The organism is Streptodolium elevatio (assembly GCF_053592165.1).
Window position 1 is genome coordinate 725,491 of the sequence record NZ_JBSFVE010000002.1, and the last position, 43,264, is coordinate 768,754.

The following is a 43,264-nucleotide window of genomic DNA, read 5'->3' on the forward strand; positions in this document are numbered from 1 at the left end:
CGCAGCCGGTGACATCGCCGACTACGACGGCAAGGTCAAGCTGATCGCGACCGGGTTCGGCGAGGCGGCGACCGCGGTGAACAACGCGATGACGGTGATCGACCCGGCGGCGAAGGTGTTCCCGGGGCACTCGTCCGACTCGGGCTGAGCCGCGCCGCGGCGGGCGTGCGGTGCTCCCGTACGCCCGCCCGACGGGCCGTCGCGGCCCGCGTCGCGCCGCCGTCCGTGCGTGCGGGCGGTCAGCGCCGCAGTATGCCCGTGACCCGGTCGACGAGGCCGCCGAGCCCGCCGCGCGGCGCGCGCAGCGGTACGGACGCCTCGGTCGCTATGGCGCCGCCCACGTCCACCGCGCCCACGCCCTTGCCCGCCCCGCGCGCCTTCAGCCGCTTGGCGAGCACCGCGATGATCACCGGCAGCAGCGTCTCGGCGAGGGTGATCGCGACGTGCGCGGGAAGGCCGGTCTTCTTGGCGATGCGCCGCGCCGCGGGACCCGCCGCGCGCCGGATGACCAGGGCCAGGATGCCGCCCTTGATGCCCGCGAGCGGCAGCACCGCCTTGCCGCCGCGTGGACCGGCCGGCGCCGCGACCGGCATGGCCTCGTTGATGGCGCCCGCGACGCGCGTGGCCTCTGTCTTGTTGCGCTCGGCGTCCTCCACGAGGGCGCTGGCGATCGGGGTCACGGACTCCTGCACGATCTTGCGGGCCGCGGCGTCGTCCACGCCGAGCACCCCGGCGATCTTGTTGAGCCGGTCGTCCCCGAGCCGTTTGAGCACCTCGTCGGCGAGTGAACGCCCGCGCATCACGGTCTCCCTGCTCCGGTCCGCCGCCGCACGCGGAGGCGGACGCCGCTGTCGCCACGCGGCGGAACCGCCGGGCCCGCCTGAGGCGCGGCCCATCCGCCGTACGACCCGTCAAATCTCTACAAAACGCTACGTCGGTACGGGACCGCTCGCACGGGGAGCGGCGGCCGGGCCACGCGCCGCGCATCCTGCCGCGGAGTCGGGTCCGAACCTGCTCCCGTACCGCGTCTACCCGCTCAGGCGCGGCCCAGCAGGTATTCGCCGACCTCCGAGTCGGCGCGCCCGGTCAGATACGCGGTCAGCGCCGCCGCGAACTCGTCGAGGCTCACGTGCCCGTCGCGGTCCCGGTCCAGGCGCTCGAAGCCGGTTCGCAACTCCACCTCGGCGATGTCGGCGCGCAGCAGGCGCGCGTAGTCGTCCCGGTCGATGAACCCGTCGCCGTCCCGGTCGGCCGCCCGCGCGACCGCCAGCATCGTCGAATGCAGGACGTGGTCGCGGCCGGCCTCGACGAACGCGGCGTACTCGGCCGCGCTGACCTGGTCGTCGCCCGCCGGGCCCGGTCGGCGGTCGGCGGCGTGCGCGGCGGCGTGTGCGTTGAGCTCCTGCCACCACTGCGCGAAGGCGTCGTACAGCTCGGCCTCGACGGCCTCGTCGGCGTCGAGCTGCGTGACGATGGTGCGCGCCATTCCGGCCATGTCGGACCAGCTGACGTGCCCGTCGCCGGTGCGGTCGAGGATGCGGGCGAACAGGTCCGCCAGGTCCGGGTGTACACGACGGGGAACCGCGCGTGAGCCGCGGTACGCGTCGATGTGCGTCGCGGCGAGCGGCATGTACGCCCGGCGCACCGGCAAGTGCCGTGCCGCCAGGGCCGCGGCGCGCGTCACGAGCGAGACCGCCGCCGCGGCGCCGCGCGGCACCGTCACGGGCATCTGCTCCCGGAACGGGGACGGCAGCATGGCCACGGTGCCGACGATGTACGCCTTGGCCGCGACGCCGCGCACGGCCCCCCACACCGGGGCGGGCAGGAAGGCGAGCCACTGCGGCGGCGGCAACTCCGTTTGCACGGACTCGATGAGCTGGTGCACGCCGCGTGTGTCGCGGAGAACTTCGCGGACCATGCGGTCGAAGTACAGCCGGAAGTCCGCCGCGGTCTTCGGCAGTACGTCCTCCGGAATGCCGAACTCGACCGCCACCGCCCGCCATTCCCGGTACAGGCGGGCCTCGTCGTCGGCGCTCAGCGGCTCGCCGCCGGTCGCGCACATGGTGACCATCGCGTCGTAGAGCGTCAGATGCACCCAGGCCATCGCCTCGGCGTCGACCGCGGAGTACGTGCGGCCGAACTCGTCGGTGCCGTGGATGCGCCTGTGCAGGCGGCGGAGACGGGCGTACTCCTTGGCCCGGTCGAGCCGGGGCACGTAAACCTGCCGCTGGAGGCTGACCACCGTCTGCTCGGCGCGCCGCCACGGGTGCTTGCGGTATGTCGAGTGGTCGGCGACGGCCGCACCGACCATCGGGTGGCCGGTCTCCAGGACCAGCGCGCGGCCGATCACCAGCATCAGCCGCCATTGCCCGAGGTAGCGCCAGGTCAGCGAGTCCGGCCCGGGGAAGTCGGGGCTCAGCCCGGTGCCGGTGGGGGCCGGATCCGGATGGGGGTTCGCCTTCGGATCGCCGGTCATGCGGTGCCTCCCTGGCCGTGTGCGCGCCTCGGATTCGGGAGCGGGTCCACCGACACCATGATGTGACCAGTGGTTACGGTACGCATCCGGGGCGCGTTCGGCGCACACCGTCGGCGCGGCCCCGGTGGGGTATAGGCGCGGTCCTCGCGCGCCCGGGACGTCGGCCTCCGGCGTCCGCCGGGACCCCGTAGGCTCGGCGCGGTATGCGATGGCGGGCATCGCCCGGAACCGGCAGCGGAGTTGGGGGCAGTACGTGGACGACCACCAGCGGTGGGGACAGCAGCCCGGGTGGCAGGATCCGCAGGGGTCCCCGCCTCCTCAGGGGTTCCCGCCCCCGCAGGGGCCCGGAGCGCCGCCGCCGGCCCAGGGGCAGTCCGCCCACGGGCAGCCGCCGCAGGGGCAGCCACCGCAGGGTCCGCCGCCCATGCCGGGGTACGCGCCGGATCCCGTGCACGCCGCCGCTCCCCCCGGTTCCGACCACCCCGGTCCGGCGCGGCCGCAGTACCCGCCGGGGCCCGGGGGCCCCGGCGCCCCCGGTAGCGGTCCGGGCGGCCCCGGCGGCCCGGGTCACGGCAGCGGACCCGGCGGGCGCGGCCGCCGCAACCTCGTGCTCGGCATCGGCGCGGCGGTCATTGTGGCGGCCCTCATCGGCGGAGGAACCTGGTTCCTCACCGACGACGACGGGGACGACGCACCCAAGTCGGGGAGCGCGCAGCAGCCGATCGGCAACCCCGCACCCGCCTCGCCTCCTCCGGGCTCGGACGACACACCCGGGGCCGCGTCGCCGAAGACGCCGTCTTCGGCGACGGGCAAGACGGGCACCGGCAAGGCGACGACCGGCGCGACCGGAACAGGGACCGCAGGCCCCGAGGCCTCGTCGACCGCGGGCGGGGCGGCACCCGGTGCGGCGAAGTGCGACCCGGCGCCCGGGGCCCCGGGGAAGACGACGTACCCGAGCGCGCCGCCGATGACGATCGACACGTCCGCCGCATACACGATGAACCTGGTGACCAGCTGCGGCACCGTCACCGTGAAGCTGAACGCCGCCAAGGCGCCGACGACGGTGAACTCGTTCGCGTTCCTGGCCGGCAAGAACTATTTCGACCACACGCCGTGCCACCGGCTCACCACCGAGGGCATCTTCGTGCTCCAGTGCGGTGACCCGACCGGATCCGGCTCGGGCGGTCCCGGCTACGAGTTCGCCGACGAGAACCTCGCGGGGGCGACGTACCCGGCCGGCACGGTCGCGATGGCCAACTCCGGTCCGGGCACGAACGGCAGCCAGTTCTTCCTGGTCTACAAGGATTCCCAACTGCCGCCGCAGTACACGCCGTTCGGCACCGTCACGGGCGGCATGGAGGTGCTGGAGCAGGTGGCCGCCGACGGCGTGTGGGACGGCTCGGGCGACGGCCCGCCCAAGGCCCTCATCGTGCTCGACGAGGTCACCGTCACCAAGAAGTAGCCGCGTTCGGCTGCGCCTGCCGTCAGCAGCAGGCGCAGCCGTCCGCGCCCGCGCACCCGCCGCCGTCCTCGGTGCCGCCGACGGCCGTTCCGGTGGCCGGGACCGCGACGCAACAGCCTTCACCACGCCAGGCGTTGACGCCCTCCTTGACCGCGATGGCCGCGATGAGCAGCGCGGCGACCGGGTCGGCCCAGGACCAGCCGAGTGCGGCGTTCAGGACGAGCCCGGCCAGGAGTACGGCGGACAGGTACGTGCACAACAGTGTCTGCCTGGAATCGGCGACCGCACTGGCGGAACCGAGTTCGCGACCCGCACCGCGCTGCGCGGCGGACAGGAACGGCATCACCGCGAGCGACACGGCGGCCAGCACAATTCCGGTGACCGACCGGTCCGCGTCGCCGCCTGCGACGAGTGCGCGAACGGCGTCGACGGCCACGTACGCCGCGAGCACGAAGAACGACAACGCGATGACGCGGAGCGCACGTTGCTCCCGGGCTTGCCGCGCGTGGTGGTCGCGCGCGGCGAACTGCCAGGCGACGGCGGCGGCCGAGGACACCTCGATCACGGAGTCGAGGCCGAACCCGATCAGCGCGGTGGACGACGCCGCGGTGCCCGCGACAAGCGCGACGACGGCCTCGACGACGTTGTAGGCGATGGTCGCGGCCACCAGAAGGCGTATGCGCCGGGCCAAGGCGTCGCGTCGGCGCGGGTCGGGGCCGAGCGACACGGCCAGGGGTGCGGTCATCGGCAGCAGCCTTGTTCCGCGGCGTCCGGGCAGCTCGGCGGGTCCTGGGCGGACAGTTGCACGCCGCGCAACGTCTCCAGGACCGCGGCGAGTTCCGGGCGGGCCAGCTCGTACCGTGTGCGCCGCCCGACGGGGACGGCCACGACGAGGCCGCAATCGCGCAGGCACGCAAGGTGGTTCGACAGGCGCGTGCGCGAGATGCCGAGGGTGTCGGCGATGTCCGCCGGGTGCGCGGAGGTGTCCTTCAGCATCAGCAGGACGCGGCAGCGGATCGGGTCGGCCAGCGCGCGCCCGAAGCGGACCAGCGCGTCGATGTCTTCATCGGCGGCAAGCACGGCAGCAGTGGCCTCGGGGGCAGCGGGAGCAGCAGTGGCAGCGGCTGAATGCGGCATGGCAGGAGCGTACAGGGCATCATGAATTCAAGGAATCCTGAACCATAGACGCCCGGCGCACGCATCCACCCGAACGGCCCGGTGCGCCCGCCCGACGGCTCGCCGCACCCGCCCCATGATCGTCAGGACGGGCCGCAACGAGTCGGAGGAGACCCTTACGTGAGAACGCTGTCCCCGCTGCGCCGCGCGGTCGCGGCCGGTGCCCTGGTCCTGGCCGCGGTCGTGCCGACCGCGGTTCCCGCGCAGGCGGGTTCCGGGGCCTCGGGCCTTCCCGGCCGCCTGGACGCGGCGATCCGGCAGACGATGGACGAGGCCGGCATCCCGGGCGTGGTCGTGGGCTTGTGGCGGCCGGGCCATCCCGATTACGTGCGCTCGTTCGGCGTCGCCGACACCACGACCGGCGCGCCGATCGCCGATTACATGAACTTCCGGATCGGCAGCGAGACCAAGACGTTCACGGTGACCGCGCTGCTCCAGCTCGTCGACGACTGCCTGGTCGGGCTGGACGACCCGATCGCCAAGTACGTCGACGGCGTCCGCGACGGCGAGAACATCACCCTGCGGCAACTGGCCGGCATGCGCAGCGGGTTGTTCTCGTACAGCGAGGATGCCGACTTCGCCGCGGCCCTGCTGTCGGACCCCGAGCGGCAGTGGACTCCCGAGGAGCTGCTGCCGTACGGGATGAAGCACGAGAACAAGTTCCCGCCTGGGGCGGCCTTCGACTACTCCAACAGCAACCTGGTGCTGCTCGGCCTGGTGGTGGAGAAGGTGACGGGCCGCAAGCTCGCCGACGTCATCCACGACCGCGTCCTGCGGCCGGGACGCCTGCACCGCACGCTGTTCCCGACGGGCGCGGAGTTCCCGTCGCCGCACCCGCGCGGCTACACGAACCAGACGCTGACCGGCGAGACCGCCGACGCCACGGACTGGAACCCGAGTTGGGGCTGGGCGGCCGGCGCCATGATCTCCAACCTGCGCGACCTGCGCGTGTGGGCGAAGGACCTGGCCACCGGGACCCTGCTCAGCCCCGCCACCCAGGCCGAGCGCCTGAAGATGCAGCCCATCGGCGTCCCCGGCACCTCGTACGGGCTCGGGATCTTCGACAGCAACGGTTGGATCGGCCACAACGGCTCGCTGCCCGGCTACGAGAGCGTCACCGTGTACCTGCCGGAGGAGGACGCCACGCTGGTGGTCCTGCTGAACACCGACTCGTTCCACAACGGGCAGGAGCCCAGCACCCTGCTGGCGAAGGCGATCACGACGATCGCCACCCCGAGCCACATCTACGACTGAGCCGACCGCCGTTGGGGCGGGCGCGACTTCGGTCGGCGGACGGAACGGGCGCGGGCGCCGCAACGGCACCCGCGCCCGTTGCGCGCTACATGTTGATCATGTGGCCGGCGAGGCCGTGGACGGCCTCCTTGACCGCTTCACCGAGGGTCGGGTGGGCGTGCACGTTGCGGGCGATCTCGTGGACGGTGAGGTCCCACTGCTGGGCCAGGGTGAGTTCGGGGAGGAGCTCGGTGGCCTCGGGGCCGATGAGGTGGGCGCCGAGAAGTTCGCCGTACTTGGCGTCGCTGAGGATCTTGACGAACCCGACCGCCTCGCCGAGGCCGTGCGCCTTGCCGTTGGCGGTGAAGGGGAACTTCGCGACCTGGACGTCGTAGCCCTGCTCGCGTGCCTGCGCCTCGGTGAGGCCGAAGCTGGCGATCTGCGGCTGGCAGTACGTCGCGCGCGGCACCATGACGTACTCGACGGGCATGGTCTCCGCGCCGCCGATGGTCTCGGCCGCGACGACGCCCATGGCCTCCGCGGTGTGCGCGAGCATCAGCTTGGCGGTGACGTCGCCGATGGCGTAGATGTGCGGCACGTTGGTGCGGCAGTACGCGTCGATGTCGATCGCGCCGCGGTCGGTGAGGCGTACGCCGGTGTTCTCCAGGCCGTAGCCGGTCACCCGCGGCTGGAAGCCGATGGCCTGGAGGACCTGGTCGGCGCGCAGTTCCCGCCGTTGGCCGTCCTTGCCGGTGACGGTGACCGTGACGCCCGACGCGTCCTCGGCGATGGCCTCGACGCGGGTCGAGGTGAGGACGTCGATGCCGAGCTTGCGGTAGCGGCGGGCGAGTTCGGCGGAGACCTCCTGGTCCTCCAGCGGGACCACGCGGTCCAGGAACTCGACGACGGTGACGCTGACGCCGAAGCTGTTCATGACGTACGCGAACTCGACGCCGATGGCACCCGCGCCGACGATGACGATGCTGGAGGGGAGCTTGTCGGCGAGGATCTGCTCCTCGTAGGTGCGGACCCGCTCACTGAGTTCCGTGCCGGGCAACAGCCGCGTGGTGGCGCCCGCGGCGATGACGGCGTTGTCGAACGTGACGCGCGAGGCGGTGCCGTCGGCGTGGGTGACCTGGAGGCTGTTGGCGTCGAGGAAGGAGCCGACGCCCGCGTATTGCGTGATGTCGTTCTTCTTCATCAGGTAGTGGACGCCCTTGACGCGGCCGTCCGCGACGCGGCGGCTGCGGGCGTGCGCCGCACCGTAGTTGAGGGTGACCGGGCCCTCGATGTCGATGCCGAAGCCCTTGGCGTCGTGGGTGACGATGTGGGCCAGTTCGGCGCTGCGCAGCAGGGCCTTGGAGGGGATGCAGCCGACGTTGAGGCAGACGCCGCCCCAGTACTTCTCCTCCACGATCGCGGTGCGCAGCCCCAGCTGCGACGCGCGGATCGCGGCGACGTAGCCGCCCGGTCCCGCCCCCAGGACCACCACGTCGAAATGTCCGTCGGCCATGCCGATTGCCCCTCTCGGTCGTGTCTCGATCGGTTCCACGTGCTATCCCAGCATCACGGTTCGGTCACCGCACACTCGGGGTATTGACGCCCGGACGCCGGGCTGCCCTCTAGCGGGGCAGACGCCGCCACAACGGGCGGGGCATCAGGCGCATTCCCGCAAAGACCGGGCGCAGCGTTCCGGGGACCCAGACCTCGCCTTTCCCGCGCACCAGGGCCTTGACGGTCGCGTCGGCGACCTGGTCCGGGGTGCTGGACAGCGGCGCGGGCTTCATGCCCTCGGTCATGCGGCCGATCACGAAACCGGGGCGGACCAGCAGGAGATGGACACCGCTGCCGGCGAGGGCGTCGGCGAGGCCGCCGGCGAATCCGTCGAGTCCGGCCTTGGCGGAGCCGTAGACGTAGTTGGCCCGGCGTACGCGCACCCCCGCGACGGACGAGAACACCACCAGGCTGCCGCGGCCCTGGGCGCGCAGCAGGGTCGCGAGGTGCGTGAGGATGCTGACGTGCGCGACGTAATCGGTGTGCACGACGGCGAGGGCGTGCTCGGCGTCGGTCTCGGCGCGCTGCTGGTCCCCGAGGATGCCGAATGCCGTGACGACGACGTCCAGCGGGCCGTACGTCTGCGCGATGCGGTCCAGGAAGTCCCGGTGCCCCGCGGTGTCGTCGGCGTCGAACTCCTCGCGTACGACGTCGGAGGCGCCCGCCGAACGCAGTTCGGCCTCCTGGGGGTCGAGGTCCGCGCTGCGGCGTGCCGCGAGGATGACGCGGTGCGCGCCGCGCCGGGCGAGGCGTACGGCGACGGCCAGGCCGATCTCGCTGCGGCCGCCGAGGACGAGGACTGTTCCGTTCGGTTTCCCGTTCGCTTCCGTCACGGGGACAGTCTGCCGGACCGTGGAGGCTGGGCGGGAATCAGCCGCGGGCGGGTCACGCCGGTACGTCGCTTCCGCGCGCCATGTCAGCGGCCGCGCGCCAGATAGAGCTGAAAGGCGCGGTGCAGCGGGCCGTTGAGGGCGTACTCCCACTCCCCCATGTTCTCCACGACGTGCCCGCCGGTGCCGAGCTTCCAGCGCAGCACGCCGAATCTGCGGTCGTCCGCGTCGATGACGGGGCTGACCATGCGCATGTCGTAGACGGGGATGCCGCGCGCGTGGGCGTCGCGGATCATCCGCCATTGCAGGGCGTGGCTCGGCCGCACCTCGCGGCCTTGGTCGGCGGACGCGCCGGTCTGGTACCAGACGCGGTTCCCGACGCTGAGCATGGTGTGGGCGGCGAGCAGGCGGCCTTGATGACGGGCGAGGTACAGGCGCATGCGCCCGGGTTCTTCGGTGTTGAGGACGCGGTACTGGCGGCTGTAGTACTCGAGCGTGCGGCCGAGGCGGAAGCCGTTGCGGGCCTCGGTGACGCGCAGGAGGTCGAAGAACTGGGGGAGGTCGGCGGGGCCGCCGACGGTCGTCTCGACGCCCGACTTCTCGGCCTTGGCCAGGCCGCGCCGCCACTCCTGGTTCATGCCCGCGCGTATGTCGTCGAGTCCGCGGCCCCGCATCGGCAGGTGGAACACGTAGCGCGGCTGGGCGTCGTCTCCGCCTCCCGAGCCGGCGGCGCGCCAGCCGCGTGTGTGCAGGCGGTTTGCCAGGGTGGCGCCGACCGGGTCGATCTCGTCGGGGGTGACCTGGTCGAGGTGGGTCAGGCCGCGCTTGACCGCGTCCTTGACGGTCTCGCCGTACCAGCGCCGGTGGGCGGGTGCGGGGCCCATGCGTACCGTGAACACGCCTTGTGCGCGCAGGTGGGCGAGCAGCGGGTCGAGCCAGCGATCGATGTCGTGGTCGTCCCAGTCGATGACGGGGCCTTCGGGCAGGTAGGCGAACCACAGCGGCAGCTTCGGCACCTTGCGGTAGAGCACGAGTGCGGCGCCGACCTGCGTGCCGTTGGTGTCGAACCATCCGACGCTTTCGCCGCGCCAGCCGGTCTTCACCTCTGCCCAGGCGGGGTACTGCAGGAATGCGGGATCAGGTCGTGAGCGCAGGTACGCGAAGTGCTCGCGGCGGTCGATCGGGGCAAGGACGAGGCTCCGCCCGGGTATCGGCGGAGCGCTCGGGGTGCGCAGCAGTGTGGCCATGATCCGTATCCCCTCCGACGAGCGTTCTCGGTGTCCCGTCGTTCCTTGCGACTCCGGGTCGGCGGGTTTGTGTTGCACATTTTCGAGCGGAAATTCCGAGATATTTCGGTGGCCGAAATCGTGCAACGCGAGTACGTGCCGAGGGCGTCAGTGATGGGGAAAGGCGGGTCGTCGCGGGGCCGGACGCGTGCTCGCGGGTCCGGCTGACGCACGGTCAAACGGGTGCTGCCGATCGCCCGTTCGGGGCGTGCGACGGCCCGTCAGGTGGCGCAATCGCCAGTCTGGTCGCACCGTGGACGAATGATCGTCGCGCAGGGTCTGACCAAGAGGTACGGGGACAAGACGGCCGTCGACGGCGTCGACTTCACGGTCCCCTCCGGAACGGTGACGGGCTTCCTCGGTCCGAACGGCGCCGGCAAGTCGACCACGATGCGCATGATTCTCGGCCTGGACCGGCCGACCGCGGGCGATGTGACCGTCAACGGGAAGCGGTACGCGCAGCTGGCCGCTCCGCTGCACGAGGTCGGCGCGCTGCTGGACGCGAAGGCGATGCACGGTGGGCGTACCGCGTACAACCATCTGCGTTGGCTGGCCGCGTCGAACCGGTTGCCGCGGCGCCGCGTGGACGAGGTGGTCGCGATGGTCGGCCTCGGGGAGGTCGCACGGAAGCCGGCGAAGGGGTTCTCGCTCGGCATGGGCCAGCGGCTGGGCATCGCGGCGGCGATGCTGGGCGATCCGGGTGTCCTGATGTTCGACGAGCCGGTCAACGGCCTCGACCCCGAGGGCATTCTGTGGATCCGCAATCTGATGAAGCAGCTCGCGTCGGAGGGCCGCACGGTCTTCGTGTCGAGCCATCTGATGAGTGAGATGGCGCTGACCGCCGAGCACCTGGTGGTGATCGGCCGCGGCCGCATTCTGGCCGAGACGGACATGGTCACGTTCATCAACCAGAACTCCACGAACTATGTGCGGGTGCGCTCTCCTCAGCAGGAGGCCCTGCGCGACCTGCTGCACGCGGAGGGCATGCGGACGTCGGCGAACGGCGACGGATCGTTGCGCGTGGAGGGCGCGAACACCGTGCGGATCGGCGACGCGGCCGGGCAGGCCGGCATCTGGCTCCATGAACTGACGTTGGTCCAGTCCTCGCTGGAGGAGGCGTTCATGCGGCTGACGGCGGACAGCGTGGAGTACCACGCGGGGGTGCCGGGTGGGGTGGCCGGTGCCGTGCCCGCTGCGGTCGCGGGCGCGGTTCCGGGCGCTCCTCCGGGCGCGGGGCCGGGAACGGATCCCGGTGCGACCCCGGGTTCGGCGCCGCAACCGGGCGGCGTGCCCGGCTGGGGTCCGCCGCAGGCTCCCGGCAGCCGACAGGAGGGCAAGTGATGACGGCGGCCACGCAGGTCGTGAACGTCCCCGAAGGCGATTCGGTCCCGGAGGGCAGGATCGGGTTCGGCGCCTTCCTGAACGCCGAGTGGATCAAGATCCGCACGGTGCGCTCGACGTTCTGGACGCTGGTTTCACTCGCCGTGGTCAGCATCGGCCTCACGGTGCTCATCTGCGCGCTGTCCGCCGACTCGCTGGCCAAGGACCTCGCGGAGACGCCGCCCGACGCGGACGCGCACCCGGACGAACTGATCAGCGTCGGCGTGGTCTTCGGACAGGTCGCGGCGCTGGTGCTGGGCGTCATGGTGATGTCGTCGGAGTACGCGACGGGCATGATCCGGGCGACGCTGACGGCGATGCCGCGGCGTACGTCGGTGCTGGTCGCGAAGGCGGTGGTGCTGGTCGCGCTGCTGTTCGTCATCGGCACCGTCGTGGCGTTCATCGGCTACTTCGCGGGCAACGCCTTCTTCGAGAACAAGGACATCGGCGTCTCGCTCGACTCCCCCGGGGTGACGCGCGCGCTGATCGGCAACGGCCTGTACGTCGCCGTCCTCGGCCTGTTCGGCTTCGCGCTGGCGCTGCTGATGCGGCACACCGCGGGTGCGATCACGGTCGGCCTGGCGATGATCTTCGTGGTGGGTTCGCTGGTCTCGCTGCTGCCCGGCTCGTGGGGGGACTGGGTGAGCAAGCTGATGCCGGGCAACGCGGGCGGTGCGGTCACCGCGGCGCGGCAGTACGACGATTCGCTGCTGAGCCCGTGGGTCGGCTTCGGCGTGTTCTGCGCGGAGGTGGGCGTACTGCTCGTGCTCGGGTGGTGGCGGTTCACGCGCAAGGACGCGTGACCCCGCCCCGTTCGGCGGAGCGCGCGCTCGGCCGGACGGGTCGACGCTGTCAGTCTTACGGGTGCAGGCCCTGCGCCGCGCCGCCCCCGGCGTCGTCACCGGGGCAGGGTTGCCGGTGTGACCGACGCGCCAACCGCCCAGACGCCACCGGGTCCGTCCCCTTCCTCGGACGAACCGCTGGTCGTCCTCAAGGGTGTCAACAAGCATTTCGGGTCGCTGCACGTGCTGCGCGACATCGACCTGACCGTGGACCGCAACGAAGTCGTCGTGCTCATCGGGCCGTCCGGTTCGGGCAAGTCGACGCTGTGCCGCACGATCAACCGCCTGGAGAGCATCGAGTCCGGCACCATCACGCTGGACGGCCGGCCGCTGCCCGAGGAGGGCCGCCCGCTGGCCAGGCTGCGCGCCGAGGTCGGCATGGTGTTCCAGTCGTTCAACCTGTTCGCGCACAAGACGGTGCTGGACAACCTGACGCTCGGACCGATCAAGGTGCGCAAGCTCGGCAAGGCGGAGGCCGAGAAGCGCGCGCGTGAACTCCTGGACCGCGTCGGACTCGCCGATCAGGCCGACAAGTTCCCGGCCCAGCTGTCCGGGGGCCAGCAGCAGCGCGTCGCCATCGCACGGTCGCTGGCCATGGACCCGAAGGTCATGCTCTTCGACGAGCCGACCTCGGCGCTCGACCCGGAGATGATCAACGAGGTGCTCGAGGTGATGCGGTCGCTCGCGGCCGAGGGCATGACGATGATCGTGGTCACCCACGAGATGGGGTTCGCCCGTTCGGCGGCCAACCGCGTCGTGTTCATGGCCGACGGGCAGATCGTCGAGGTGCGGCCGCCGCTGGAGTTCTTCGAGTCACCGCGCAGCGAGCGGGCCCGCGACTTCCTGTCCAAGATCCTCCACCACTGAGGGGCGGGAGGGACATGCGCAACAGTTCACGTACGCCCGCCCGCGCCCCGGGCCCCGCCCTGGGCCGCGTGCCGGGTCGCGAGCCGGCTCGTGCGCTCGCTCGGCGGCCCGGTCGGCGTCTGGCCGCCCTGGCGGCCGCCGCGGCGCTGCTGGCGGCGGTCGGCTGCGGCAAGGAGGGCACCCCGCCGCCGAAGGGGCCGGACCAGGGCGACCTGCCGACGTACGAGGTCAACGTCGACGCCGACGTGCCGGATTCGCCCACGTGGCGCAACGCCAAGGAGCGCGGGCGGCTGATCGTCGGCACCAAGGCCGACCAGCCGTACGTCGCGCAGCAGGACCCGGCGACCGGGTTCTACTCCGGGTTCGACATCGAGATCGCCAAGATGATCGCGGCCGACCTCGGCTTCGGCGTCGACCGCATCGAGTTCAAGTCGATCGCGTCGGCGAATCGCGAGACCGCGATCCAGAACGGCCAGGTCGACTACTACGCGGGCACGTACACGATCAACGACAACCGCAAGAAGACGGTCGGGTTCGCCGGGCCGTACTACATGGCCGGGCAGTCGCTCCTGGTGCGCAAGGACGAGGACGGCATCAACGGGCCGCAGGACCTCAACGGGAAGAAGGTCTGCTCGGCGGCCGGTTCGACGCCGTACCAGCGGCTCCAGAAGGACTACCCGAAGGTCAAGCTGATCGGCTACGACAGCTACTCGGTGTGCGTCGACAACCTCATCAGCCTCCAGGTGGACGCGGTGAGCACCGACGACACGATCCTCATGGGCTATGCGGCCAAGGTGCCCGACCAGCTGAAGATGGCCGGGCAGCCGTTCTCACAGGAGCCCTACGGCATCGGGGTGCCGCGCAACGACCGGGCGTTCCGGCTCGCGGTCGACGACGCGATCGAGAAGCACGAGGCGAACGGCGACTGGAAGCGGGCGTACGACGCGACCCTCGGCCTGTCCGGGGTCCCCGCGCCCACGCCGCCGCCGATCGACCGGTACTAGCGCAGGGGCTGCCGACGATGAACGTCCTCTTCGACAACTGGGACACGTACTGGGAAGGGTTTCTCGGCACGCTCAAGCTGACCGTCGTCGCGTCGGCGCTCGCGCTGGCGCTCGGCGTCCTGGTCGCGGCGTGCCGGGTCTCCCCCGTCGCACCCATGCGGGTGTTCGGCGCGGTGTGGGTGAACGTGCTGCGCAACACACCGCTGACGCTCCTGTTCTTCGCGGTCGTGCTGGGCCTGCCGCGCTTCGGCGTCGTCATGCCGTTCTTCGTCTTCGCGGTGCTCGCGCTCGGCTGCTACACGTCGGCGTTCATCTGCGAGGCGGTGCGGTCGGGCATCAACACCGTGCCCGCGGGGCAGGGCGAGGCCGCGCGGAGTCTGGGCATGACGTTCGGCCAGACACTGGGCCTGATCGTGCTGCCCCAGGCGTTCCGGGCGGTCATCCCGCCGATCGGCAGCACGCTGATCGCGCTTGCGAAGAACTCCGCGATCGCCGGGTCGTTCAGCGTGGTCGAACTGCTCGGCACGTACCGCACGCTCAATGAACTCGGCTTCAGCATCGTGTGGACCTTCGTGTGGATCGCGGTCGGCTACCTGATCATCACGCTGTCGATCAGCGCGGCCTTCGGCCTCATGGAGAAGCACTGGAAGGTGGCCCGGTGACCGGCAGCCAGATGGGCCAGGCGGACCAGGTGGACCAGGCGAAGGACGGGACGGCGAAGGTCGGGCGGCGCATGCGCCGCCAGGGCGCCCTGGGGAGCACGGCGCTGTACGACGAGCCCGGGCCCAAGGCGCTCGCGCGCCACCGGACGTACGGCATCGTGGCGTCGCTGGTGCTGGCCGGCATCGTCGCGTGGGTGGTCTACAAGCTGTTCGACACCGAGCAGTTCACCGCGGACAAGTGGAACGCCTTCACCTACAAGGGGATCCAGGAACTGCTGCTGCGCGGTCTCGGCAACACGCTGCGGGCGTTCGCATGGGCGGCGGTCCTGTCCCTGGTGTTCGGTGCGGTGTTCGCGGCCGGCCGGCTGTCGGACCACCGGGTCGTGCGGTGGTTCTCGACGCTGGTCGTGGAGTTCTTCCGGGCGATGCCCGTCCTGGTGATGATCTTCTTCATCTTCATCGCGCTCAAGACGGAGCCGAGGATCGCGCTGATCGCGGGCCTGACGCTCTACAACGGCTCGGTGCTGGCGGAGGTCTTCCGGGCGGGCGTGCACGCGGTGCCGCGCGGGCAGAGCGAGGCGGCGTACGCGCTGGGCATGCGGAAGACGCAGGTGATGTCGTACGTGCTCATCCCGCAGGGCGTGCGCACGATGCTGCCGGCGATCATCAGCCAGCTGGTGGTGGCGCTGAAGGACACTTCGCTGGGCTTCCTGATCTCGTACGAGGAGTTCCTCTACGCGGGCAAGCAGATCGCCACCAACCTGGACTACAGCCTGCCGTTCATCCCGGTCGTGATGGTCATCGCACCCGTCTACATCGGCATGTGTATGGCGCTGTCGGGCCTCGCGAAGTGGATCGAGCGGCGGGGGCGGCGGAGCAAGCGCACTGCCTGAGGGAGCGCCACCGGGTCTTCGGCGGACGCGCGCGCGTGCCCCCGGGATCGTGCGGGAGACGGTGGCACCGCCGACAACTGAGTGGCTGTCAGATGTGCTGCGAACCACACCCCGGCCGGGACTGTCCCGGCCGGGGTTTTGTGTTGTGAGGAGCGATGAGTTCGACCCGGAAAACCGGTCGAAAGAAGGGACGGCACCAGGAAGCATTGAGGAACGAACCCTTCCTATTTGAATCCTAGAGTCGTGAGTGCAGGAAGGCAGAGGGGCGACGGACCGCCCGGGGGCGAAGGAGACACTTGTGAAGAACAACGCGAGCACCGCAACTGCCGCCGCGACCCGCGGCGACGGCCCGGTGGCCTCCTTCATCCGGTTCGTGGTCTTCGGGGGCGGGACCGGCTTGGCGGCGAGCGCCGTACTGCTGGTCCTGGCGCAGCACATGTCCCTGGCGGCGGCCAACGCGCTGGTGACCGTGGCCTCCACCGTCGTCGCGAACGAGCTGCACAGCCGCCTGACCTTCCGCAGCGGCCAGACCGGCTGGCGGATGCACGTCAAGTCGACCGGAACCGTCGTGGCGAGCTACCTGTTCACGACGACCGCGATGGTGGTCCTGCACGCCGTGGCCGCGAGCCCGAACGTCGTCACCGAGCAGGCCGTGTACCTGACGGCGTCCGGCCTCGCCGGCATAGGCCGCTTCGCGGTCCTGCGGGTGTACGTCTTCGCCGCCGACCGCCGCAAGGCCGCGGCGTCCCGTCCCACCGAGAAGCTGGCCATCGCTCCGGTGTCGGCCCTGGACCGCGGCGCGGTCGTGGTCGCGGCCTGACGCCGACCGCGGCGTCCCGCAGCCCGGCGCCTCCCGGTGCGCGAACCGGGCCCCACGCACCTTCTGACGCACCACACCTGAGCCGATCGGCCACCCCCGGGCCGGTCGGCTCAGGCCTTTCCGTGTGGACCCGCTCTTTCAGGTCGCCGGCAGGGCCGCGGCGCGGAAGCCGACCGGCACGGGCGGGTCGGTCACGATGCGGGTGTCGATGAACTCCCACCAGTCGTCCTGCGTCACGCGCTCGGACTCCCAGGCGGCCTCGGACTTGAGCCCGGCGAGGGCCTTGCGGTACGCGCCCCAGGCGGCCTCGTCCTCGAACGCGGCCCAGTTCTCCAGCACGTACACGTCGCCGACCACGCTGTAGTACCAGCGCACTTCGCGGACCATCGGCAGATCGCGGTAGAACCACCGCTCGCGCTGCTCCAGCCAGGCCCAGAATGCCTTCTGGTCGCGGCGCGAGCGCTCCGTCAGCTTCATTCGGTACACGAGGTGGATCACCGGTACCTCCCCCGCCGCCCCGACGAGCGCCCCGGCACATGCTATTGACGCGGAACGGCGTTCCACAATGGTCGGCTCAGCCGCGGCGCGGGGCCGCCGCGCGGGGCCGCCGCGGGGCGAGGGCGCGCCTGCGTCGGCGACTGTTCGGGGGCGGCGCGAGGCCGGAACCGGGCCGGTTCCGGGCTGAGTCGGCGCCTTTCGGGACCCTTTGGCTCGAACAAACTTCCGCACAGCGGATTCGTTCACTCGTTCGATCGAATCGCGCCGTGATTCCTCGCTCGGGGCCGCCGCGCGGCGTAGCGTCGAAGACGTAGCGGACCCGGATCCCGTATCAGGAGGCGGCCATGACCGACCCCATCGTCCTCGCCGTGGGCACCCGAAAGGGGCTGTGGCTCGGCCGTTCCGAAGACGGCGGCCAGGCCTGGGACTTCACCGGTCCGCACCATCCGATGACAGGCGTCTACTCGGTGCTGATCGACAAGCGTGGCCCGGCCCCACGGCTGCTCGCGGGCGTGACCAGCGAGCACTTCGGGCCGGCGGTCGCCGCGACCGACGACTTCGGGGCCACCTGGGGCGCACCGAGCGAAGGGGCGATCGCGTTTCCCAAGGATGCGGATGCGTCGGTCGAGCGGGTCTGGCAGCTGCAGCCCGGCGCGCCCGACTCCCCGGACGCGCTGTATGCGGGAGTCGAGCCGTCCGCGCTGTTCCGATCCGAGGACGGCGGCCGTTCCTGGTCGCTTGTGCGGGGGCTGTGGGACCATCCCCACCGTCCGCAGTGGACACCTGGGTTCGGCGGCATGGCGATCCACACCGTGCTCCCCCATCCGACCGAGGCCGGCGACATGACGGTGGCGATGTCGACCGGTGGCGTCTACCGCACGCGAGACGACGGCAAGTCCTGGGAGGCGTCCAACACGGGCATCCGCGCGTACTTCCTGCCCGACCAGTACCCGGAGTTCGGGCAGTGCGTGCACAAGGTGGCCCGGCATCCGGAGCATCCGGACCGCCTCTTTTTGCAGAACCACCACGGGGTCTACCGCAGCGACGACGGAGGGGCGACCTGGAACTCGATCGCCGAGGGCCTGCCCAGCGACTTCGGCTTCCCGATCGCGGTGCATCCCGACCGTCCGGAAACGGTCTACGCGTTTCCGCTGGTGGCCGACGCGATGCGCTTCCCGCCCGAGGGCCGCTGCCGCATCTACCGCAGCGACGACGCCGGGGAGACCTGGACAGGCCTCGAGGACGGCCTGCCCGACGAGGGCTTCTGGACCGGCGTGATGCGCGACGCGCTGTGCATGGACGACACCGCCGAGCCGAACGTCTACTTCGGCACGCGGTCGGGCGAGGTCTACATAGGGCGCGAGGGCGGCGCGCAGTGGCACCGCGTGGCCGAGCACCTGCCCGACGTCCTGTGCGTACGCGCGGCGGTGGTGCCGGCAGCCTGACCGGTCGAGTCCGGGCCGAGTCCGGGCCGGTGACGACTGATCACGACCGCCCCCGACTGATCGTGACCACACCGGCTGGTCGCGGCCGTTCGCTTTCGACACCGCGCCGTCTGCGAGGCCCCTACCTCGGCATTGCTTAGCCCGGCTTAACGCTCGTTACGAGGATCGGCGTTGTTCGGGGCCCTTGGGTACCCGATTGTGGAGTGGCGGAAGACCAATGCCATTCCTGGGAGCGGACCTGATGGGCAGCAGCACGATGCCGGAGACCGACCACCACCACAAGGTCGGAGTCGAGACCTTCCGGTTGGCCGTGATCATCGGCGGCGTGCGCGAAGGCCGGTTCGGCAACGTCGTCGCCGACTGGTTCATCCGCCAGGTCGAGCGGCGCGACGAGCTGGACATCGACGTGATCGACCTGGCCGAGGTCGACCTGCCATTCGAGGTGGAAGGCCGGGCGGAATCGGAACCCCACGATCCCGGTCACGCCGTCTCATCCGCGTTCACCGTGCGCCGCCGTCTCGACGCGGCCGACGCGTACGTGGTCGTGACGCCCGAGTACCACGACACGACGGCTCTGCGGCGCCTCGTCGACTGGCACGGGAGGCCGTGGCAGGCAAAGCCGGTGGGCTTTGTGGCGTACGGCGGCACCACCAGGGGCGGGTACGCCGTCGAGCAGTTGCGCCCGCTGTTCGCCGACCTGCACGCGGTGCCGGTGCGGGGGCAGGTGACGCTGCCGTACGCCTGGGAGTTGTTCGACGAGGACGCCTCCTCGTGGCAGGCCGCCGCGACCGAGGAGGCCGCGCAGGCGATGCTCGACCAGCTCGCGTGGTGGGCGGTCACGCTGCGGCGCGGGCGCGAGCGGCACCCATACGCCGCCTGAGCCGACCCGAACGACCGAGCACCCGCCGAGGTCACCACCCCTTCGAGACCCAGGCACCGCGCACCGGCCGCAGGATGTACGTCCCCTGTGGCATCTTCCCGGCCGAGGTGCGGTGCCTGTCGGGTGCATGTCCGGTGCTCCCCGCCGGACATGCACCGGCACGTCCCGCCGCGGCCGTCGACATCCGTCCCGTCGACGGCCGCGGCACATCCGCGGTACATCCGCTGCAAGGAGTCACTGTGTACCGTCAGCGCATCGACCTTCCGGCGGCGGCGTCCGGGGGTTACCAGGCGCTGGCCCGGCTGGACAGCCTGATCCGCCGCGACGGGCTGGTGGACGACCGGCTGCGCGAGCTGGTCAAACTGCGTACGTCACAGATGAACGGCTGTGCCCTGCACCTGGAATGGCACTCGCGCGAGGCCCTGCGGCTCGGTGAGACCCAGCAGCGCCTGCACCACCTCGCGGGCTGGCGGGAGTCACCGTTGTTCTCTCCGTCGCAGCGCGCCGCACTCGCCCTCGCGGAGGCGGTGACACATCTGGGGCCCGAGGGCGTACCGGACGCCGTGTACGCCGACGCCGAACGCCACTTCGGCCCCCAGCAGTTGGGCAATCTGATCCTCACGGTGGCGGTGACCAACGCCCTGAACCGCATAGCCGTCACCGCACGCCTCCAGCCCGACGCACCGCCGTCTCCGCCGTCTCCGCCGTCTCCAAGGACGACGAACCGCGAGGCGCCCTGACGCGCACGAACTTCGCATATCCGCCGCGCCGACTCAGAGGCTGAAGCCAGGGCCAGAGGGCGAACATCTCGATCAAGCACCAGCACGCTTCCGGTCAGCGGCGGCATTACATCGTTGTCGAGACCCTCGTGATCGGGGCGGAGCATCAAGGCGTAGAACAGCCACGGGATGATCAGGAAGCCGAGCAGCACCCGTTGTGCGAAGGCCACCGCACGCGCGGCATGCCGACGCTCGGCAATGCCGTCGGCGCACGCGGCGTCATGGCGATGTCGTCGGCGGCGTCGTGGCTTCTGTCCGTGGCCGTGCTCCCCGTGAGTTCCCGTGGGTTCCCGAGTTACCGCAATCTGCCGGGGAGCGTACTTGAGGCAGATCGCGCCATGGATGCCGGTCGGAACCCCGCGGCAACGAGCCCGGCCCGAAACCGGGCCGGGCTCTGTCCGCGTTCCCTGCCCCGCCAGGTCCCTGCCGCTTGCGCGGGTCCCGGCCGGCCCCTCCGTGTCAATGAGCGGCGGCGGCAGCGGTGGCGGAGGTGTTCGGCTCGTGAGCACCTGCGTTTTCGCTGTCGGCTCGATCGGCGGGAGCGGCGGGGTCGGCACCGGCGGTCCGGGAGGTGACGCGGCCGCCGGTCGGGGCGCGGAGGTTCCGTACCTCGGGTGCGCCCAGTGCGGCCGCGGTCACCACGGCGATCAGCACCGCGCACAGCAGCAGCGCGGTGCGCGGGCCGACCGCGTCCGCGAGGGGCGCGGCGGCTATGAGTCCGAGGGGGCCGAACATGAACGAGCCGAGCCCGTCGTACGCGGCGACCCGCGACAGTGCCTCGCGCGGGATCTCCCGTTGCATCGTCGTCTCCCACATGACGCCGAAGACGTCGAAGGCGGCGCCGGTGACGAAGGCGCCGAGCGCGACGACGTACACCGGGGCACCGATGCCGAGCAGCGTGATGGGCAGCGTCACCGCGAAGATCATCACGGTGGCGACCATGAGCGGCCGCCGCGGCCGGATCCGGATGGCGAGGAACACGCCCGCGAGGGTGCCCAGGCCCTGCCCGGCGAGGATCATCGACCACGCCGGGGCCCCGCCGAGGTCGGACTTCGCGACAACCGGACCGAGCACTCCGAACGCGGCCTGCATCGCCGCGATGACGAAGGCGAACTGGAGGACGATCACCCAAAGCCACTGGCGCGACGAGAACTCCCGCCAGCCCTCCCGGAGATCGCTCACCATGGAGGTGCGGCCGCGCGACGTTCCGCGCGGCAGGCGCAGGGCCGCGAGCAGCAGCGCGGACACCACGAAGCCTGCGCCGTTGACCGCCAGCGCCCACCCGGACCCGACCAGTGCCACCGCGCCGCCCGCCGCGGCCATCCCGAGCAGGCGCGCGCTGTTGACGCCGAGGCGGAGTACGCCGTTGGCCGTCTGCAGGTGTTCGTCCGGGACGACGTCGGGCACCACGCCGGTCAGCGCCGGGTAGTAGAGCGCGAGGGCGATGCCCGTGACGGCGGCGAGCAGCGCGATCCCCGGCACCGGCGCATGCCCGGTGACGAACATCGCCGCGAGGGCGAAGAACGCGGCGGCCGAGGCGAGTTCGGCCGTCATCATCAGACGCGTACGGGAGATCCGGTCGGCGACGACCCCGCCGAAGAGCATGAGTGCAACCTGCGGCACCGTCTGGGACGTCAGGACGATGGTCAGGGTGGTCGCATTCGCTCCCGGCAGATCCAGTACGCCGAACGCCAGTGCCACCGGCCCGAACGCCGCCGCGAGCACGGAGATGGTGCGGGCCAGGAACAGCAGCCGGAACCTCGGGTCGGCGAACAGGTCGCGTCCCCGGATGCGCGCGTCGTCCCGAGGTGGCGAGCCACGCCGTGGCCCGCCGTGTGTGACGGCGTCGGGGGTTTCGTTCGGCAGTCCTCCCGGCACCACCGCGCCGTTCTCCGATCCGTCGATACGCGCGACCCCCACGGCCTGCGCGTGGACAGCCTGCGCCTGTGCCTGGCCGGCCTGCGCGCGCACGGCCTGCTCCCGGGCGGTCTGCGCGCCCGCCTGTGCCTTCTGCTTGCGACCGAACATGTCGGCGCACCACCCCTCTTCATCCGTGCTGCCGTACTCGTACGCGCGCCGGCGGCCCGGCCCCGTCGCCTGTGCCCTCCCGCGGTCACCCGCCCCCGGGCGCGGATCCGCCCGGCCGCCGGTCGCGCGTCAGGGCAGGTCGACGGCGATGACGACCTTGCCGCGGCCGTGGCCGGTCTCGACCTCGCGGTGGGCGTCGGCCGCGTCGGCAAGTGCGTATGTGCCGCGGATGTGCAGGTCGAACACGCCCTTGGTCCACAAGTCGGCAAGTTCGGCGAGGAGTTCGCCGCTGCGCACGCCGCTCCACTCGCGCAGGCCGAGTTCCCGGGCGGCTTCGTCGGAGACCATGGTGAGGACCCGGCTGCGGTCCTTGGTGAGTTCGACGGAGTCGCGCAGCGCCTCGGGGTCGGCGGCGTCGAGTGCGGCGTCGACGCCGTCCGGGGCGATCGCCCGCACGCGGTCGACGAGGCCGGGGCCGTAGGTGACCGGGACGGCTCCGAGGGAGCGCAGGTAGTCGTGGTTGCGCTCGCTGGCGGTGCCGATCACGGTCGCCGCTCCGCGCGCCTTCGCGAGTTGCACGGCGATGGTCCCGAGGCCTCCCGCGGCCGCATTGATCAGGACGGTGTCGCCCGGGCCGACCGCGAGTTGGCTGAGCGCCATGTGCGCGCCCTGGCCGTTTCCGGAGAGCGCCGCGGCGATCTCCCAGGGCATGTCGGCGGGCTTGCGGGCGAGTTGGTCCGCGGGGACGACGATGAATTCGGCGTACGCGCCCGTGGTCGCGAACCCGAGGACCTCGGCGCCCGGCGCAAGGCCGGTCACCCCCTCCCCGATCTCGTCGACGACGCCTGCGAACTCGTTGCCCGGCACGGCGGGCCTCTCGGGGAAGCCGGGCGTCATCGCGGGCGGGAACCGCCCGGCGCGCAGGCCCGCGTCGAAGGGCATGACGCCGGCGGCGCGCACCTTGACGCGTACCTGGCCGGGCCCGGCGTGGGGGGTGGGGATCTCGGCGATGTGCAGGACCTCGGGTCCGCCGAACGTGGTGACGACTGCCGCCTTCATGGTGGCCTGCCTCTCGAAAAATAACGGAGTGGGGCGCTCCGTTAAACTATAACGGAGTGGAGCGCTCCGCAATGACTATCCTGGTGACCATGAGCACGAGCGAACGGCCGCGCAGGCGGGGCCGCCAGGCCGAAGCGGCGCGCAACGACCTGCGGCTGCTGGCCGCGGCCCGCGAGGTCTTCACCACCCAGGGCGCCGACGCCCCCGTCTCCGCGGTCGCCGAGCGCGCGGGCGTGGGCATCGCGTCCTTGTACCGGCGGTACGGCACCAAAGAGGAACTGCTCCAGAGACTCACGGTGTTGGCCGCCGAGCAGTACTCGGAGGCGGCCCGCGCCGCGCTCGCCGTCGAGGACCCGTGGGAAGGCCTGTGCCACTACGTGCGCGAGTGCGTCGCGTTCGGCCCGGGCTCCCTCGCGCCGATCGCCGGGACCGTGCGCTTCACCGAGGAGATGGCGGAAGCCGGCCGCCGCTCGGACGAACTCGCCGAGCAGGTCGTCGCGCGGGCCCACCGCGCGGGCGTCCTGCGCGCCGACGCCACGACCATCGACGTGTTCCTGGTGATCGAGCAGTTCTCGCGGCGTCCGCCGGTGCCGACCTCCGAGGACGCGAACGCGCGCGAGCGGCTGGTCGCCCTCGTCCTCGACGGTCTGCGGGCCCGCGCGGACAACGCCGACTTCCCGCTGCCCGGCCACGCGCCCACGGCGGAGCGATACGACGAACTGTGGAACGCCGGCTGAACACCGCTTGACGATTCGTGGGCGCCGAACCGCAACCGGCGCCGCGGATCAGCGGCGGCGCGCCCGGCATGCGATCGTGGTGCCGGTCCGGTGAACCACGTCGGTTGGTCGGACAGCGGACACGTGGACGCGTGAACACGCGGCCCCTCGGGGAGGGCGGGTCGCGGCTCGCGGTCGGCGGGCGCACTCGTGCGGTCGGCGACGGTGTTCGGCGCAATGACGGTCGACGGGATGTCCGAGGGGGCCTCGACGTGGTGTGGCTGGTGGTGAGCGCGGTCCTGTTGGCCGTCGCGGTCTGGTACGCAAGATCCGTCCTGCGCGCGGGCCGCGCCCGCGGCAACGCGCCCGATGCCCAGGACGCACTGGACCTGCACCGTCTGGCCTTCCTGGTCGGCGGACCCGCACGGGTCGCGGACGTGGCGGTGCTGACCGCATGGGCCCGCAGCGCGGTCACCATCACGCCGGACGGCCGCGTGGCCCCGGGCCCGGCAGTCTCGGGCGCCGCACCAGGCGCACCGCCGAGCGCCCTGCCCGATGCGACCCCGAGAGGGGCTGCCACGCCGTCCGCCGCCTTCGACGCGGCCGTCGGCAGCGCGGTGGGGGCGGCGGGCGGCACCGCGACCGTCGCCGGCGTCCGGCTCGCCGTCGCCGACGCCGACGCCGTACGCACGCTGCGCGACCCACTGTTCGGCATGGGTCTGCTCAACCCGCCCGCGCGGACCGCCAGTCTGCGGACTGTTCGCATCGTGCTGTCGCTCATCCCGCTGGTCGCAATCGCGGGCCTGTTCGCCGAGCCGCTGTCCGGCACGCCTTCCGACGACACGGCGCTGTGGTCGGCCAACCTCGTGGCCGTGCTCATCGTGACCGGCGCGTGCTGCGCGCTGCTGTTCTTCCTGTTCACGCGCTACAACAATCTCCGCGCGCCGCTCAACGACTCGTCGCTGTTCCACCTGTGGAACCTGGTGCGCGACCCGGCGACCGTCCAGCGCCTGGGCGACGCCGTGCCGGGCGGCCACGGCCTGGGCGAGGTCGCGTTGTTCGGGCACGACCGCATCGCGGACGCGGCGCTGCGCGAGGTCTTCCGCCAGGCGGCGCGGGTCACCGCGGGACGCGTCACCAGCGACGGCTGGACGGAACAGCAGTGGCAGGCGGCCGCGGACGCGCGCGGACCGCTGGGCGGACCGACGTACGCCGACGCCTACAGCGCGCACCACGCGCCGGGGACGGCGCCCGGACCGGTGGGCGGCGCGGCGGGCGCGCCGATGGGCGGATCGCCCGCCAACCCCTTCGGCGCACCCGCGCCCGGGGCTGCTCCCCAGCAGCCGTACGGCGGAGGCGCCGCCGCCTACCCGCCCGAGCAGCGCCCGCCGTGGGAGTCGCACCCGAACGCCTGACCGGTCACCCGCAGGGCCCGGCGGGCGCCGAGCGGTCTCGTCAGCGCGCCGCGGCCTGGAAGGCGTCCAGCCACGCCGGGAACGCGGTGAGGTCGTCGAGCACCGCGTCGGCTCCCGCCGCGCGCAGGTCGACCGCGGCGATCGGCCCGGTGGCCACGGCCACCGACGTCGCCCCGGCCGCGCGGGCGCCGGCGACGTCGCCGAGGTGGTCGCCGACGTACACCGACGCGCCGTGCTCTCGCAGGGCGATCGCCTTGCCGTCGCTCCACAGGCCACCGACCACCTTGTCGACGGCCAGGTCCAGGTGCCGGATGTGCACCTCGGCGTTGCCGAGCGCCTTGGCGGTGACGACGATCGCCTGGCCTCCGTGCCGGTGCACCGCGGCGATGGCCTCGCGCGCGCCGGGCAGCAGGACCGTCCCCGGCAGCGCGAGTTCGGGGTAGATCTCGCGGTAGCGCGCGGCCACCGGAACCACCTGCTCGGCGGGGAACCACTCCGCGATCTCGTGCTCGAGCGGTGGTCCCAGTCGCGACACGACGAGTTCGACGTCGACCGGTACGCCGGTCTCCTCCGCCAGGACCTGCCACGCCGCACCGATTCCGGCGCGCCCGTCGATCAGCGTCATGTCCAGGTCGAAGCCCACCACCAGGTTGCCCATGCCCCGCACCCTACGCGCGCGCCCGGCATATCCGCCGCGCGGCTCTCCCCGGGGCACCGCGCCGACCACGCCCGGCACCCGCGCTGCCCGACCGACCGATTGGTCGTGTGTCCGTGACCTGCGAATACCGGGTTCGTTGGGCAGTGCCGGCGAACCATCCTGTTGCCGTTCGGGTGTCCGGGGACACGTCCACGGGAGGCGAAGGCGTGCGATCGTGGGGCAGTTGTCTCGACACCGCGCTGATCGACGGTCGGGGCCTGCGGGCCGACTACCGCGCGGCGGCGCGGTTCCTGCGCCGCCGCGAACCGGCGTTGTTCGCCGCCGTCCGCTTCCTCGCGCCGCCGGAGTTCCAGCCACACGTCTGCGCGGGCTACGCGTTCGCGGGCTTCACCGACGACCTCTGCGACTGAGGAACCGTGGAAAGCCGGGTGCGCCGGCTCGACGACTGGACGGAACGCGCACGTTCGGCCATGGGCGGCGGCACCGCCGACCACCCGCTGATGCGCGCCTACTTGAACTCGTGTGAGACTCGCGGGCTGCCGTGGCGCTGGGTCGAGGACTACCTCACCGGCGCCCGCGTGGACCTCGACTTCTCGGAGTTCGCGACGGAAGCCGACTACCAGCGCTACATCGACCAGTTGTCCTGGCCGTTCGCCATGGCCACGGCCGGGCTGGTCCACCCCGGCGGAGGCGGCGACCAGTGGGCGGAGGGCTGCCGGTGGCTGGCCGACGGCTGCCAGCGCAGCGACTTCCTCATGGACCTCGCCGAGGACATGCGCGGAGGTCGCCTCTATCTCCCGCTGGATGCGCTGGCCCGGCACGGAGTGTCCCGCGCCGACCTCGCCGAAGGCCGGGACACACCGGGCGTCCGGGCGCTGCTGGCCGAGGTGGTCGGGCAGGCGCGTACGGCGCTGGGCGCGGCCGACGGGTTCGTGACCGGCGCCCCCGAGGCGCATTTCCGCTGCACCGCTTCGCGGTGGAGTTGTACCGCCAGCGGCTTGCCGGAGTGGCGGCGCTCGGGCCGTCGTTGGCGCGGCGGGCGTACCGCGACGACCCGTGGGCCTGCTGGCGCCTGCTGCGTCAGGTCCGGTGCCCGGACTCGTCGGTGCGGGCCGGCTCCCCCCGCGGACGGCCGCCCGGGCTGAGGCAGCCGTCGGCGTCGGCGTACGGCAGCAGGTCGTCGCGGATCTGGAAGGCGAGTCCGAGGTGTTCGCCGTACGCCGCCATGCTCGCCTGCGCGTCGGCGGGCGCGTCCGCGAGGGCCGCGCCCACCTGGCAGGCGGCGGCGAGAAGTGCGGCGGTCTTGCGACCGGCCATCGCGAGATAGGCGGCCGCACCGCTGTCCACGTCGCCGGCGAGGTCGAGTTCGGCGGACGCGCCACGGCACGCCTCGGCTCCGGCCCGTGCCTGGATGGCGAGCGCCTGGCGGATCTGGCGGTCTCCGACGCCCCGCTCCGCGCAGTCGGCGAGCGCGGCGAACCATGTGAAGTACAAGGCGGATCCGGCCAGGATCGCCTGGCGGGGTCCGTGCGGCGCCTGGACGGTCGGCTTGCCGCGGCGTACCAGGTCGTCGTCCAGGATGTCGTGGACGAGGCTTCCGACGTGCGCGCATTCCAACCCGGCGGCCGCGGGCAGGACTTGGTGCAGGTCGGCGCCGAAGGCGAGTGCGCTGTGGCACACGAGAAGCGGGCGCAGCAGCTTGCCCGGCATCTGCAGGGCGTACCGCGCGATGTCGTCGAGGCCGTTCGTGCCTCGGGGGAAGCGGGCCGCGATCTCCTCGGCGACCGCCTCGCGAACGGCGTCCGTGCCGGGCGGGCGGGTCTCGGCACGCGGGTCGGCCGTCAGTTGCTGGATCACCGGAATCCCTCACCTCGCGCGGGGCGCCGCCGCGCTCCGGACACCGGCACGGCTCACGAGCGCGTCATGCCCACCCCACCGTCACCTTGAGCATCACAAACATCACCGACAGTAGCATCGGAGCCCGAGCCTCGCGCCCGCCAACCGACGAACACGTTGGTACCGCCGGACCTCGGAACCGGCGACCGCAAAATCGACAGAATCAGCAGAACGGACGAAACAACAGCACCAGCGGCAGGCCGACATACGACAGCGGAGGAGGGGGCGGCCCGGGGCCGCCCCCTCCTCTTTTGTGCTTACCGTGCGAGCCGCCGCGTCAGTGCAGCGTGCCGCCGGTCGCGGGGGTGCGTCCGGCGCGCATGACGAACGCCAGGACGACGCTCACCAGGCCGGCCGCGGCCATCGCCCAGAAGACGAGCGTCCAGCCCTCGTCGGTGTAGACCTGGGTGACGTCGACGGTTGTCGGCGGTCCTCCGGTCTGCGAGGGCGCGATGACCTGGTAGGGATGTGCGGACACGATCGCGGTGAGGATCGCGGTGCCGACCGCGCTGCCGAAGGACTGCGTGAGCCCGAGCATGCTGGCCCCGATGCCCTGCTGCTCCTGCGGCACCGCCTCGACGATGAGGTTGTTCGCGGCGCCGTAGTACATGCCGAAGGCGATGCCGAACACGATGCTGATCAGCAGCAGTTGCACCCAGGTGCCGTGCCAGAGCGCGTACATGACCATGGTCGCCGTCATCAGGATCATCGCCCAGAGGTACGGCTCCCGCAGCCCGCGGCGCTTGCCCCACTCACCCGCGGCCGGTCCGGTGAACATGCCCGGGATCGCCTGCCACGCGGTGATGTGCACCGCCAGCGCCATGAGGCTGAACCCGAGTGCGTACCCCAGGTCGCCGTCGAACACGAGGACTTGCCGCAGTGCGTCGGCCGAGACCCCCGACTGGGCGGCGAAGCCTTGGACGACGCCGTTGTCGACGACCTCCTTGTCGATCTGCGCCATGTACGCGACGGCGTACGCCTGCACGCCGATGATCATGTTGGAGAACAGGCCGATCGCGAGCACGATCGACACGCGCGGCGTGCGCAGCAGCTTCGGGTCCATGATCGGCTCGGGGGCGCGCAGTTCCCACCAGTAGAACAGCACCAGCAGCGCGACGCCGCCGATCAGGTAGATGTACGCGGTGAACTCGCCCCAGCCCCACTGCTGCCCGTTGGACAGGTAGACCAGCGCCAGCGCCGCGCCGGCCCCGACCAGGACCGATCCCAACCAGTCGAGATTCTGCTTGACCTTGAGCTTGGTCTCCGGGACGACGATCCAGAAGATCGGGATCAGGACCAGGATGTAGATCGTCAGGAACCAGAAGATCGAGCGCCAGCTCCAGTGGTCGGTGAGCCAGCCGGTCAGGAACGGCGACGCGAGGGCCGAGACGCCGAAGCCGGTGGCGATGACGCCGATGGCGAGCGGCACGTACTTGCGCGGCATGAGGTCGCGGATGAGCCCGGCCGCGATGGCGGCCATGGCGAACGCGGTCGCCTGGAGGCCGCGGCCGATCAGGAAGACCGCCCAGCTCTCGGTCAGCGCGCAGATCAGCGATCCGGCGAGGAAGGCGATGCTGCTGGCCATCAGCACGAGCTTCTTGCCCACGAGGTCCGCGAGCTTGCCGAGGATGGGCGTTGTGGCACCGCCGACGAGGCCCAGGATGATGATCATCCAGCTGACGTTGTCGCCGGCCGTGGGGAAGTCCTGGCCGACCTTTTGCACCGCGGTGGAGACCATCGAGTACTGCAGCGGCACGACCTCGGAGAACAGCACGATGACCGCGAGCACGCTGAAGACGCGGGCTTTCGAGGCACCTTCGAGGCGTCCGGTGACGTCGTCCCCGGACGCCGGGTCTCCGGAGGACGGACCGTCCGCCACCGCCGTCTTCGCGGGCGGTCCGGAGGGCGGCTCGGAGGCCGAACCGGAAGCGGCGGCGGCCGCGCCGGGCTTCTCGGCCGACGCCTCCTGCGGAGTTTCCCGCGGGGGCTCCCCGGAGGTCTCCGCCGGGTTCTCCCCGGACTTCTCGGCCGGGTTCTCACCTGGGCTCTCGCCTGGCGTCTCAGTCGGCTTCTCGCTGTTGTCGGACACGCGTTTCCTCCCCGAGCGGGCTATGGCTGTACGGGTGGGCATGGCGAAGCAGACCGAGGGGACGACACGGTCTCGGGACGGAACCTGATCATCCGGTTCCGCAACGGGAGGCTTGTGTAACAGCAGCGCCGCACGATGTGAAGAGTGCCCCGGGAGTCGCCAAAGCGACCGAACCGGCGGTTGGGGCACGGCGATTGACCGGCGCGACGATTCGCCGGAAGCCGTCCGTCGCCGCGGGTCGAGGTGAAACCTGTTTCGTTTTTGACCGGACCCGCTCGGTCTTGGATCGGCCCGGTTCCGTGTCGACAGGGGGAAGGTCGCGGACCAGTCGGGACATGCCGAAACGACCCGGCAGAACTGGAACGCGTTCCAGTAAGCCGGGCCGCACTCGGGCCGTCGGGCGTTACAGGCGCGGCTTGTCGAAGAAGTCGCCCGAGGTCACGTACTCGTAGAAGTCGCTGATGCCGCGACCGGTCAGCGAACGCGGTTCGAAGCCGTCGAAGTACGTCAGCGGCACGTGCACGGTCAGCAGCAGCGCCACCACGACGACCCCGAACTGCACGGACTTCAATCCGACCTGGTAATCGCCGAACCAGAACCAGAGGATGACGAAGAAATTGACGATCAGCAGGAAGGCCCAGCGCTCGCGGTCCCATCCCGCAAACGTCGCCATGGCCGGGGCGAGCGCGGCGAGCACCGACATGACCAGCAGCTTCGCCGGGCGGTCGCCCGCCCGCGCGAACAGGAGCAGCGCGACGCCGATCAAGACGATCAGCGGCAGCAGATAGAGGAAGACCTCTTTCTGCGAGTACATCTTCCAACTGTCCTCCTGCGTGCGCGAGAACAGTTCGAGCGCGTCCGGGCGTACCGGGAAGTGCGCCTCTTCCAGCTTGCGCTGGAGCGCGAGCGAGGTACCGGACGAGGTGGGCTTCGCGGTCAGGATGAGCAGCCCCGTGGCACACGCCGGGACCGCGGCCACGATCGTGCGGGACAGCGGCAGCACGCGCAGGCACGCGACGAAGAACAGCGGCAGCACGGTCAGCGCGGTGATCTCGTGCACGCACATCGCCAGGACCATCATCAGCGCCGCGGGGATCCACCAGCCCCTGCCCAGCATCCACAGCGCGCCGAACAGCAGCAGGTACAGGACCTGGTCGAAGTAGCCGACCTCGTGGAACAGGTAGCCGCCGGTCGGCAGCAGGAAGAACGCCAGAATCAGGAAGCGACGTGCCGGCAGCCGCGTCACGACGGCCTGGTACACCAGCACCGCCAGCAGGCCGGCGAGGATCAGGAACGAGAGCAGCGCGTACATGCGGTAGTGGTAGCCGGCCCCGTCCGCGATCGGGTCCATCAGCGTGCCGACCAGGAACCGGCGGTGGAAGCCGTCCTGGAACGAGACCGACTGCAACGTCGCCGACCAGGCGTTGGGCATCCGTATGCCGGTGTACGCCGCGACCAGCACGCACGCGAGCGCGGCCGCCGTCATCGCCCAGATGTGCCGCCGTCCGAGTGGTCCCTCCGCCTCCGCGGGCGGCGCCCCGTCCGGCCCGCCGGACCGGGTGGCCGTCGTCTCGTCGTCGCTCGTTGCCGAGCGGGTTCGGCGAAGCACCAGGGACACGAATTGACCTCGAATCAGGCGACCTGTCGGGGAGCGAGCGCATGTGCGTCCAGCCCCCGGCACAATAACGTCCCCGCAGCTCGGCGCGATGTCGCGCGGCCGCACAGCGAACGCCCCGGTTCGCCGGATGGACGCGGCACACAACTCTATCCGCTGATCACGGACCGGGCGGACGCCGCGGGGCGCACGGGCGCGTGGCGGCACGCCCGTTGGGAGGCAGGCGCGCGAGGGAGGACCAGAACGCGTACGCCCATCTGGGTGGGAGCACGTGCGCCCCGGCGCGGTAGGGCGCACGATGGACTCCGGGCACCCGTCCCCAAGTCGGTCGCGCCCGGGGAAGGACGCCTGTGACTTCGGGTGCGCAGCCGTGGGTCGACCAGCAGATCCTGGCACTCCTGCTCGACGGCACGGCGGCCGGAGTCGGGATCCTGGACCTGGACCTGAAGTACGCGTTCGTCAATCCCGCCCTCGCCCGCATGAACGGCGTGCCCGCCGAGGCCCACATCGGCAGGACCATCGCGGAAGTGCTGCCCGGGCTCGACGCGGGCGAGGAGGAACTGCGCGCCCTCCTGGTCGACGGCCGCCCCCGCGAGATCACCACGAGCGGCCAGACGCACGCCGACTCGCCGCACCCCACGCGCTACTGGTACGGCGTCTACCACCGCCTGGAACACGATGGCCGGGTCCGCGGTGTCGCGGCGGTCGTCGTCGAGGTGAGCGAGGCGCAGCACGAGCACCACGAGCTGATCAGAGCCCGCGAACGCCTGGAGATCTTCGACGCGGCCATGCAGCGCATCGGCACGACGCTCGACATGGACACCACGTGCGTCGAACTCGCCGATTTCGCGCTGCCGCTGCTGGGCGACATGGTCGCCGTCGACGTGTTCCCCAAGGGGCATGCGGAGATCGGACGCGGAGTCGTACACGGGACGCTGCGCATGCACCGCGCGGCGCTGGCCTACGTGCCGGCGCTCCAGTCGGTGGCCGACGTCGTGCACCCGCCCGGGCGGCCCATCGACTACCAGGAGGGTTCGGCCGTCCACCGGGGGCTGGCCTCGGGGGCGCCGGTGATGGACAACTTCGCGTCCCACGAGTCGATGCGCCGGCACGCGCCGAACGCCGAACGCCTCGCCCCCTACCTGGCCGCCGGAGTGCACTCCGGCCTCCTCGTGCCGCTGTCCGCGCGCGGCCACGCGATCGGGACGCTGACCGTGCTGCGCGCGGGCGACTCCCCCGGGTTCTCGGCGCAGGACGTCGTGGCCGCGCGCGAGCTGGCCGGACGCGCCGCGGTCGCCCTCGACAGCGCCGTGCACTACACACACGAGCACGCGGTCGCCCTCGAACTCCAGCAGGCCCTGCTGAACGAGCCGCGCGGCCCGCACCCCGACGTCGAGATCGCCTCGCGCTACCGGCCCGCCGGGGCGTCCGTGCTGGTCGGCGGCGACTGGTTCGACGCGATCCCGCTGCCGGGCGGGCGCACACTCCAGGTGATGGGCGACGTCATGGGCCACGGCGTCGAGGCGGCGGTGGCGATGAGCCACTACCGCTCGATGCTCCGCGCGCTGGCCGCGGCGCACCTGCCGCCGCACACCATCCTGGACCGGCTCGACGAGATGATCGCGGCCGCCGGGTTCGAACGCGCGGCGACCTGCCTGCTGGCGATCGTCGATCCGGCGGCGGGTGCGTGCACGCTGGCCAACGCGGGGCACCTCCCGCCGGCGGCGATCCTGGAGCAGGGCGTACGCCTGCTCGACGTCCCCGCCGGGCCGCCCCTGGGCACCGGCGTGGGCGGCTACGAGTCCATGGTGATCCCGTCGTGGCCGGGCCCGGTCCTCCTGCTCTACACCGACGGCCTGGTCGAACGGCGCGGCGAGGACATCGACGCGTCGCTGGCCCGCCTCACCGCCCTGCGCCTCCCGCGCGACGCGTCGCTCGATGTGCTCGTGGACACGATCCTCGACGAACTCGGTTCCGGCGCCGAGGACGACATCGCCCTGATGGCGTCCCGCATCCGCCCCGAGGCGTGGCCGCCGGACCGCCCTCTTCCGCCGCGCCGCAACCCGAAGCCCGGCACCGCCTGACGGGCGGGTGCGTTCACCGGTCGGGGGCCGTCAGGGTCCTCAGGCCGTCCGGGCGCCTGGCCTCGCCGGGGCTGCCGGGAGCGCCTCGGCCGCCGACCGCCGGGCCTCGAACCTCCGGCGTGGCCTGTGCGCGCCGCCGCGGTCCCCACGCGGCCCGCTCCTCCGGAACGCCCGCTTCCCCTGACCGTCGCCAACTCCCTTGCCCGGCCGTGTGCTTCGCGCGCCCCCCGGAAACGGCTTGGCGGGAGCGCCCCGGCCCCGCAAGACTCGTCTACTCAACTTTCATATGCGATCACAAGGGTCGTTTGGGGGGTGATCGGGTGAGTTTCGTTTCCGACAAAAGCCGCGGTCGAGGCATGCCCTGGCGTGGTCGACGCCGCCGGGACCGGGCGGCCGAAGCCATCGCGGCAGGCGTCGCGTCAGGCCAGGAACTCTTCGGCGGCAACCTTGAGATGGACCACGCGTACTACCGGCACAACACCGCCCACCTCGAACTCACGCTGCTCGACACGTTCCGCCAACTCCCGCGCCTGGTGGCGCAGTCCGTACGCCTCGCCTGGCAGGCGGACCGCTCGGCGATGCTCATGGTCGCCGCCGCGGAACTGGGGCAGGGCCTGACAAGCGCGTTCAGCCTGCTGGCCACCAACCAGGTCCTCGTCGGCCTCTTCGCCCAGGGCCCCACGCCCGACCGGGTACGCAACGCGCTCCCCGCGCTCGTCGCCGTCGCCATCTCGGGCGCTCTGACCGCGGTCCTGCATGCGGTCTCCACAGTCGCCGCGGGCCGCCTCGAACCGAAGGTCGAACGAGCCGCCGAGGTCACCCTGATGACCAAAGTGGCCCGCGTGGAGATGCGGACGCTCGAGGACGGCGACTTCAAACGCCTTCTGCAGTCCGCCGCTTGGGGCACCGACGCGTCCCGCCGGATGATCGGGCACAGCGTCGGCATCGTGAACGCGCTGATCTCGCTCGCCGCCGCCAGCGCGGTCCTCACCGTCCTGCACCCGATCCTGCTCCCCCTCCTGATCCTGATCACGCTCCCCCAGGCGTGGGGTGCCGTACGCGACGCCCGCCGCCGCTACCGCTCGACGCAGGCGTGGATCGACCACGGACGCCAGCAGTCCGAGCTGTCGTGGCACCTGAAGGACCGCAACTCCGCGCAGGAAGTCCGCGTGCACGGCGTCGGCGCGTACCTTTTGCACCACTACCGCCGGATGGCGGCCGCCCGCGAGGCAGAGGAGACGCGCCTCGCGCGGGCCGAGGCGGTCACCGGCCTGGCCTCGTCGTCGCTCTCCGGCCTGGCGTCACTTCTGACGTACGCGGTCCTCGGCTGGCTCGTGCTCTCGGGCCGCACCGACCTCGCCGCGTCGGGCACCGCCGTGCTCGCCATCCGCACCGGCACCGGCGGACTGTCGCGCCTGGTCACCGAGGTCCAGGCGACGTACCGGCAGAGCCTCTACCTCGCGGACTACGAACGCGCCTGCCACCTGTGCGACAAGCACGCGATCCCCGAAGGCGGCACCCCCGTCGAGGACTTCCCGGCGCGCATCACCGTCGAGAACGTCTCGTACACCTACCCGGACCGCGAGAAGCCGGCGATCGACGGCGTCTCCCTCACCCTGGACCGCGGCGAGATCATCGCCCTGGTCGGCGAGAACGGCTCCGGCAAGACCACCCTCGCCAAGCTCATCGCCGGGCTCTATCGTCCGGACGACGGCCGGATCCTGTGGGACGGCACCGACGACAACGACCTGAACCGCGACGACCTCTTCTCCCAAGTCGCCCTGGTGTCCCAGTCGTTCACCGAGTGGCCGTTCACGGCGGCGGCCAACATCACCATCGGCCGCCCCCGCACGTCGCCCGCGCAACCCGGCCGGCCGAAGCCGCGGCCGGGGTTCCCCGACGCCCGGCTGACGTCCGCAGCCGAGTACGCCGAAGCGGACAGCGTCATCGACGAACTCCCCAAGGGCTGGGGAACGTTGCTCGACCGCTCCTACGTCGGCGGGGTGGCCCTGTCCGGCGGCCAGTGGCAACGCCTCGTCCTCGCCCGGGCCCGCTACCGCGACGCGGCGCTCATCATCGCCGACGAACCCACCTCGGCCCTTGACGCGCGTTCCGAGATCGCCGCCTTCGCCAAGATCCGCTCACTGGCCGACGCGGGCCAGACCGTCATCCTGATCACCCACCGCCTGGCCAGCACCCGGCTGGCGGACAAGATCTACGTCCTCGACCACGGCCGCCTCATCGAACACGGCAACCACAGCACCCTGATGCACGCCAACGGCGCCTACGCCGACATGTACACCCTCCAGGCCGCCCAATACGCCACGCCCCCGGACGCGGAATCCGAGGCATCCCGGAATCTCCCGTGAACAAGCGTCCAGGAAGTCGGGCCATCGTCGAAAGCTTCTCGGGGAGAGCGAAGAGGTCGATCCGGCTCGCGCTCCGGGCCCGACCCGTCCGGGGCGGCTGTCGCAAGGTAGAGCAGGGCCGTCCTGAAACGGAAGGACAGCAGCCACCGCCCCTCCGCGCCGGCGGCAAGTCATGCGACGACCGGAAGTTGGTCCTCGACTCCAGGTGAGGGCACCGGCTGTTCCTTCCGCTCTCCTTTCAGGTCGGGGTGACGGCGTCTCTAGAGTGGCGCTGGATTGTCGGTGGACGTGGGGAGCGAGAGTGTTTGATCCGGTTGGAGAGGATCCGCCGCTGGGGCTGGCGCCGCCGGCTTGGGCAGGCGGCGTCGTACTGGAGAGCGCGGGCGTGCCGCTCGCGGGGATGCTGCATGTGCCCGGCGGGCCGGGGCCGCATCCGATTGTGGTGCTGTGCCACGGATTTCCGGGGAACGAGCGGAACTTCGACCTGGCGCACGCACTGAGCCGTGCGGGGTACGCGGCGCTGGTGTTCCACTATCGCGGCTCGTGGGGCATGGGCGGCACCTGGACGTGGCGGAACGTCCAGGAGGACGCGGCGAACGTGGTGGCCGCGGTGCGGGCGGCGGACTTCGCGGCCGAACACCGACTGGATGCGGGGCGGGTGGCACTGGTCGGGCACAGTCTCGGTGGGTTCACGGTGTTGCGGACCGCCGCGGCGGATCCGGCGGTACGGGCGGTCGCGGCGGTCGCGGCGTTCGACTTCGGGATCGTGCCGGCGGCGGTACGCGGCAACGCGCAGGCCCGGGCGATGCTGGTGGCGGCGTTCCAGGAGTCCGTGCTGCCGCTGTCCGGTACGAGCGGTGAGGCGCTGGTCGCGGAGTTGGAGGGGCTAGCGGAGGACTGGGGGCTGGCCTCGTTGGCGCCGCGGCTCGCGGGGCGTCCCGTGTTGCTGGTGGCGGCGGAGCGGGACACGGCCGCGGAGCCGGAGGCCCATCACGTACCGGTGGTGAAGGCGTACGAGGAGTTCCCGGTGGCGGGGCTCGAGCACCTGGTGATGCCGACCGACCACGGGTTCGCCGACCACCGGATCGCCTTGACGCGGGTGGTGATCGACTTCCTGGGTCGGAGTGTGCCGGTGTAGGCCCCTTGCCGGGGCAGGCTCAGGCAGCAGTTGCCCAGCGGCACGCGGCACGCGGCACGCGGCACGCGGCACGCGGCACGGCCGAACGACGGAATTTGGCCGTGTCGGGGGCCGCGTGTCCAGCCCTGGCCCCGGGCGTCTTCATGCTTCCGGTGATGCCTCACGTCACTGCCTCGTCGGAAGGGCGCCGGATGGGAATCGCCAAGCGGATCACCGCCAAGGGGGCGGCCGTCGCGCTCGTGACCGGGCTCGCCCTGTCGCCCGGCTCGGCGCAGGCCGGGCACGAGCACGGACCCGGGCACGCCCCGGAGCACGGCCCGGCGAAGGGCCGTGACGCGGAACTGCGGCGGGAATTGGCCGAGTTGACCGCGCTGCCGGACGGTCCGCCCGGAGTGATCGCGGTGCTGCGCGAGGACGGGCGGACGAAGGTCTACCAGGCCGGCGTCTCCGAGGTGGGCACGATGCGTCCGCCCACGCCGGACGACTTCATGCGGCTGGCCAGCGCCTCGAAGGCGTACAGCGGCGCGGTCGCGCTGTCGCTCGTCCGCTGCGGTCTCCTCGACCTCGACGACACGCTCGCGCGGCGGCTGCCGCAACTGCCGCCGGCCTGGGGCGCGGTCACTCTGCGGCAGTTGCTCAACCACACCAGCGGCCTGCCGGACTTCAGCGCGGCCCAGGCGTTCCGCGACATCATCATCGCCGACCCGCACCATGTGTTCGACTCGCAGCGCCTGCTCGACTTCGTGGCCGACAAGCCGCTCAACTTCCCGGCCGGGAGCCGGTACGAGTACTCCAACTCGGACAACATCGCCGTCGCGCTGATGGCCGAGGCGGCGACCGGACAGCGGTACGAGGACCTGCTCGCCTCACAGGTCCTCCGCCCCCTCGGCCTGGAGCGCACGAGTCTGCCGTCCGGGTTCGAGATGGGCGAGCCGTACATCCACGGCTATGTCGTGGATCCGCCCGACGCCCCCGAGGACGTCAGCGAACTCTTCGGCATGTCGGGCGTCTGGGCGTCCGGTGCGATCACGTCGACGCCGCGCGAGACCGGTGCGTTCATGCGCGCGTGGGCGAGCGGGCGGCTGTCCGGGCCCGAGGCGTACGCGCAGCAGACCACCTTTGTCGAAGGCGGCGCCTCCGAACCGGCCGGTCCCGGGCGCAATGACGCCGGTCTGGGCATGTTCCGCTACACGACCCGCTGCGGCGTCATGTACGGGCACACCGGCAACACCGCCGGGTACACCCAACTGGCCGCCTCCACGCCCGACGGCCGGCGCTCGCTGACCTTCTCCGTCAGCGTCCAGGTCAACAAGACCGCGAACCCGGTGCTGCTGGAGCGTCTGCGTTCCGTGCAGGAGGACTTCGTCTGCGCCCTGCTGCGCGACTGACACCGCACACGCCCCGGGTCCCCAAGCCGATCAGGTCGGAAGGCGCGCCAAGCCGCGCCCGCAGAGTGATCGGAGCCAGAGGAGTGTTGCGGGAAGGGGGGAAGTGCCGTCGGCGCCGCCGACCAAGCCCCTGCACCGTCGGCCCGTCGGCGGCGCCTACCCGTCGAGGACCGCCTTCACCTGGCGGCGGTGAACGTCAGCGTACGCAGGCACTCAGGTGCGCCTGGCCCCTCGACCCACCGGTTCGCGGCGACCGTGAGGCGGCCGTTCGCGTAGTGCCAGGCAAGGGCGCGCTCTTCATCGTTTTCGGCATCCTGCATGAAGCCGAGCGCCCACACGTCGCCGGGGCCGCGGGAGAGCAGTGCGGTCACGCCGGCCCGGAAGCTGTTCCCCTCGAACGGCAGGGCCACGTACTTCCACGCCGTCCCGTCGAAGTGCGCCAACGGCGGCGGCTCGAACATGTCGACGGTCCCGACCGCCCACATGTCGTTCGCGGTGAGGGCGTCGACTTCCTCCAGACGGCCGTAGTCCACACCCGGCGGCGCGGACGCGACCCCGGTCCGCCATACCCCGTTGGTGCCATGCGCGGTGACGAAACCCTCGAGCGCCGGGTCGAACGTCCCGACCGCGACACCGCCGCCGGACCCGACTGCGGCCACGTCGCGCAGTGACAGCCACATACCTGCGGCCTTGAGCGGTTCCTACCGCCACGTGCGGTTGCCGGGGTCCTGCGTGAAGATCGTGGGTGCGTAGCCGACGACTTCGCCGTTGTCCCGCATCCAGGTGCTGCCGACGGCCAAGGCGCCGCCGCGCCCGTCGTTCGCCACCAGGCCGTTGACGAGGGTGTCGCCCGGCTTGGTTCCGGGACTGTCCGATTCGCGCGCCGTCCCCGGGCGCGCTCACGTGTCGGGGGACTCCGCCGCCCCGGGCGCCGCGTATGCCCGCAGGAAGGTGTCCACGCCCGCGGCCGCGATCGCCCGGGTCTCGGCCGCCGCGACCTTGCGCGTACCCAGTCGCGAACGCGCGTCCAGGGGGCCGGTCAGCAAAGCGAGGAACTGCTCGGCGGCGCGCGCCGGATCGCAGGAGCGCAGACGGCCCGCCAGCGACAACCGCGCGAACCGGTCCGCGACGGCCTCGGCGATCTGGCACGATGTGCGCTCCTGGACGGTGTCGAGCAGTTCCGGGAACTGCCCGACCTGCCCGAACGTGAGCCGCCGCAGCGCCCGGGAGCGCTCGTCGCAGCACACCCGCAGCATGCGGAACGCCACGTCCTCCAGCGCCGCCCGCAGGTCGTCGCCGGGGTCCCGCAGGCGGTCGACGATCGCAAGGTTCTCCGCGGCCACCTCGTCGGCCGCGGCCGCCATCGCGTGCCGGAAGAGGTTCTCCTTGTCGTGGAGGTGGCTGTAGACGGTCGGCTTGGCCACTCCGGCCTCGTCGGCGATCTCCTGGACGCCCGCCCGCGCGTACCCCTGTCGGGCGAAGACCGTGAACGCCGCGGCCAGAATCGCCTCCCGCTTGTCGATTCGCCCCCGTGACACCGTCGTCTCCCGCATGGCGACAGCATAGCGCCCCGTCCTCCTGACTGAACGCACCGGTTCAATCTTCCGGTCGCACTTGACCAATGACCCGATGGGGCAGTCAAAATGAACCAACGCGTTCAATAGACGCGCCGAAGGCACCCGGGAGGGCAATCGATGATCGTCAACATCCTGCGTTTCGGCTTCAAGGACGGGACCCCGGCGGACGTGCGCGCCGACGTCCTGGCGGCGATGCGCCGTACCGCATCAGTCCCGTCGGTGTCGTTCGCGACCGTCGGCCGGGACCTGGGCGACCCGGCGGAGGGCTACACCCACGCGTACTGCGTGGGCGTCGAGGACCTGGCCGCACTGGAGGAGTACATGCACGACCCTGTGCACCTCGACGGCGACCCCGGGATTCTGCCCCATCTCGCCCGGCTCGCCCAGGTCCGCCTGTCCGACGACCCCGCGCCCGACCTGGGAGAAAGGATCCTGGCCATGCACCTCGCCAAAGTCGCCAAGTACCCCGACTGGGGCCTGCTCCTCGACGCCGTCCCCAACCACTAGGCGTTCGCACCGTCGCCGCGGTCGCCGGTGCCGTCCGGGCGCAGGAGGCCTTTGAGCACGCCGGTCACGATGCGCGCGAAGAGTCGGTCCACCGATTCCGAGTCCTGCCCTTGATCCGCGAACGCGGCGGCGAGATGGGGGTGTCGGCCCTCGGCGGCCACGTGCGTGAGGTAGGCCGCCTGGGCCCGCTGCCACTCCGGGATCGTCCGGCCGCCGCGGGCCTGGGCCACCTCGGTACGCGTGAGCGCCGACACGACCGCGCTCAGCACCGCGACGGCCTCCAGCTTGTCCCGGGTCGGCACGTCCAGCCCGGCGACGGCGCCCAGGGCGTGTTCGAGAAAGGCGACCGTGCTCGGCCCGAGGGGCGTCCGGGTCGCGGTCGCGTCGAGCAGCCACGTGTGTGCGAGGGTGATGCGGCGGCTTTCCCGGGCCAGGGCGAGGAGGTCGTCGAGCCAGGCGCCGGTGAGTTCCGGATACCGGATCTCGGCGTGCGCGCGGTCGACCATCAGTTCCACGAGTTCCTCGCGCGTGGCGATGTAGCGGTAAAGCGATGCCGGGCCCGCACCCAGGGCCTCGGCGACGGCCCGCATGGTGACGGCGGCGAGGCCCTGGGCGTCGGCGAGCGCGACCCCTGCCGCGGCCAGGGCGTCGCGGTCGTAGCCGGGTGCCGGGCCGCGCGAGGCGCGTTCCGGGCGGAGCCAGATGCTGTCGGTGGCGGCCACGGCACACGCCTCCTCTTTCTGCGAACGGTGTATGCAGTACGGTAGTGCCCACAAACTGCGAACAACGATCGCAGTTTTTTGAAAGGAGTACGCCATGACTGCCACGACCGGAGGTCTCCCCGAGCCGGGCATGGCCGCGCACGCAGGCACGGCCGGCAAGACCGCCGACGAAGAGCCCGGGAAGGGGGCGACCGCGCGGCGGCAGGCGACCCGCACCTGGTCGCCGACGCGGTACGCGCGCAACGGCGACGTCGACATCGCGTACGACCGCCTCGAGGGCTCCCGCGGAGAACCGCTGCTCCTCGTGATGGGGCTCGCCACCGCCCGCTTCTGGTGGCCCGACGGCTTGGGCGACGCATTCGCGGACGCCGGATTCGAGGTCGTCCGCTACGACCAGCGCGACGCTGGCGAGTCCACCCGGATGCCCGAGACGAAGACGGGCAATCCGTTCACGGCGCTGTTCGGCAGGCGCGGCGAGGCGTACACCTCGGAGGACATGACCGACGACGCCGTCGCCGTGATGGACGAACTCGGCTGGGAGCGGGCGCACATCTTCGGGCACTCGATGGGCGGACTCATCGCGCAGCGCGTCGGGTTGCGGCACCCCGACCGCGTGCTCAGCGTCACGTCGTCGGCCGCGCTGCCCAGCGACGTGGCCGGGCTGCGGGTGCTGCGCTACCTGCGCTTCGGCCTGCTGTCGAAGCTGGCCCGCACCAAGTTCCCCGAGGGCCGCGAAGGGGACATCGAGGCCTCGCTCGCGGTGTGGCGCGGCGTCGCGTCGCCGGGCTACCCGTTCGACGAGGAGGCCGCCCGGGCCTGGGTCGAGGCCGAGGTCGACAGCGGGCCGCGCGACAAGAAGGCGCAGAGCCGCCAGATCGGCGCCCAGTGGCACGGCGCCAGGCTTGCCGAACTGCGGCACCCGACGCTGGTGCTGCACGGCGAGGAGGACCCGATCCTCAAGGTGCGCGCGGCGCATGCCACCGCCAAGGCGGTCCGCGGCTCACGCCTGGTGACGTTCCCCGGCGTGGGGCACGACCTGCCCGCCGCGCTGTGGGACGACGTCGCGGCGGAGGTCGCGGCCGTCGCCGCTCTGGGCACCGGTTCCGGTTCCGGGGCCAGTTGAGGTGCCGGTTCCGGTGCCGTGCGAGCGCCCGGCCCTGAGGCTCTGAGGCGACGTTCGGCGACACCGCGGAAATCCGGGCCGGTCCGGGACCCCGCCCCGACGCACCGGACCGCGAGGGACCCGCCCGGACGGGCCCCGCCCTTACGCACCTGGCCCCTACGCGCCTGGCCCCGAGGTCTCCGCGTCCGGCGTCGGCGGGCTGATGATCCACAGGACCTCCGCGGTCCCCTCCCCCGCGTTGACCAGGCGGTGCAGTACGGAGGTCGCGTACTCCACGCTGTCCCCCTCCGCCAGCTCGTGCACCTCGTCGCCCAGGTACAGGCTCGCCCGCCCGCGCAGCACCAGGACGAGTTCCTGCGCGTCCCCGTGCGTGTACTGCTCCGCGCCCGTCGACCCGCCCGGCTCGAACTCCGCCGAGTACACCTCCAGATGCCGCAGCGGCGGCCTGGTGAGCATGAACTTCCGTGCCCCTGAACCGAGTCCGGCCTCGGGTCGGTCCTCGCGGCGCAAAACCCGGTGCGCGGTCGGCGCCCCGCTCTCGATCAGGTCCGCGACCGCCACGCCCAGCGCGGTCGCGAGGCGGCGCAGCGTCCCGACGCTGGCGTCGGTACGCCCGTTTTCGAGCTGGCTGAGGAAGCTCGCACTGACGTCCGCCGCCGCGCCGAGCTGACGGAGAGTACAAATTGTTCAGTGAGGCCTTTTCAGGTGGTCCCCTGACGGGTGAACCTGGCTGGTGGCGGGCCGCGGGTCCGTAACGGACGAGGCTCCTCGGGTGTTGCGGCTGGTGTCTGAA

42 protein-coding genes (1 of these 42 cut by a window edge) are annotated in these 43,264 nt (G+C 71.7%); 23 read left to right on the forward strand and 19 right to left on the reverse strand.

Annotated elements, in window-relative coordinates:
• Positions 1–148 carry the final stretch of an NAD(P)/FAD-dependent oxidoreductase gene (locus ACWD12_RS07340; RefSeq protein ID WP_450098708.1) on the forward strand. 887 nt of this gene lie to the left of the window's left edge, so only the last 148 of its 1,035 coding nucleotides appear in the window; its start codon lies off the left edge, out of view; the stop codon is at positions 146–148.
• A gap of 91 nt (positions 149–239) precedes the next feature.
• On the opposite strand, the gene ACWD12_RS07345 is transcribed toward ACWD12_RS07340, so the two are convergent.
• Together ACWD12_RS07345 and ACWD12_RS07350 are read right to left on the reverse strand one after the other, a co-directional pair.
• Positions 240–800: a DUF937 domain-containing protein gene (locus ACWD12_RS07345; RefSeq protein ID WP_450098709.1), complete on the reverse strand. Its 561-nt coding sequence runs from the start codon at positions 798–800 to the stop codon at positions 240–242.
• A 236-nt stretch (positions 801–1,036) separates the two neighbouring features.
• The gene (locus ACWD12_RS07350; RefSeq protein WP_450098710.1) at positions 1,037–2,476 is read right to left on the reverse strand and encodes an oxygenase MpaB family protein; all 1,440 of its coding nucleotides are present in this window, start codon (positions 2,474–2,476) and stop codon (positions 1,037–1,039) included.
• 424 nt (positions 2,477–2,900) lie between these two features.
• Between ACWD12_RS07350 and ACWD12_RS07355 the strand changes: the two genes are divergently transcribed.
• Positions 2,901–3,938 (forward strand): peptidylprolyl isomerase, encoded by a 1,038-nt coding sequence (locus ACWD12_RS07355; RefSeq protein WP_450098711.1) that lies wholly within the window; start codon positions 2,901–2,903, stop codon positions 3,936–3,938.
• A gap of 22 nt (positions 3,939–3,960) precedes the next feature.
• On the opposite strand, the gene ACWD12_RS07360 is transcribed toward ACWD12_RS07355, so the two are convergent.
• Entirely contained in the window at positions 3,961–4,683 is a 723-nt protein-coding gene (locus ACWD12_RS07360) for a cation transporter (RefSeq protein WP_450098712.1), read from the reverse strand.
• Positions 4,680–5,018, reverse strand: a complete 339-nt coding sequence (locus ACWD12_RS07365; RefSeq protein WP_450098767.1) for an ArsR/SmtB family transcription factor — start codon at positions 5,016–5,018, stop codon at positions 4,680–4,682. Before ACWD12_RS07365 ends, ACWD12_RS07360 begins: the two co-directional genes overlap by 4 nt.
• Before the next feature lie 216 nt (positions 5,019–5,234).
• Between ACWD12_RS07365 and ACWD12_RS07370 the strand changes: the two genes are divergently transcribed.
• Positions 5,235–6,368, forward strand: a complete 1,134-nt coding sequence (locus ACWD12_RS07370) for a serine hydrolase domain-containing protein (protein ID WP_450098713.1) — start codon at positions 5,235–5,237, stop codon at positions 6,366–6,368.
• Between the two features lie 85 nt (positions 6,369–6,453).
• On the opposite strand, the gene lpdA is transcribed toward ACWD12_RS07370, so the two are convergent.
• The 3 genes from lpdA to ACWD12_RS07385 all read right to left on the reverse strand — a co-directional run bounded on the left by lpdA (position 6,454) and on the right by ACWD12_RS07385 (position 9,978).
• Entirely contained in the window at positions 6,454–7,860 is a 1,407-nt protein-coding gene (lpdA, locus tag ACWD12_RS07375; RefSeq protein WP_450098714.1) for a dihydrolipoyl dehydrogenase, read from the reverse strand.
• 109 nt (positions 7,861–7,969) lie between these two features.
• Positions 7,970–8,734 (reverse strand): SDR family NAD(P)-dependent oxidoreductase, encoded by a 765-nt coding sequence (locus ACWD12_RS07380; RefSeq protein WP_450098715.1) that lies wholly within the window; start codon positions 8,732–8,734, stop codon positions 7,970–7,972.
• Positions 8,735–8,817: 83 nt separating this feature from the next.
• A complete protein-coding gene (locus ACWD12_RS07385; protein ID WP_450098716.1) occupies positions 8,818–9,978 on the reverse strand; it encodes a lipid II:glycine glycyltransferase FemX in 1,161 nt (386 codons plus the stop codon).
• A 300-nt stretch (positions 9,979–10,278) separates the two neighbouring features.
• On the opposite strand from ACWD12_RS07385, the gene ACWD12_RS07390 reads away from it, so the two are divergent.
• The 7 genes from ACWD12_RS07390 to ACWD12_RS07420 all read left to right on the forward strand — a co-directional run bounded on the left by ACWD12_RS07390 (position 10,279) and on the right by ACWD12_RS07420 (position 16,485).
• On the forward strand, positions 10,279–11,358 hold the full coding sequence (locus tag ACWD12_RS07390; RefSeq protein WP_450098717.1) for an ABC transporter ATP-binding protein: 1,080 nt from the start codon (positions 10,279–10,281) through the stop codon (positions 11,356–11,358).
• Positions 11,358–12,200, forward strand: coding sequence for an ABC transporter permease subunit (locus ACWD12_RS07395; protein WP_358355675.1), 843 nt, complete (start codon positions 11,358–11,360; stop codon positions 12,198–12,200). Before ACWD12_RS07390 ends, ACWD12_RS07395 begins: the two co-directional genes overlap by 1 nt.
• 177 nt (positions 12,201–12,377) lie before the next feature.
• Positions 12,378–13,106, forward strand: coding sequence for an amino acid ABC transporter ATP-binding protein (locus ACWD12_RS07400; RefSeq protein WP_358355708.1), 729 nt, complete (start codon positions 12,378–12,380; stop codon positions 13,104–13,106).
• Positions 13,107–13,120: 14 nt separating this feature from the next.
• The gene (locus ACWD12_RS07405; protein ID WP_358355677.1) at positions 13,121–14,110 is read left to right on the forward strand and encodes a glutamate ABC transporter substrate-binding protein; all 990 of its coding nucleotides are present in this window, start codon (positions 13,121–13,123) and stop codon (positions 14,108–14,110) included.
• Positions 14,111–14,127: 17 nt separating this feature from the next.
• Entirely contained in the window at positions 14,128–14,772 is a 645-nt protein-coding gene (locus ACWD12_RS07410) for an amino acid ABC transporter permease (protein WP_358355678.1), read from the forward strand.
• A gap of 71 nt (positions 14,773–14,843) precedes the next feature.
• Entirely contained in the window at positions 14,844–15,665 is an 822-nt protein-coding gene (locus ACWD12_RS07415; RefSeq protein WP_450098768.1) for an amino acid ABC transporter permease, read from the forward strand.
• Between the two features lie 298 nt (positions 15,666–15,963).
• The gene (locus ACWD12_RS07420) at positions 15,964–16,485 is read left to right on the forward strand and encodes a GtrA family protein (protein ID WP_450098718.1); all 522 of its coding nucleotides are present in this window, start codon (positions 15,964–15,966) and stop codon (positions 16,483–16,485) included.
• Positions 16,486–16,623: 138 nt separating this feature from the next.
• On the opposite strand, the gene ACWD12_RS07425 is transcribed toward ACWD12_RS07420, so the two are convergent.
• Complete coding sequence (locus ACWD12_RS07425; protein ID WP_450098719.1) at positions 16,624–16,983, reverse strand: hypothetical protein; 360 nt, start codon at positions 16,981–16,983, stop codon at positions 16,624–16,626.
• A gap of 344 nt (positions 16,984–17,327) precedes the next feature.
• Here ACWD12_RS07425 and ACWD12_RS07430 point away from each other — a divergent pair, with 344 nt between their 5' ends.
• The 3 genes from ACWD12_RS07430 (at position 17,328) to ACWD12_RS07440 (ending at position 20,048) form a co-directional block, all read left to right on the forward strand.
• Positions 17,328–18,428: an exo-alpha-sialidase gene (locus ACWD12_RS07430; RefSeq protein WP_450098720.1), complete on the forward strand. Its 1,101-nt coding sequence runs from the start codon at positions 17,328–17,330 to the stop codon at positions 18,426–18,428.
• A 217-nt stretch (positions 18,429–18,645) separates the two neighbouring features.
• On the forward strand, positions 18,646–19,308 hold the full coding sequence (locus ACWD12_RS07435) for an NADPH-dependent FMN reductase (protein ID WP_450098721.1): 663 nt from the start codon (positions 18,646–18,648) through the stop codon (positions 19,306–19,308).
• A 239-nt stretch (positions 19,309–19,547) separates the two neighbouring features.
• Positions 19,548–20,048 (forward strand): carboxymuconolactone decarboxylase family protein, encoded by a 501-nt coding sequence (locus tag ACWD12_RS07440; RefSeq protein ID WP_450098722.1) that lies wholly within the window; start codon positions 19,548–19,550, stop codon positions 20,046–20,048.
• A 498-nt stretch (positions 20,049–20,546) separates the two neighbouring features.
• On the opposite strand, the gene ACWD12_RS07445 is transcribed toward ACWD12_RS07440, so the two are convergent.
• The gene (locus tag ACWD12_RS07445; protein ID WP_450098723.1) at positions 20,547–22,115 is read right to left on the reverse strand and encodes an MFS transporter; all 1,569 of its coding nucleotides are present in this window, start codon (positions 22,113–22,115) and stop codon (positions 20,547–20,549) included.
• A 129-nt stretch (positions 22,116–22,244) separates the two neighbouring features.
• On the reverse strand, positions 22,245–23,174 hold the full coding sequence (locus ACWD12_RS07450; RefSeq protein WP_450098724.1) for an NADP-dependent oxidoreductase: 930 nt from the start codon (positions 23,172–23,174) through the stop codon (positions 22,245–22,247).
• Between the two features lie 89 nt (positions 23,175–23,263).
• On the opposite strand from ACWD12_RS07450, the gene ACWD12_RS07455 reads away from it, so the two are divergent.
• The gene (locus ACWD12_RS07455) at positions 23,264–23,911 is read left to right on the forward strand and encodes a TetR/AcrR family transcriptional regulator (protein ID WP_358355693.1); all 648 of its coding nucleotides are present in this window, start codon (positions 23,264–23,266) and stop codon (positions 23,909–23,911) included.
• Between the two features lie 251 nt (positions 23,912–24,162).
• Positions 24,163–25,305 carry a TIGR04222 domain-containing membrane protein gene (locus ACWD12_RS07460; protein WP_450098725.1) on the forward strand — a complete coding sequence of 381 codons (1,143 nt, stop codon included), beginning with the start codon at positions 24,163–24,165 and terminating at the stop codon, positions 25,303–25,305.
• 40 nt (positions 25,306–25,345) lie between these two features.
• Here the strand turns inward: ACWD12_RS07460 and ACWD12_RS07465 are convergent, their stop codons facing one another.
• A complete protein-coding gene (locus ACWD12_RS07465) occupies positions 25,346–25,963 on the reverse strand; it encodes an HAD family hydrolase (RefSeq protein WP_358355697.1) in 618 nt (205 codons plus the stop codon).
• Positions 25,964–26,169: 206 nt separating this feature from the next.
• On the opposite strand from ACWD12_RS07465, the gene ACWD12_RS07470 reads away from it, so the two are divergent.
• Together ACWD12_RS07470 and ACWD12_RS07475 are read left to right on the forward strand one after the other, a co-directional pair.
• Positions 26,170–26,373, forward strand: coding sequence for a hypothetical protein (locus ACWD12_RS07470; protein ID WP_450098726.1), 204 nt, complete (start codon positions 26,170–26,172; stop codon positions 26,371–26,373).
• A 6-nt stretch (positions 26,374–26,379) separates the two neighbouring features.
• Positions 26,380–27,108, forward strand: coding sequence for a squalene/phytoene synthase family protein (locus tag ACWD12_RS07475; protein ID WP_450098727.1), 729 nt, complete (start codon positions 26,380–26,382; stop codon positions 27,106–27,108).
• Here the strand turns inward: ACWD12_RS07475 and ACWD12_RS07480 are convergent.
• From ACWD12_RS07480 to ACWD12_RS07490, 3 genes are all read right to left on the reverse strand, one after another.
• Positions 27,044–27,820, reverse strand: a complete 777-nt coding sequence (locus ACWD12_RS07480; RefSeq protein ID WP_450098728.1) for a polyprenyl synthetase family protein — start codon at positions 27,818–27,820, stop codon at positions 27,044–27,046. The genes ACWD12_RS07475 and ACWD12_RS07480 overlap by 65 nt on opposite strands.
• A gap of 316 nt (positions 27,821–28,136) precedes the next feature.
• The gene (locus tag ACWD12_RS07485) at positions 28,137–29,948 is read right to left on the reverse strand and encodes an MFS transporter (RefSeq protein WP_450098729.1); all 1,812 of its coding nucleotides are present in this window, start codon (positions 29,946–29,948) and stop codon (positions 28,137–28,139) included.
• A 403-nt stretch (positions 29,949–30,351) separates the two neighbouring features.
• Positions 30,352–31,566 carry a hypothetical protein gene (locus ACWD12_RS07490; RefSeq protein ID WP_450098730.1) on the reverse strand — a complete coding sequence of 405 codons (1,215 nt, stop codon included), beginning with the start codon at positions 31,564–31,566 and terminating at the stop codon, positions 30,352–30,354.
• 347 nt (positions 31,567–31,913) lie between these two features.
• On the opposite strand from ACWD12_RS07490, the gene ACWD12_RS07495 reads away from it, so the two are divergent.
• The 4 genes from ACWD12_RS07495 to ACWD12_RS07510 all read left to right on the forward strand — a co-directional run bounded on the left by ACWD12_RS07495 (position 31,914) and on the right by ACWD12_RS07510 (position 38,542).
• A complete protein-coding gene (locus tag ACWD12_RS07495; RefSeq protein WP_450098731.1) occupies positions 31,914–33,647 on the forward strand; it encodes a SpoIIE family protein phosphatase in 1,734 nt (577 codons plus the stop codon).
• A gap of 356 nt (positions 33,648–34,003) precedes the next feature.
• Positions 34,004–36,016 carry an ABC transporter ATP-binding protein gene (locus ACWD12_RS07500; protein WP_358353625.1) on the forward strand — a complete coding sequence of 671 codons (2,013 nt, stop codon included), beginning with the start codon at positions 34,004–34,006 and terminating at the stop codon, positions 36,014–36,016.
• Positions 36,017–36,317: 301 nt separating this feature from the next.
• Positions 36,318–37,154, forward strand: a complete 837-nt coding sequence (locus ACWD12_RS07505; protein ID WP_450098732.1) for an alpha/beta hydrolase family protein — start codon at positions 36,318–36,320, stop codon at positions 37,152–37,154.
• Between the two features lie 191 nt (positions 37,155–37,345).
• Positions 37,346–38,542, forward strand: a complete 1,197-nt coding sequence (locus tag ACWD12_RS07510; protein WP_450098733.1) for a serine hydrolase domain-containing protein — start codon at positions 37,346–37,348, stop codon at positions 38,540–38,542.
• A 176-nt stretch (positions 38,543–38,718) separates the two neighbouring features.
• Here the strand turns inward: ACWD12_RS07510 and ACWD12_RS07515 are convergent, their stop codons facing one another.
• From ACWD12_RS07515 to ACWD12_RS07525, 3 genes are all read right to left on the reverse strand, one after another.
• Positions 38,719–39,222: a hypothetical protein gene (locus ACWD12_RS07515; RefSeq protein ID WP_450098734.1), complete on the reverse strand. Its 504-nt coding sequence runs from the start codon at positions 39,220–39,222 to the stop codon at positions 38,719–38,721.
• Positions 39,223–39,243: 21 nt separating this feature from the next.
• Positions 39,244–39,369 carry a hypothetical protein gene (locus tag ACWD12_RS07520; RefSeq protein WP_450098735.1) on the reverse strand — a complete coding sequence of 42 codons (126 nt, stop codon included), beginning with the start codon at positions 39,367–39,369 and terminating at the stop codon, positions 39,244–39,246.
• Between the two features lie 72 nt (positions 39,370–39,441).
• A complete protein-coding gene (locus tag ACWD12_RS07525; RefSeq protein WP_358353632.1) occupies positions 39,442–40,095 on the reverse strand; it encodes a TetR/AcrR family transcriptional regulator in 654 nt (217 codons plus the stop codon).
• Positions 40,096–40,236: 141 nt separating this feature from the next.
• Here ACWD12_RS07525 and ACWD12_RS07530 point away from each other — a divergent pair, with 141 nt between their 5' ends.
• A complete protein-coding gene (locus ACWD12_RS07530) occupies positions 40,237–40,626 on the forward strand; it encodes a Dabb family protein (RefSeq protein ID WP_450098736.1) in 390 nt (129 codons plus the stop codon).
• Here the strand turns inward: ACWD12_RS07530 and ACWD12_RS07535 are convergent.
• On the reverse strand, positions 40,623–41,348 hold the full coding sequence (locus tag ACWD12_RS07535; protein WP_450098737.1) for a TetR/AcrR family transcriptional regulator: 726 nt from the start codon (positions 41,346–41,348) through the stop codon (positions 40,623–40,625). The genes ACWD12_RS07530 and ACWD12_RS07535 overlap by 4 nt on opposite strands.
• A gap of 94 nt (positions 41,349–41,442) precedes the next feature.
• On the opposite strand from ACWD12_RS07535, the gene ACWD12_RS07540 reads away from it, so the two are divergent.
• Positions 41,443–42,471 (forward strand): alpha/beta fold hydrolase, encoded by a 1,029-nt coding sequence (locus tag ACWD12_RS07540; protein ID WP_450098738.1) that lies wholly within the window; start codon positions 41,443–41,445, stop codon positions 42,469–42,471.
• 156 nt (positions 42,472–42,627) lie between these two features.
• On the opposite strand, the gene ACWD12_RS07545 is transcribed toward ACWD12_RS07540, so the two are convergent.
• Entirely contained in the window at positions 42,628–43,155 is a 528-nt protein-coding gene (locus ACWD12_RS07545; RefSeq protein WP_450098769.1) for a helix-turn-helix domain-containing protein, read from the reverse strand.
• Positions 43,156–43,264 lie beyond the last annotated feature (109 nt).

Excerpts from the sequence above, each read along its gene's own strand:
- ACWD12_RS07345 (WP_450098709.1), bottom strand. The coding sequence starts at position 800 with ATGCGCGGGCGTTCACTCGCCGACGAGGTGCTCAAACGGCTCGGGGAC.
- ACWD12_RS07350 (WP_450098710.1), bottom strand. The coding sequence starts at position 2,476 with ATGACCGGCGATCCGAAGGCGAACCCCCATCCGGATCCGGCCCCCACC.
- ACWD12_RS07355 (WP_450098711.1), top strand. The coding sequence starts at position 2,901 with ATGCCGGGGTACGCGCCGGATCCCGTGCACGCCGCCGCTCCCCCCGGT.
- ACWD12_RS07360 (WP_450098712.1), bottom strand. The coding sequence starts at position 4,683 with ATGACCGCACCCCTGGCCGTGTCGCTCGGCCCCGACCCGCGCCGACGC.
- lpdA (WP_450098714.1), bottom strand. The coding sequence starts at position 7,860 with ATGGCCGACGGACATTTCGACGTGGTGGTCCTGGGGGCGGGACCGGGC.
- ACWD12_RS07385 (WP_450098716.1), bottom strand. The coding sequence starts at position 9,978 with ATGGCCACACTGCTGCGCACCCCGAGCGCTCCGCCGATACCCGGGCGG.
- ACWD12_RS07390 (WP_450098717.1), top strand. The coding sequence starts at position 10,279 with ATGATCGTCGCGCAGGGTCTGACCAAGAGGTACGGGGACAAGACGGCC.
- ACWD12_RS07395 (WP_358355675.1), top strand. The coding sequence starts at position 11,358 with ATGACGGCGGCCACGCAGGTCGTGAACGTCCCCGAAGGCGATTCGGTC.
- ACWD12_RS07405 (WP_358355677.1), top strand. The coding sequence starts at position 13,121 with ATGCGCAACAGTTCACGTACGCCCGCCCGCGCCCCGGGCCCCGCCCTG.
- ACWD12_RS07410 (WP_358355678.1), top strand. The coding sequence starts at position 14,128 with ATGAACGTCCTCTTCGACAACTGGGACACGTACTGGGAAGGGTTTCTC.
- ACWD12_RS07415 (WP_450098768.1), top strand. The coding sequence starts at position 14,844 with ATGCGCCGCCAGGGCGCCCTGGGGAGCACGGCGCTGTACGACGAGCCC.
- ACWD12_RS07430 (WP_450098720.1), top strand. The coding sequence starts at position 17,328 with ATGACCGACCCCATCGTCCTCGCCGTGGGCACCCGAAAGGGGCTGTGG.
- ACWD12_RS07435 (WP_450098721.1), top strand. The coding sequence starts at position 18,646 with ATGCCATTCCTGGGAGCGGACCTGATGGGCAGCAGCACGATGCCGGAG.
- ACWD12_RS07445 (WP_450098723.1), bottom strand. The coding sequence starts at position 22,115 with ATGTTCGGTCGCAAGCAGAAGGCACAGGCGGGCGCGCAGACCGCCCGG.
- ACWD12_RS07450 (WP_450098724.1), bottom strand. The coding sequence starts at position 23,174 with ATGAAGGCGGCAGTCGTCACCACGTTCGGCGGACCCGAGGTCCTGCAC.
- ACWD12_RS07455 (WP_358355693.1), top strand. The coding sequence starts at position 23,264 with ATGAGCACGAGCGAACGGCCGCGCAGGCGGGGCCGCCAGGCCGAAGCG.
- ACWD12_RS07465 (WP_358355697.1), bottom strand. The coding sequence starts at position 25,963 with ATGGGCAACCTGGTGGTGGGCTTCGACCTGGACATGACGCTGATCGAC.
- ACWD12_RS07500 (WP_358353625.1), top strand. The coding sequence starts at position 34,004 with ATGCCCTGGCGTGGTCGACGCCGCCGGGACCGGGCGGCCGAAGCCATC.
- ACWD12_RS07510 (WP_450098733.1), top strand. The coding sequence starts at position 37,346 with ATGGGAATCGCCAAGCGGATCACCGCCAAGGGGGCGGCCGTCGCGCTC.
- ACWD12_RS07515 (WP_450098734.1), bottom strand. The coding sequence starts at position 39,222 with ATGTGGCTGTCACTGCGCGACGTGGCCGCAGTCGGGTCCGGCGGCGGT.
- ACWD12_RS07525 (WP_358353632.1), bottom strand. The coding sequence starts at position 40,095 with ATGCGGGAGACGACGGTGTCACGGGGGCGAATCGACAAGCGGGAGGCG.
- ACWD12_RS07530 (WP_450098736.1), top strand. The coding sequence starts at position 40,237 with ATGATCGTCAACATCCTGCGTTTCGGCTTCAAGGACGGGACCCCGGCG.
- ACWD12_RS07540 (WP_450098738.1), top strand. The coding sequence starts at position 41,443 with ATGACTGCCACGACCGGAGGTCTCCCCGAGCCGGGCATGGCCGCGCAC.